The 57,187-nt window shown below is 65.0% G+C and carries 48 protein-coding genes and 3 tRNA genes (1 of these 51 cut by a window edge); 27 read left to right on the forward strand and 24 right to left on the reverse strand.

The features are described 5' to 3' along the window. Positions 1-175: 175 nt before the first annotated feature. Complete coding sequence (locus tag AC1RKI_RS15765) at positions 176-763, reverse strand: winged helix DNA-binding protein (RefSeq protein WP_061957776.1); 588 nt, start codon at positions 761-763, stop codon at positions 176-178. Positions 764-950: 187 nt separating this feature from the next. Between AC1RKI_RS15765 and AC1RKI_RS15770 the strand changes: the two genes are divergently transcribed. From AC1RKI_RS15770 to pgi, 8 genes are all read left to right on the forward strand, one after another. Continuing rightward, a complete protein-coding gene (locus AC1RKI_RS15770; protein WP_492796327.1) occupies positions 951-2,348 on the forward strand; it encodes an amidase in 1,398 nt (465 codons plus the stop codon). A 132-nt stretch (positions 2,349-2,480) separates the two neighbouring features. Continuing rightward, on the forward strand, positions 2,481-3,452 hold the full coding sequence (locus tag AC1RKI_RS15775; protein ID WP_061957778.1) for a TRAP transporter substrate-binding protein: 972 nt from the start codon (positions 2,481-2,483) through the stop codon (positions 3,450-3,452). 112 nt (positions 3,453-3,564) lie between these two features. Next, entirely contained in the window at positions 3,565-4,116 is a 552-nt protein-coding gene (locus tag AC1RKI_RS15780) for a TRAP transporter small permease subunit (RefSeq protein WP_061957779.1), read from the forward strand. After that, complete coding sequence (locus AC1RKI_RS15785; RefSeq protein ID WP_061957780.1) at positions 4,116-5,426, forward strand: TRAP transporter large permease; 1,311 nt, start codon at positions 4,116-4,118, stop codon at positions 5,424-5,426. Before AC1RKI_RS15780 ends, AC1RKI_RS15785 begins: the two co-directional genes overlap by 1 nt. 54 nt (positions 5,427-5,480) lie before the next feature. After that, positions 5,481-6,788: a D-amino acid dehydrogenase gene (locus tag AC1RKI_RS15790; protein WP_227459541.1), complete on the forward strand. Its 1,308-nt coding sequence runs from the start codon at positions 5,481-5,483 to the stop codon at positions 6,786-6,788. After that, positions 6,785-8,398 carry an NAD(P)H-hydrate dehydratase gene (locus AC1RKI_RS15795; protein WP_492796324.1) on the forward strand — a complete coding sequence of 538 codons (1,614 nt, stop codon included), beginning with the start codon at positions 6,785-6,787 and terminating at the stop codon, positions 8,396-8,398. The genes AC1RKI_RS15790 and AC1RKI_RS15795 overlap by 4 nt, the downstream gene beginning before the upstream one ends. Continuing rightward, positions 8,395-9,333, forward strand: coding sequence for a DMT family transporter (locus AC1RKI_RS15800; protein ID WP_227459543.1), 939 nt, complete (start codon positions 8,395-8,397; stop codon positions 9,331-9,333). The genes AC1RKI_RS15795 and AC1RKI_RS15800 overlap by 4 nt, the downstream gene beginning before the upstream one ends. A gap of 208 nt (positions 9,334-9,541) precedes the next feature. Further along, positions 9,542-11,170 (forward strand): glucose-6-phosphate isomerase, encoded by a 1,629-nt coding sequence (pgi, locus tag AC1RKI_RS15805; protein ID WP_061957784.1) that lies wholly within the window; start codon positions 9,542-9,544, stop codon positions 11,168-11,170. Positions 11,171-11,216: 46 nt separating this feature from the next. On the opposite strand, the gene AC1RKI_RS15810 is transcribed toward pgi, so the two are convergent. After that, the gene (locus AC1RKI_RS15810; RefSeq protein WP_061957785.1) at positions 11,217-11,915 is read right to left on the reverse strand and encodes an ABC transporter ATP-binding protein; all 699 of its coding nucleotides are present in this window, start codon (positions 11,913-11,915) and stop codon (positions 11,217-11,219) included. On the opposite strand from AC1RKI_RS15810, the gene AC1RKI_RS15815 reads away from it, so the two are divergent. After that, positions 11,914-12,594 carry an arylesterase gene (locus AC1RKI_RS15815; protein ID WP_227459544.1) on the forward strand — a complete coding sequence of 227 codons (681 nt, stop codon included), beginning with the start codon at positions 11,914-11,916 and terminating at the stop codon, positions 12,592-12,594. The genes AC1RKI_RS15810 and AC1RKI_RS15815 overlap by 2 nt on opposite strands. 117 nt (positions 12,595-12,711) lie before the next feature. On the opposite strand, the gene AC1RKI_RS15820 is transcribed toward AC1RKI_RS15815, so the two are convergent. The 8 genes from AC1RKI_RS15820 to mnmC form a co-directional block, all read right to left on the reverse strand. Further along, entirely contained in the window at positions 12,712-14,655 is a 1,944-nt protein-coding gene (locus tag AC1RKI_RS15820) for a SurA N-terminal domain-containing protein (RefSeq protein WP_492796321.1), read from the reverse strand. Positions 14,656-14,910: 255 nt separating this feature from the next. Then, positions 14,911-14,987 (reverse strand) — tRNA-Asp (locus AC1RKI_RS15825). A gap of 45 nt (positions 14,988-15,032) precedes the next feature. After that, positions 15,033-15,108 (reverse strand) — tRNA-Val (locus AC1RKI_RS15830). A gap of 254 nt (positions 15,109-15,362) precedes the next feature. Continuing rightward, complete coding sequence (lon, locus tag AC1RKI_RS15835; protein ID WP_061957793.1) at positions 15,363-17,774, reverse strand: endopeptidase La; 2,412 nt, start codon at positions 17,772-17,774, stop codon at positions 15,363-15,365. Between the two features lie 266 nt (positions 17,775-18,040). Next, entirely contained in the window at positions 18,041-19,318 is a 1,278-nt protein-coding gene (clpX, locus tag AC1RKI_RS15840) for an ATP-dependent Clp protease ATP-binding subunit ClpX (protein WP_061957788.1), read from the reverse strand. 274 nt (positions 19,319-19,592) lie between these two features. Continuing rightward, positions 19,593-20,243, reverse strand: coding sequence for an ATP-dependent Clp endopeptidase proteolytic subunit ClpP (clpP, locus tag AC1RKI_RS15845; RefSeq protein WP_019448432.1), 651 nt, complete (start codon positions 20,241-20,243; stop codon positions 19,593-19,595). Positions 20,244-20,346: 103 nt separating this feature from the next. Next, on the reverse strand, positions 20,347-21,696 hold the full coding sequence (gene tig / locus AC1RKI_RS15850; protein WP_150979011.1) for a trigger factor: 1,350 nt from the start codon (positions 21,694-21,696) through the stop codon (positions 20,347-20,349). A 162-nt stretch (positions 21,697-21,858) separates the two neighbouring features. Next, positions 21,859-23,862 carry a bifunctional tRNA (5-methylaminomethyl-2-thiouridine)(34)-methyltransferase MnmC2/FAD-dependent 5-carboxymethylaminomethyl-2-thiouridine(34) oxidoreductase MnmC1 gene (gene mnmC / locus AC1RKI_RS15855; RefSeq protein WP_492796318.1) on the reverse strand — a complete coding sequence of 668 codons (2,004 nt, stop codon included), beginning with the start codon at positions 23,860-23,862 and terminating at the stop codon, positions 21,859-21,861. Between the two features lie 126 nt (positions 23,863-23,988). Here mnmC and AC1RKI_RS15860 point away from each other — a divergent pair, with 126 nt between their 5' ends. Then, on the forward strand, positions 23,989-24,846 hold the full coding sequence (locus AC1RKI_RS15860) for a 23S rRNA (adenine(2030)-N(6))-methyltransferase RlmJ (protein ID WP_341249695.1): 858 nt from the start codon (positions 23,989-23,991) through the stop codon (positions 24,844-24,846). Here AC1RKI_RS15860 and AC1RKI_RS15865 read toward each other — a convergent pair. Continuing rightward, positions 24,821-25,129 carry a VanZ family protein gene (locus tag AC1RKI_RS15865; RefSeq protein WP_492796316.1) on the reverse strand — a complete coding sequence of 103 codons (309 nt, stop codon included), beginning with the start codon at positions 25,127-25,129 and terminating at the stop codon, positions 24,821-24,823. The genes AC1RKI_RS15860 and AC1RKI_RS15865 overlap by 26 nt on opposite strands. 313 nt (positions 25,130-25,442) lie before the next feature. Here AC1RKI_RS15865 and AC1RKI_RS15870 point away from each other — a divergent pair, with 313 nt between their 5' ends. Beyond that, entirely contained in the window at positions 25,443-26,336 is an 894-nt protein-coding gene (locus tag AC1RKI_RS15870; protein WP_492796314.1) for a DMT family transporter, read from the forward strand. Between the two features lie 81 nt (positions 26,337-26,417). On the opposite strand, the gene AC1RKI_RS15875 is transcribed toward AC1RKI_RS15870, so the two are convergent. The 6 genes from AC1RKI_RS15875 to AC1RKI_RS15900 all read right to left on the reverse strand — a co-directional run bounded on the left by AC1RKI_RS15875 (position 26,418) and on the right by AC1RKI_RS15900 (position 32,325). After that, complete coding sequence (locus tag AC1RKI_RS15875) at positions 26,418-27,683, reverse strand: TIGR03862 family flavoprotein (protein ID WP_492796313.1); 1,266 nt, start codon at positions 27,681-27,683, stop codon at positions 26,418-26,420. A gap of 145 nt (positions 27,684-27,828) precedes the next feature. After that, a tRNA-Leu gene (locus AC1RKI_RS15880) sits at positions 27,829-27,915 on the reverse strand. 199 nt (positions 27,916-28,114) lie between these two features. After that, on the reverse strand, positions 28,115-29,407 hold the full coding sequence (locus AC1RKI_RS15885; RefSeq protein ID WP_223505952.1) for an MFS transporter: 1,293 nt from the start codon (positions 29,405-29,407) through the stop codon (positions 28,115-28,117). A gap of 161 nt (positions 29,408-29,568) precedes the next feature. Beyond that, entirely contained in the window at positions 29,569-30,903 is a 1,335-nt protein-coding gene (locus AC1RKI_RS15890; RefSeq protein WP_492796311.1) for an amidase, read from the reverse strand. An 8-nt stretch (positions 30,904-30,911) separates the two neighbouring features. Further along, positions 30,912-31,589, reverse strand: coding sequence for a DUF2848 domain-containing protein (locus tag AC1RKI_RS15895; protein WP_061957532.1), 678 nt, complete (start codon positions 31,587-31,589; stop codon positions 30,912-30,914). Between the two features lie 34 nt (positions 31,590-31,623). Then, entirely contained in the window at positions 31,624-32,325 is a 702-nt protein-coding gene (locus AC1RKI_RS15900; protein WP_492796309.1) for a GntR family transcriptional regulator, read from the reverse strand. A gap of 229 nt (positions 32,326-32,554) precedes the next feature. Between AC1RKI_RS15900 and AC1RKI_RS15905 the strand changes: the two genes are divergently transcribed. Next, the gene (locus tag AC1RKI_RS15905; protein ID WP_061957530.1) at positions 32,555-33,340 is read left to right on the forward strand and encodes an IclR family transcriptional regulator; all 786 of its coding nucleotides are present in this window, start codon (positions 32,555-32,557) and stop codon (positions 33,338-33,340) included. Between the two features lie 21 nt (positions 33,341-33,361). Here AC1RKI_RS15905 and AC1RKI_RS15910 read toward each other — a convergent pair whose 3' ends face one another. After that, a complete protein-coding gene (locus AC1RKI_RS15910; protein ID WP_492796307.1) occupies positions 33,362-34,618 on the reverse strand; it encodes a Zn-dependent hydrolase in 1,257 nt (418 codons plus the stop codon). A gap of 268 nt (positions 34,619-34,886) precedes the next feature. Here AC1RKI_RS15910 and AC1RKI_RS15915 point away from each other — a divergent pair, with 268 nt between their 5' ends. From AC1RKI_RS15915 to AC1RKI_RS15945, 7 genes are all read left to right on the forward strand, one after another. Beyond that, positions 34,887-36,464 (forward strand): ABC transporter substrate-binding protein, encoded by a 1,578-nt coding sequence (locus AC1RKI_RS15915; protein ID WP_492796479.1) that lies wholly within the window; start codon positions 34,887-34,889, stop codon positions 36,462-36,464. Positions 36,465-36,593: 129 nt separating this feature from the next. Beyond that, on the forward strand, positions 36,594-37,544 hold the full coding sequence (locus AC1RKI_RS15920; protein WP_150979002.1) for an ABC transporter permease: 951 nt from the start codon (positions 36,594-36,596) through the stop codon (positions 37,542-37,544). A 10-nt stretch (positions 37,545-37,554) separates the two neighbouring features. Continuing rightward, on the forward strand, positions 37,555-38,442 hold the full coding sequence (locus AC1RKI_RS15925) for an ABC transporter permease (protein WP_150979001.1): 888 nt from the start codon (positions 37,555-37,557) through the stop codon (positions 38,440-38,442). Between the two features lie 2 nt (positions 38,443-38,444). Further along, positions 38,445-39,527, forward strand: coding sequence for an ABC transporter ATP-binding protein (locus AC1RKI_RS15930; RefSeq protein ID WP_227459552.1), 1,083 nt, complete (start codon positions 38,445-38,447; stop codon positions 39,525-39,527). A 16-nt stretch (positions 39,528-39,543) separates the two neighbouring features. Continuing rightward, entirely contained in the window at positions 39,544-40,548 is a 1,005-nt protein-coding gene (locus AC1RKI_RS15935) for an ABC transporter ATP-binding protein (RefSeq protein ID WP_492796305.1), read from the forward strand. 46 nt (positions 40,549-40,594) lie between these two features. Beyond that, a complete protein-coding gene (locus AC1RKI_RS15940; protein WP_492796303.1) occupies positions 40,595-41,785 on the forward strand; it encodes an amidase in 1,191 nt (396 codons plus the stop codon). Between the two features lie 130 nt (positions 41,786-41,915). Beyond that, entirely contained in the window at positions 41,916-42,329 is a 414-nt protein-coding gene (locus AC1RKI_RS15945; protein WP_061957522.1) for a DUF3830 family protein, read from the forward strand. 35 nt (positions 42,330-42,364) lie between these two features. On the opposite strand, the gene AC1RKI_RS15950 is transcribed toward AC1RKI_RS15945, so the two are convergent. Continuing rightward, positions 42,365-45,481, reverse strand: a complete 3,117-nt coding sequence (locus tag AC1RKI_RS15950) for an efflux RND transporter permease subunit (RefSeq protein ID WP_227459554.1) — start codon at positions 45,479-45,481, stop codon at positions 42,365-42,367. A 9-nt stretch (positions 45,482-45,490) separates the two neighbouring features. Continuing rightward, the gene (locus AC1RKI_RS15955; protein WP_223505706.1) at positions 45,491-46,666 is read right to left on the reverse strand and encodes an efflux RND transporter periplasmic adaptor subunit; all 1,176 of its coding nucleotides are present in this window, start codon (positions 46,664-46,666) and stop codon (positions 45,491-45,493) included. 423 nt (positions 46,667-47,089) lie between these two features. On the opposite strand from AC1RKI_RS15955, the gene hpnD reads away from it, so the two are divergent. Then, positions 47,090-47,920: a presqualene diphosphate synthase HpnD gene (gene hpnD / locus AC1RKI_RS15960; protein ID WP_061957519.1), complete on the forward strand. Its 831-nt coding sequence runs from the start codon at positions 47,090-47,092 to the stop codon at positions 47,918-47,920. A 65-nt stretch (positions 47,921-47,985) separates the two neighbouring features. Next, a complete protein-coding gene (locus AC1RKI_RS15965) occupies positions 47,986-49,248 on the forward strand; it encodes a Zn-dependent hydrolase (RefSeq protein ID WP_492796299.1) in 1,263 nt (420 codons plus the stop codon). Positions 49,249-49,266: 18 nt separating this feature from the next. Here the strand turns inward: AC1RKI_RS15965 and AC1RKI_RS15970 are convergent, their stop codons facing one another. Continuing rightward, positions 49,267-49,500 (reverse strand): hypothetical protein, encoded by a 234-nt coding sequence (locus AC1RKI_RS15970; protein ID WP_223505703.1) that lies wholly within the window; start codon positions 49,498-49,500, stop codon positions 49,267-49,269. A 409-nt stretch (positions 49,501-49,909) separates the two neighbouring features. Here AC1RKI_RS15970 and ompR point away from each other — a divergent pair, with 409 nt between their 5' ends. Continuing rightward, positions 49,910-50,632, forward strand: a complete 723-nt coding sequence (gene ompR / locus AC1RKI_RS15975) for an osmolarity response regulator transcription factor OmpR (protein ID WP_006576352.1) — start codon at positions 49,910-49,912, stop codon at positions 50,630-50,632. A 25-nt stretch (positions 50,633-50,657) separates the two neighbouring features. Further along, complete coding sequence (locus AC1RKI_RS15980) at positions 50,658-52,007, forward strand: ATP-binding protein (protein WP_061957516.1); 1,350 nt, start codon at positions 50,658-50,660, stop codon at positions 52,005-52,007. Positions 52,008-52,137: 130 nt separating this feature from the next. On the opposite strand, the gene AC1RKI_RS15985 is transcribed toward AC1RKI_RS15980, so the two are convergent. Further along, positions 52,138-52,296, reverse strand: a complete 159-nt coding sequence (locus AC1RKI_RS15985) for a hypothetical protein (RefSeq protein ID WP_492796296.1) — start codon at positions 52,294-52,296, stop codon at positions 52,138-52,140. A gap of 37 nt (positions 52,297-52,333) precedes the next feature. Here AC1RKI_RS15985 and AC1RKI_RS15990 point away from each other — a divergent pair, with 37 nt between their 5' ends. The 4 genes from AC1RKI_RS15990 (at position 52,334) to AC1RKI_RS16005 (ending at position 56,004) form a co-directional block, all read left to right on the forward strand. Further along, positions 52,334-53,623 carry an MFS transporter gene (locus tag AC1RKI_RS15990; RefSeq protein ID WP_061957515.1) on the forward strand — a complete coding sequence of 430 codons (1,290 nt, stop codon included), beginning with the start codon at positions 52,334-52,336 and terminating at the stop codon, positions 53,621-53,623. A gap of 358 nt (positions 53,624-53,981) precedes the next feature. Continuing rightward, positions 53,982-54,530 carry a peroxiredoxin gene (locus tag AC1RKI_RS15995; RefSeq protein WP_061957514.1) on the forward strand — a complete coding sequence of 183 codons (549 nt, stop codon included), beginning with the start codon at positions 53,982-53,984 and terminating at the stop codon, positions 54,528-54,530. A 124-nt stretch (positions 54,531-54,654) separates the two neighbouring features. Continuing rightward, positions 54,655-55,176: a carboxymuconolactone decarboxylase family protein gene (locus tag AC1RKI_RS16000; RefSeq protein ID WP_492796293.1), complete on the forward strand. Its 522-nt coding sequence runs from the start codon at positions 54,655-54,657 to the stop codon at positions 55,174-55,176. 252 nt (positions 55,177-55,428) lie between these two features. After that, the gene (locus tag AC1RKI_RS16005; RefSeq protein ID WP_061957512.1) at positions 55,429-56,004 is read left to right on the forward strand and encodes a GNAT family N-acetyltransferase; all 576 of its coding nucleotides are present in this window, start codon (positions 55,429-55,431) and stop codon (positions 56,002-56,004) included. A gap of 93 nt (positions 56,005-56,097) precedes the next feature. Here the strand turns inward: AC1RKI_RS16005 and ispF are convergent, their stop codons facing one another. Both ispF and ispD read right to left on the reverse strand, forming a co-directional pair. Then, positions 56,098-56,604 carry a 2-C-methyl-D-erythritol 2,4-cyclodiphosphate synthase gene (ispF, locus tag AC1RKI_RS16010; RefSeq protein WP_492796291.1) on the reverse strand — a complete coding sequence of 169 codons (507 nt, stop codon included), beginning with the start codon at positions 56,602-56,604 and terminating at the stop codon, positions 56,098-56,100. Positions 56,605-56,626: 22 nt separating this feature from the next. Continuing rightward, positions 56,627-57,187 carry the 3' portion of a 2-C-methyl-D-erythritol 4-phosphate cytidylyltransferase gene (ispD, locus tag AC1RKI_RS16015; protein ID WP_492796289.1) on the reverse strand. The gene runs 180 nt beyond the window's last position, so only the last 561 of its 741 coding nucleotides appear in the window; the start codon falls outside the window, past its right edge; its stop codon occupies positions 56,627-56,629.

Genomic DNA, 57,187 nt, shown 5'->3' on the forward strand with positions numbered 1-57,187 from the left:
GAATGCCGGCTGGCGGGAAGCCGCTATTGTACCTTGTTGCGGCCCGCTTTTTGCATTGCGCAATGAACCGGCGGAGATTGGCGAGGCGAAAACCGGCCGCCAACGCCCGCCGGTGGCGGATCCGGCGCCCGGCGCAGACCGCCGTGCGTGGCCGCAGACCGGCTTGCGGCGCCCTTCAGAGTGACGTTGCCGAGCGCGCGGCCTGCTCGTACAGGCCGGTCAGCACGCGCAGCAGGCGTGCCAGTTCGCCGATTTCGACGTTTTCTTCGCTGCCTTCGGTGAAATTGCTGGTCAGGCACTGCTCGCGGATCTCCCGGTATTTGGCGCACGCGGCGGCGCCGGCGACGGTGGTGGCGTAGGTGGCCTCCTTGCCGACGCGTTCGCCGGCCACCAGGTCCAGGCCGACGAGTTTCTTCAGCGAATACGTCACCAGATGGGTGTCCTCGACGTTGAGCACGAAGCAGATATCGGCCAGCCGCTTGGCGCGCCCGCGATGGTTCACATGGTGCAGCACCAGCACATCGAGGAAGGTCAGGTCGCGCACGCCGGCCGCGCCCATGCAGCGCACCACCCAGCGGCTGTAGGCGTTGTAGGCGGTATTCAGGCCGAATTCGAACTCGGACAATTCCGGACTGCGCACGGACACCAGATGCGAGGACGAGACGATGTTCACGCCTGGGGCGCGTGCCAGCGGCGCGGCCCGGCCGGCGCCGGCGTCGGATGCGGCGTCTGGCTGGCGGACCGGGGCGGGCTTGCGGGCCATGGAAAATCTCCGTAGCTGAGACGAGGGGGTGACGATAGGAATGGCGATAGGTGAAAGCCCGAAGCGGCTTCGGGCAATTTCAGCTTGACAGTTTATCGGCGAATTATGAGCATGAATACCTTATTTCACCGAGGCAATGCGTGAATGCGGTCCGGTTCCGCGACGCCCTTCAGATGGTTAATCGCGCATGCTGCCTCACGCTGAATCGCCGGAATCGCCCCAACCTCTCCAATCGCTGGAATCGCTGGAATCGCTTCACACCGCGCTGCGCGCCGGCGTGGTCGACCGTGCCGGGCTGATCGCGCACGCCGCGGCGCGCGCGCAAAGCGAAGCCGGACGCGCGGTCTACCTGCACCAGACGTTCGCGGCCGCCAGCCAGGTGGCGCGCGCAGCCGATGCCGCCGCGGCTGCCGGCAAGCCTTTGCATCCGCTGGCCGGGCTGCCGGTTTCGATCAAGGATCTGTACGACGTGGCCGGCGAAGTCACGCGTGCTGCGTCGGCCGCGCGCCATGACGCCGCACCGGCCGCCGCGGATGCCACCGTCGTGGCGCGGCTGCGCGCGGTCGGCGCCGCATTGGTCGGCCGCACCAACATGACCGAATTTGCCTTCTCGGGCGTCGGCATCAATCCCCATTTCGGTACACCGGTGAACCCGTGCGACGCAGCCGTTGCACGCATTCCGGGCGGATCGTCGTCCGGCGCGGCAGTGTCGGTCGCCATCGGTTCGGCCGTCGCCGCGCTGGGCAGCGATACGGGCGGGTCGATCCGCATTCCCGCTGCGCTGTGCGGCATCACGGGCTACAAGCCCACGGCGCGCCGCGTGCCGCTTACCGGCGCCTACCCGCTGTCGTACACGCTGGACACCGCTTGCGCGATGGCGCGCACGCTGGCCGATTGCATTGCCGTCGACAGCGTAATCGCCGACGATGCGGTGATCCCCGCCGTGACCGCGCCTGCCGCGATCCGGCTGGCGATTCCGCGCCAGCTTGTCCTCGACGACCTCGACGAGACGGTGTCGCGCGCGTTCGACCGGGCCATCGGTCGGCTGTCGGCGGCTGGCGTACGCATCGAGCACGTGGACATGCCGGAGCTGAACGAACTGGCCGCGCTCAATGCCGCGGGCGGTTTTTCCGCACCGGAAGCCTTCGCGCATCATCGCGCGCTGATTGCCACACATCGTGATCGCTATGACCCGCGCGTGCTGATGCGCATCGAGCGCGGCGCGCAGATGAGTGCGGCCGACTATATCGCCCTGCATCGCGCGCGGCTGGACTGGATTGCGCGCATGACCGCGCGACTGGCGCCGTTCGACGCGGTGGTGTGTCCCACGGTGCCGATGGTAGCGCCGCCGATCGCCCCGCTGGTGGCCGACGACGCGCTGTTCGTGCGCACCAACGGGCTGCTGCTGCGCAATACATCCGTGTTCAATTTTCTCGACGGCTGCTCGGTGTCGCTGCCGTGCCAGGCGAGCGACGAACTGCCGGTCGGGCTGATGCTCTCGCACGGGCCGATGCGCGACGCGCAACTGCTGGGCACGGCCCTTGCATTGGAATCGATCGTTCAACCGTCACCGCGCGGGGGCTGAGCCACCTCCTTGCCGTGACCGCAGTACCGCGCCATGTCGCATACATCCGCGACCTGCGCGGCGGCAGTTCCAGGTAGTGCCAACCCGCGCGTACGGCCAGGCGCCCCGCGCAAAACACCAGGAGAGATCGAGATGCGAGTCAAGGCAACGGCAGTCGCGGCGGCGGCATTGCTGCTGGCCGCCACGGCGGCACGGGCGGATACCAAGTGGGACCTGCCGACCGGATATCCGGCCACCAATCTGCACACGGAAAACCTGCAGCAGATGGCCAACGATGTGGAGAAGGCCACGGGCGGCAAGCTCAAGATCGTCATCCATCCGAACGGCTCGCTGCTCAAGGCCAACGAGATCAAGCGCGGCGTTCAGACCGGCCAGGTGCAGATGGGCGAGATCCTGATGTCGCTGCTGGCCAACGAAAACCCCGTGTTTGGCGTCGATGCGGTGCCGTTCCTGGCCACCAGCTATGCGGAGTCGTACAAGCTGTGGCAGGCGTCGAAGCCCGTCACCGACAAGGTTCTGGATCGCCAGGGCATGAAGCTGCTGTACGCCGTGGCTTGGCCGCCGCAGGGCATCTATGCCAACAAGCCGATCAACAGCGCCGCCGACATGAAGGGCCTCAAATGGCGCGCCTATAACCCGGCCACGTCGAAGATCGCCGAACTGGTCAGCGCCCAGCCCGTGACGATCCAGGCGGCCGATCTGGCCCAGGCGCTGGCCACCGGCACCGTCAACTCCTTCATGTCGTCGGGCGCGACCGGCGTGGACACCAAGGTGTGGGAGTCGGTCAAGTATTTCTACACCGTCGATGCCTGGCTGCCCAAGAACATGCTGGTGGTCAGCAAGAAGGCCTTCAACGCGCTCGACAAACCCACCCAGGATGCACTGCTCAAGGCAGTGGCCGATGCGGAAAAGCGCGGCTGGCAGGTTTCCGAGCAGAAGACCCGCGACTATCTCGCCACGCTTGCGAAGAACGGCATGACGGTGGCGCCGCCCTCCGCCCAGCTCAAGACCGACATGCAGAAGGTGGGCGACACCATGGTCGGCGACTGGGCAAAAAGCGCGGGCGAGGACGGCAAGGCCATCCTGGACGCCTATCGCAAGTAATCCCGCCCGGCAGGGTAGTCATCGGCCCGGTCCAGCCGCGCGCGCCTCGCGCCCGCGCCGACCGGGTTCCCTCGTGTTGGCTGTGCCGCATTACAGGTAGCCTGTTACCGATATGGAAGCCCCCCTCCTTCGCAAGCGATGGCTCGACCATCTGCTTGACCTGTTCGCCGTGCTCGGCGCCCTTTGCATCCTTGCGGTCTGCATCATGATGATCGCGATGTCGGTCTCGCGTGAGACGCTGATCGTCCTCAAGGGCGGCGACGACATCGTGGCGTGGCTGTGCGCCGCGTCCGCATTCCTCGTGCTCGGCCAGACTTTCCAGCACGGCGGCATCGTGCGCGTGGAAATGATGCTCGACGCCGTCGGACCCCGTCGCCGCTGGGTGCTGGAAGCGCTGTCGCTGTCGATCTGCCTGGTGTTCGCCGCGTACGCCACCTGGGCGCTTGGCACGTTCGCGTGGCAGAGCTGGGACATCGGCGATGTTTCCCAGGGCCAGATCGTGATTCCGCTCTGGATGCCGCAAAGCTTTGCGGTACTGGGCGCCGTCGGCTTCATGCTGGCGGTCGGCGACGAATGGCTGCGCGTGATGCGCCGCCGCAAGCCGCGCTACCAGTTGGCGCAGGAAGCCAAACTCGCCGCGGGTGACTTCGGGGAGACCGTCTGATGAGCACGATACTTGTTGCGCTGGTCCTGCTGCTGGTGATGATCGTCTTCCTGGCGATCGGCGCGTGGATCCCCGTGGCGATCGCCGTCACGTCATGGGTGGGCCTGGTGGTCTTTTCCGATCACGATGCGCTCGTCAACCTGGCCAATGCGTGGTGGTCGTCCAGCGCGTCGTACACGCTGGCATCGCTGCCGTTGTTCGTGTGGATGGGCGAAATCCTGTTTCGCACCAAGCTGTCGGAACAGATGTTCAACGGCCTGTCGCCGTGGTTGAACTGGCTGCCCGGACGCCTGATGCATGTGAACATCCTGGGCTGCGGCATCTTCGGATCGGTGTCGGGCTCATCGGCGGCCACCTGCGCCACCATCGCCAAATCCGCCCTGCCCGAACTGACGCGGCGCGGCTACGATGAGCGTGTCACGCTCGGATCGCTGTCGTGCGCGGGCACGCTCGGCATCCTGATCCCGCCGTCGATCACCATGGTGGTGTACGCGGTCTCGGCCGATGTGTCGATCATCCGCGTGTTCCTGGCCGGCTTCCTGCCCGGGCTGCTGCTGATGCTGCTGTTCTCCGGCTATATCGTGGTATGGGCGCTGATGAATCCGGACAGGACGCCCGCCGCCGAGACCTTCGGCTGGCGCGCGCGCATGGCGTCGATCAGGCAACTGATGCCGTGCATCATCCTGATCGCGTTCATCACGTGGATCATGGTGGCCGGCTATTCCACCGCCACCGAGGCCGCGGCCTACGGCGTGGTGGCGTCGCTTGCGCTGGCCTGGGCGGGCGGGTCGCTGACGCGCAAGGCCTTCTGGGAAAGCCTGATGTCGGCCACGCGGTTGACCGCGATGATCATGTTCGTGCTGGGCGCCACGTCATTCCTGTCGGTCACCATGAGCTTCACGGGGATTCCGCGGGCGCTGGCCGAATGGGTGGCCGCGCTGCACCTGTCGCCCTGGGCGCTGATCGCGGTGCTGACGGTGATCTATATCCTGCTCGGCACGGCACTGGACGGCATATCGATGATCGCGCTCACCACCGCCACGGTCCTGCCGATGGTGCAGGCGGCCGGCTTCGATCTGGTATGGTTCGGCATCTTCATCGTGCTGCTGGTGGAGATTGCCGAGGTGACGCCGCCAGTCGGCTTCAACCTGTTCGTGCTCCAGAGCATGACCGGCAAGGACAGCAACTACATTGCGCGCGTGTCGTTGCCGTTCTTCATGATGATGGTGCTTGCCATCGCCATCGTCACCGTCTGGCCGGCCGTGGTCACGTGGCTGCCCGACGTGGTGATGGCCAAGGAGATCAAGTAGCCAAATAGCAAGTAGCAGCCACGCGCGGCACATCGACAGGGATCACCCAACCCCATGCACGTCATCGTGATCGGTGCCGGCGCCATCGGCGTCAGCACCGCGTGGTATCTGCGCCAGGCGGGTTTCGACGTCACTGTGCTGGAGCGGCGCGGCGCGCCCGCGCAGGAAGCCAGCTTCGGCAATGCCGGTGTGATCGCCCCCGGCTACGTGACGCCATGGGCCGCGCCCGGCATGCCGGGCAAGATCCTGCGCGCGATCTTCGCGCGGGAATCGCCGGTGCTGTTCCGGCCCAGCGCCGATCCCGCGATGTGGCAATGGATCGCCCGCTGGCTGCGCGAATGCCAGCTTGAACGCTACCGCGCCAACAAACTGCGCATGCAGCGCCTGGCGTTCTACAGCCGCACTTGCCTGCACGCGTTGCGCGCCGAACTGGCAATCGAATACGAACAGTCGCGTGGCTATCTGCAGTTGTTCCGCGCGCAGAAGGATCTCGACCTCGCAGGCCCGGCGCTGGCGTTGCTGCGCGAAAACAAGGTGCCGCATCGTCTGGTGGACGCGGTCGGCTGCCGGCAGATCGAGCCAGGCCTGACCACCGACACGCCGCTGGCAGGCGGGCTGCATCTGCCCGACGACGAATCGGGAAACTGCCCGATGTTTGTGCGTCGGCTGCACCAGCATGCCGAAGCCGCCGGCGTGCGATTCCGCTTCCAGGCCGATGTGGCGCGGCTGCGTGTGGGCGGGGGTCCGGCGTTGCAGGTGGAACTGACGCCCACGCATCCCGGCATAACTGCCGAAACGCTCGTCGCCGACCGCGTGGTGATGGCCGCCGGTGTCGGCAGCGCGCGCCTGCTGCGCCCGCTGGGACTGCGGCTGCCGCTGTATCCGGTCAAGGGTTACTCGGCCACGGTCATGGTGCGCGACGAACTGCAAGCGCCGCTCGGTGCGCTGATGGACGAATCGTTCAAGGTAGCCATTACGCGCCTGGGAAACCGCCTGCGCGTGGCCGGCACGGCTGAGCTGGGCTCGCGCAAACTGGATCTGCGGCCGGCCGCACTGAATACGCTGATCCGGGTGGCGCGCGACTGGTTTCCAGTCGCCGGACACTACCAGGAAGCGACACTTTGGGCAGGCGCCCGCCCGATGCTGCCGGACGGTCCGCCAGTCATCGGCGCGACGCGCATCCGCGGTCTTTTCCTGAATCTTGGCCACGGATCGACGGGCTGGGCGATGAGCTGCGGATCGGGCAAAATTGCCGCAGACCAGATTGCCGCCAGCGCTGGCCAGGGCGACGGGCCCGCCATCGACATGGAGGGCCTGACGCCGGCGCGCTATCGGCTGGCACCCGAGTCATCCGACACATGAATACCACCGCGCCCCCCTCTTCCGCTTCCAACCCGGCGCCGGACGCCGCATCGGCTTGGACCACGCTCGACGCCGCCGGCCGCGAACCGACGCCGCTGTACGACGTCGCAACGATCCGGCGCGTCGAACACGCGGGGCTGGCCGCGACGCCTGCGTTCACGCTGATGTCGCGCGCCGGCGCCGCGGCCGCCGAGTGGGTCGGCCAGCATGTCCCGCACGGACGCATCCTGTTTCTTGCGGGACAGGGCAACAACGGCGGCGACGCCCTGGTAGCGGCGACGCGCCTGCATCAGGCCGGGCGGCTGGTGGAAGCCTGGCTCGTGGCCGATCCTGACCGTCTGCCCGACGACGCCGCGCGTGCGTGGCTGGAGGCGCGCACGGCCGGCGTGCCCCTGCTGGTCATGCATGACGATCCCGACGCGGCGCTGCCGCCCTGGCCGTCCGGCTGCGCCGCAGTGGTCGACGGACTGCTCGGCATCGGACTCAACCGCCCGGCCGACGGCAGCATGGCGCGCTGGATCGATCATCTGAACCACGCGCATCTGCCCGTCTATGCGCTGGACATCCCAAGCGGGCTTTTTGCCGATACCGGCGCGGGCCACCCTGCCATTCGCGCACACCGCACGCTGACGTTTCTGGCGGCCAAGCCGGGCCTGCTGACGCTTGACGGCCGCGATTGCGCGGGCAAAATCGACATCGCGCCACTTGGCCTCGACTATCCCCCGGCAGAGCTGCCGGCCGCGGTCGTCAACCAGCCTGGCGGGTTCGACGCAACGCTGCCGCGGCGCGAACATTCGGCCAACAAGGGCCGGTTCGGCAGCCTGGCGGTGATCGGCGGCAATCTGGGCATGACGGGCGCGCCGTTGCTCGGTGCGCGCGCAGCGCTGCAGCTCGGCGCCGGTCGCGTTCATATCGGATTTCTCGCCCAGCCCGCGCCGTTGATCGATCCGATTCACCCGGAACTGATGCTGCATCCGGTGTCCGACCTTGCGCTCGACACCATGTCGGCGTTCGTGGTCGGTCCCGGCATGGGCAGCGGCGGCGTGGCGCGCAAGCTGCTGGCGCAAGTGATCGACGTTTGCGCCAATGCACAGCCTGGCTTGCCGATGGTGCTCGATGCCGACGCGCTGAATCTGCTGGCCGGCAACGCGGCGCTGGCCAAACAGTTGCGCGACAGCGGCGTGGACATCGTCATGACCCCACATCCGCTCGAAGCCGCGCGGCTGCTGGGCAGCGACGTTGCAACGGTGCAGCGCGACCGGCTGGTCAGCGCCCGCGCCTTGGCCGTCCAATGGCGCGCGACGGTCGTACTGAAGGGCTCGGGCACGGTGATCGCCACCGCGGACAACGCCCCGCCCGCCATCAATCCCACCGGCAATGCGGGGCTTTCCACCGCTGGCACCGGCGACGTGCTGGCGGGCATGATCGGTGCGCTGCTGGCCCAGGGCATGCCGATCGTCGCGGCGTCACGCGCGGCGGTGTGGATACATGGCCGCGCCGCCGATCGGCTGGTCGCTGAAGGCATCGGGCCGGCCGGCCTGACGGCCAGCGAGCTGTACCAGCCGGCCCGCGCCATCTTCAACGCGCTGCTGCAAGGCGACGCAGCGTGAACCCATCGGCCACGGCAGCCAGTGGCATGGACACGCGCCGGCGTCTGCTGACGGGCATCGCGCTGCTGGTCGTGGGCCAATGGATCCTGAGCCTGCTCGACGCCACGGGCAAGACGCTGACCCAGCAGGGGCTGCCCGTGGTCGCCGTGGCGTGGGTGCGCTATCTGGGCCATGTGGTGGCGATTTTCCTGCTGCTTGGCCCGGCGCGCTGGCAGCAGCAGTCGCGTCCCGCACAGCCTCGGCTCCAGTGGCTGCGCGGCGCACTGATGCTGGCTTCGACGCTGGTATTTTTCAGCGTGTTGCGCCTGATGCCGCTGGCCACTGCAACGGCGCTCAATTTCTGCGCGCCGCTGATCGTGGTCGCGCTGTCGCCGTGGCTGCTTGGCGAACGCCCAGGGCTGCATGCGCGCTGGACGCGGTGGCTTGGCGTCGGCATCGGCTTTGCGGGAATGCTGGTGGTGGTGCGCCCCGGCGGCGAACTCGATGCGTTCGGCGTGGGCCTGGGTCTGTTGTCGGCGCTGCTGTTCGCCTTGCTGCAGATGCTGACCCGACGCATCGCCGCACATGATGCGCCGATGACCACGCTGATCCAGAGCGGCGTGACCGGCGCCGCACTGACCACGGTGCTGGTCCCATTCTTCTGGTTCGAGGCAGTTCCCACCGTTACCCAGGGCATGTTGCTGCTGTCGGCCGGGCTGACTGGATCGATCGGGCACTACTTCGTGATCCGCGCGTTCCAATACGCCGATGCATCGTTTCTCAGTCCCTTCCTGTATCTGCAGATCCTCTCGGCAACGGCCATCGGCTATCTGGCCTTCGGCCATCTGCCCGACTGGACCACCGCCATCGGCATCGGCATCATCTGCGCAGGTGGCGTCTGCGTGGCGGGAGGCGAGCCGCTGTTGCGACGCATTGCCGCGCGCCTGCAGCGCTGAGGCGCCCGCCCGCGCACAAATCCCGATTCCCACGCGCGCGTCGGACATCGCCCGATACGACGCCGCACCGCGGCCTGCTACCGTTTGGGAGGACGTCGCAAGCAGCGTTACGATTTGCTGCCTTATCCCGTTATTGGGATCACATTGAGGCGATATACTTGCAACCGGCCCATCCCCCTGGGCATATTCCCGATTCTCAGAAGAACGCATGCCGACTGAATTCCACGCCTGGACCGCCCTTCGTCACCACTACGATGCCATCCGCGATACGCCGATGCAGGAGTGGTTTGCCGAAGCCGAGGCCGCCCGTCGCGTTGAGGATTTTTCGCTCGAAGCTGCGGGTCTTTATCTGGACTACTCGAAAAATCGCATCACGTTCGAGACCTTCGCGCTGCTGATGAAGCTGGCCGAGGAAGCGGGCGTGCCGCAGCGCCGCGACGCCATGTTCGCGGGCGAACATATCAACACCACCGAAGATCGCGCCGCGTTGCATGTGGCGCTGCGCGCCCTGCCCGACGCACCGTTCAAGGTGGACGGCCACTCGGTGATGTCCAGCATCCATGACGTGCTGCATCGCATGCGCGACTTTGCCGATCGGGTGCGCTCGGGCGCGTGGACCGGATTCACGGGCCAATCGATCACGGACATCGTCAATATCGGCATCGGCGGCTCCGATCTCGGTCCGCGCATGGTGTGCCGCGCATTGGCGCATCTGGCGGACCCGAGCGGTCCGCGCATGCACTTCGTCTCCAATGTCGACGGCACCGAACTGGCCGAAACGCTGGTGCGGCTGGATCCGTCGCGCACGCTGGTAATCGTCTGCTCGAAGACGTTCACCACGCTCGAAACCATGGCCAACGCATGCAGTATGCGCGAATGGTTTCTGCAGAATGGCGTGGCCGAGGACCAGCTTGCGCGCCATTTCGTCGCCGTGTCGACCAACCGCGAGGCGGTGGTCAAGTTCGGCATCGATCCCGCCAACATGTTCGAATTCTGGGACTGGATCGGCGGCCGGTTTTCGCTGTGGTCGTCGGTCGGTCTGTCGATCGCGCTGGCGGTTGGCTTCGATGCCTTCGACGATCTGCTGCTCGGCGGCCGGGCGATGGACGATCACTTCCGCACCGCTCCGCTGGCGCGCAACATGCCCGTCGTGATGGCCATGATCGGCATCTGGTATCGGAATTTCTTCGGCATGCCGACCAGCTGCCTGGCGCCGTACTCAACGTCGCTGGAACTGTTCCCCGCGTTCCTGCAGCAGCTGGAAATGGAAAGCAACGGCAAGTCGGTGCAGTTGAGCGGCGATGCGGTCCATGTGGACACCTCGCCGGTGGTCTGGGGATCGGCTGGCACCAACGGCCAGCACGCGTATTTCCAGATGATCCACCAGGGCTCCCAGATCGTGCCCGTCGACTTCGTCGCGCCGCTGGTGCCGCCCCGCGCCCTGCCGGGACACCACGCCAAATTGCTGGCGAACTGTTTTGCCCAAGCCGAAGCGCTGATGCGCGGGCGCAGCGCAGAGGAACTGCGCGCGGCCGGCGTCACCGACGAAGCGCGTCTGCCGCATCTGGTATTCGAAGGCAACCGCCCCAGCAATACGCTGCTGATGGAAGACCTGACTCCGCATGTGCTGGGTGCGCTGATTGCGCTATACGAACACCGGACGTTCGTTCAGGGCGTGGTGTGGAATATCAATTCGTTCGACCAGTGGGGCGTGGAGCTGGGCAAGATCCTGGCGCGCCCGATCGAATCGGAGCTGACCGGCCGCGGCACCGCCGCGCACGATGCGTCGACCGCCGCCCTGATCGCGCGCGCGCGTCGTGTGCTCACGCGCGGCTGATCGCCTCTGTTTGCCAGGCGCCCTGTGCGCCTGTGCGTCTTCGGCTTCAGACTGCGGTACCCATCAGTTCGTCACTGGCCACCCGGCCAGTGTCGATCGTCAGGATGCGGCCGCAGCGGGCGGCCACGGAGCGGTCATGCGTGACCAGGACCAGCGTCGATCCGGCATCGCGATTCAGTTCGAACATCAGCGCGATCACGGCCTCGCCGGTTGCCGTGTCGAGGCTGCCGGTCGGCTCGTCCGCGAACAGGATGTCCGGGCGCGCCACAAACGCGCGGGCCAGCGCCACGCGCTGCTGTTCACCGCCAGACAGCGTGCGCGGATAGTGTGTCAGCCGCTTGCCAAGTCCGACCCGCTCGAGCATTTCGGTGGCGCGCTCGCGCACGCGATCGGTCTCGCCGCGCAATTCGAGCGGCAGCATGACATTTTCGAGTGCCGTCAGATGGCCGACCAGCTGAAACGACTGGAACACGAAGCCGACATGCCTGCCGCGCAGTGCTGCGCGCCCGTCCTCGTCAAGCTGGAACAGGTCCTGGCCGTGCAGCCGGACGGCGCCCGTGGTCGGCAGATCGAGTCCGGCCAGCAAACCGAGCAGCGTCGACTTGCCCGAACCCGACGCGCCAACAATGGCCAGCGTCTCGCCGGCCGTGACGGAAAACGAGACGTCATGCAAAATCGTCAACGAACCCGTGGCGTCGGAAACGGTCTTTCCGAGAGACTCGACAGCAAGAATGGATGAGGACATGCGCGAGAGAATAGGAAACGTTGTACGCCGGCGATTGCTGGCGGCTTGTTGTGCGACCGCCTTCGCGGCATTCGGTTCACAACTGGCGCTGGCCCAGCCCGCACCGCGCGCCGCTCCATCGCTGCTGATACTTGGCGACAGCCTGTCCGCCGAGTATGGCATCGCGCGCGGGACCGGCTGGGTCAGCCTGCTACAGGAACGGCTGCGCCGCGAGCGCTTCGATTATAGCGTTGTGAACGCAAGCATCAGCGGCGAGACCACGGTCGGCGGCAAAACCCGCCTGCCCGACCTGCTGCAGCGGCACAAGCCCGCCATCGTGCTGGTCGAACTGGGCGCCAACGACGCCCTGCGCGGGCTGCCCCTGCCGTCGACCGAAACCAATCTGCGCACCATTGTCGGCAGCGCGCAAAAGGCCGGGGCGAAAGTCGTGCTGATCGGCATGCGCATTCCGCCCAACTACGGCCCCGACTATACGGAGCGCTTTTTTCAGCTGTTTCCGAAAGTCGCGAAGGAATCGGGCGCGCAGCTCGTGCCGTTCCTGCTGGACCGCGTCATCACGCGGCCCGACTGGTTTCAGGACGACCGCATCCACCCGACTTCGGCAGCCCAGGCCACGTTGCTCGACAATGTCTGGCCCGTGTTGAAACCGCTGTTGAAGCCGGCTCCATCTTCGCGTTGATCGCCTAGGCCGGATTTGCACCGGCCTTTACTCCACGCTTGGATACCGCGTCGACAAAACAAAAAGCCCCTGCGGCCAATGCCTGCAGGGGCTTTTGTCACTCGGGATCCGAGCGACCTAGCGCGCGTCAGCCTCGCTGGCGGGTGCTGCATCCTCGGTCTTCGTCGGATGCAGGATCTTCACCTTCGCCTGGGCCTTCAACGCATCATAGAAGGCAGCGAGTTCTGTCTGGCCGGCCAGCTGGCTCAACTGCTGCGCGTCGGCATCCCGCTGCCCCGGATTCGAGGGCGCGGGCGTGCCGACCTTAGTGATCCGGTAGATGGCATAGCCATCGGCACCGAGATCGACGCCGACCAGCGAAGGCACCTTCGACGCATCGGCGCGCATGATCGCTTCCAAGGCCTTCGGAGACACACCATCGGCCTTGGTGCGCGACACGGTCATCACCGGACCGAAGCCTTCGGCAGCACCGCTCTTCTTGAGCGTTTCCAGTCGCGCTTCGCCATCCTTGCGGGCAAGTTCGGCCGCTTGCTGGACAATATAGGCTTGGCGGACCTGCGCTTCGACGTCCTCGAACTTGCGCGCCGCCGCGGGGCGGTAGTCGACGATGCGCGCCGATACCAGCGTCGTGGGGCCGACCTGAACCGCTTCGATGTTGCGCTTGCTCTTGATCGCATCGTCGCTAAACAGGGCCTTCAGCACCTTCTCGTTGTTCAGCGGGCTATCCTTGAGCGCCGGGTTCGGCTGGCGCGTCACGTCGTCGGCGGTCTGGATCGTCAGCTTGAACTTGTCGGCCGCCGGCTTGAGGCTGTCCGACTGCTCGTAGACCATGTTGCCGAACGCATCGGCCTGCTCGGCGTATTTCTTGCCGGCCAGTTGCTTCTTCAGTTCACCTTCCAGCTCCGCACGCACCGCTTCCAACGGCTGCGTCTGCGCCGGCTTGATGCCGGTGAGCTTGATGATGTGGTAGCCGTAGTCGGTCTCGACGAGGTCGCTGATCTGGTTTTCCTTCAGCGCATACATTGCATCCTCGAACGGCTTGACCAGTGCGCCGCGGCCCATGAAACCGAGATCGCCGCCCTTTTCGGCCGAGCCGGGATCCTGCGAATTCTTCTTCGCCACATCGGCAAACGTCTCGGGATGCTTGCGCACTTCGTCGAGCAGCTTCTGCGCCTTTTCCTTGGCGGCCTGGCGGTCCGCCGGCTTGGCGTCCTTGGGCGAGGTGATCAGGATATGGCTGGCGCGCCGTTGTTCGTCAACGCGGAAGCGCTGGATATTGCTGTCGTAATAGGACTTCAGCTCTTCCGGGGAAACCTGCTGGCTGGCGGCCAGCGCATCGCCAGACAACACGACGTACTCGACCTTCGCCTGCTCCGGCGTGGTGTATGCGGCCAGATGCGATTCGTAATAGGCCTTCAGCGCGGCGGCGTCGGGCGAGACCTTCGACGTGAAATCCGCAGGCTTGATCGTCAGCGCCTGCACATCGCGCTGTTGGTCACGGATGGCAATCAGCCGGTCCAGCAAGGACTTCGGAACGAAGGCCGTGGTGCCGACGGCAGCGCCAAGCTGTTGCGATGCAAGCTCGAAGCGAATGCGCGAATCGAGTTGATCCGGCGTCATGCCCTGCGCGGCCAGCAACTGCACATAGGCCTTTTCGTCAAACTTGCCATCCGCCGTACGCAACTGCGCGACTGCGGGAATGCTCTGGATTGCCTGGCGCACCTGCTCGTTCGAAGCGGTCAGATATTTCTTCGCCGTCACGTCGGAAATCACGCGCTGCAGGATCAGCTGATCGAGCACCGACTGGCGCGCGGCGGCACCTTCGAACATGCGCGGGTCATAGTTATTGCCGAGCATCTGGCGCATGCGTTCGCTCTGATCCCGCACCACGTTATCAACTTCCTGGACGGTGATGGCCCGGCCGTCGACCTTGGCGGCGTCGTGCGAGCTGTCCATGAAGCGCGAGTAGCTCTCGACGCCGAAGAACACGAACGACGGGAAGACGAGCACCAGCAGCAGCAAAAGCATCAAGCGCCGGTTATTGCGTACGAAATCAAGCATGCTGATCGGGTAAAAGGTTGGGCCTTGGGCCGATGGTCAAACCTTGCGATTCTAGCAGGTATGGAACTCCAGACAGCGGCAATCCCACGCTTGCGCGCAATATCTGACGCGAAAGGGATTTACAGTGCGTGCGCTGCGCGATGCGTCGCGCGCTCGCGGCGCAAGGCTTTCCGCATCGAGCCGACACGCATCGGATCGAATATGGAATGCATGCCTGAAAAACAAAAAAGCCCGCTGATGCGGGCAATTTTCGTTTGGCGGAGTGGACGGGACTCGAACCCGCGACCCCCGGCGTGACAGGCCGGTATTCTAACCGACTGAACTACCACTCCGTGTCGGTCCCTGGCTTGGCAACATGCTGGCGTGCAATGGTGAAGTGGTGGGTGCTGAGGGGCTCGAACCCCCGACCTACGCCTTGTAAGGGCGCCGCTCTACCAACTGAGCTAAGCACCCACTAGACCATTGCAAGCGATTGCCTGCAGGGTAATCTCGCTTCGCACGATTCGGCGGTTACTGCTTTGTTGCCGCTGTTTGCGTTGCGAGGCCGCGATTGTAATACGAGAGTTTTCGATTTGCCAAGTCTTGATTGCAAGATTCTTGCGGGCCTCGCCTGCCATATCGAGTGACCGGATGCGGGCGCCTGTGCACGCAAACAAAAACGCCGCAGGAATTACCCTGCGGCGTTCGAACGGCGGATGACGCGACGCTCAGTGATGAATACGCTCGACCTGCGCGGCGGCCTTGTCTGCCACTTCGGCAGGCTTGGCTTCTTCGTCAGGCAGCGGCTCGGGCTTGCGCTCGAGTGCCAGCTCCAGCACCTTGTCGATCCAGCGCACCGGCACGATCTCGATGGCGTTTTTGACGTTGTCGGGGATGTCCGACAGGTCCTTCACGTTTTCCTCAGGGATCAGCGCCAGCTTGATGCCGCCACGGTGGGCTGCCAGCAACTTCTCCTTGAGGCCACCGATCGGCAGCACTTCGCCGCGCAGCGTGATTTCACCGGTCATTGCGACGTCGGCGCGCACCGGAATGCCCGTTAACACCGAGACCAGCACCGTGGTCATCGCAATGCCTGCCGACGGGCCATCCTTCGGCGTGGCGCCTTCGGGCACGTGGATGTGAATGTCGCGCTTCTCGAACATCTCATCCGCGATACCCAGACGGCGCGCACGCGAGCGCACGACCGACCGCGCCGCTTCGACCGATTCCTTCATCACGTCGCCGAGCGAACCCGTACGCGAGATGTTGCCCTTGCCCGGCATGATCGCGGCTTCGATCGTCAGCAGATCGCCGCCGACTTCGGTCCACGCCAGACCGGTCACCTGGCCCACCTGGTTTTCCTTGCCGGCCAGGCCGAAGTCGTACTTGCGTACACCAAGGAATTTATCCAGGTTGTCGGAATCCACCTTCACCGCACCGGATTCCTTCTTGAGCAGCAGCAGCTTGACCACCTTGCGGGCAATCTTCGACACCTCGCGTTCCAGCGAACGTACGCCCGCTTCACGGGTGTAGTAGCGGATGATGTCGCGGATCGCTGCCTCGGTGACCTCGATCTCGCCCTGCTTCAGGCCATTGTTGCGAATCTGCTTCGGCAACAGGTAGCGCGTCGCAATGTTGACCTTCTCGTCCTCGGTATAGCCAGACAAGCGGATCACTTCCATACGATCGAGCAGCGGCGGCGGGATGTTCAGCGAGTTCGACGTCGCCACGAACATCACGTCGGACAGATCGAAATCGACCTCGATGTAGTGATCCTGGAACGTGTGGTTTTGCTCGGGATCGAGCACCTCCAGCAACGCCGACGAAGGATCGCCACGGAAATCCATGCCCATCTTGTCGATTTCGTCGAGCAGGAAAAGCGGATTGCGCACGCCGACCTTCGACAGGCTTTGCAGGATCTTGCCCGGCATCGAGCCGATATAGGTGCGACGGTGGCCGCGGATCTCGGCCTCGTCACGCACGCCGCCCAGCGCCATGCGCACGAACTTGCGGTTCGTGGCGCGCGCCACCGACTGGCCGAGCGAGGTCTTGCCCACGCCGGGAGGCCCAACCAGGCACAGAATCGGCGCCTTGAGCTTGTCGACGCGCTGTTGCACGGCAAGATACTCGAGGATACGTTCCTTGACCTTTTCGAGGCCGTAGTGATCCTCGTCGAGCACGCGCTCGGCGTTTGCCAGGTCGTTGTTGACCTTGCTCTTCTTGCGCCACGGCAGGTTTACCAGCGTGTCGATGTAGTTGCGCACGACAGTCGCTTCGGCCGACATCGGCGACATCAGCTTGAGCTTCTTGAACTCCGCTTCGGCCTTCTTCTTGGCTTCCTTGGGCATGCGGGCCGCCTTGATTCGCTTGTCCAGCTCTTCAAGATCAGCGCCTTCCTCGCCCTCGCCCAGTTCCTTCTGGATCGCCTTGACCTGTTCGTTCAGGTAGTACTCGCGCTGACTCTTTTCCATCTGGCGCTTGACGCGGCCACGGATGCGCTTTTCCACCTGCAGGATATCGATCTCGCCCTCGAGCTGCGACAGCAGGCTCTCCAGACGCTCGGTCACCTTCACCATTTCCAAGATCTTCTGCTTTTGCTCGAGCTTGATCGGCAAATGCGCGGCAATGGTGTCGGCCAGGCGGCCGGCCTCGTCGATGCCCGACAGCGACGTGAGGATCTCCGGGGGGATCTTCTTGTTGAGTTTTACGTACTGGTCGAATTGCGACACGATCGCACGGCGCAATGCCTCGGTCTCGGCCGATTCGACGGGTGCTGGCGGCACAGGCACGGCTTCGCACATGAAGTGCGAATCGTCCTCGCTCACCTCGGTGATGTTTGCACGTTGCGTACCCTCGACAAGCACCTTTACGGTCCCGTCGGGCAGCTTCAGCATTTGCAGGATATTGGCGATGCAACCGACCTCGTAGAGGTCTTCGGCAGTCGGTTCGTCTTTGGCGGCCGCTTTTTGCGCCACGAGCATGATGCTCTTACCCGACTCCATCGCAGTCTCAAGCGCCTTGATGGACTTCGGGCGACCCACGAACAGTGGGATCACCATGTGCGGAAACACCACCACGTCGCGCAACGGCAACAGTGGAAGGCGAATCGGCTCAGCCGGGAGGAGTTGTGTTCCGGACATCATTTTCCCCAGTCAGTCATTTAAGGCGTAAATAGGGTCACGGGAATCGATTGCAAGATACCCGTCATCAATTCCGTGCACAAAACGTGCTGCAAACTGCACCTGTGACCCCCAGTGAAACAGCATACCCGCGTTTGCTCCCGTTCGTTTGTGGAATTGAAGAAAAAAAGCCGTTCGCTTCCCTGCGAACGGCCGCTTGAAAATTTCGCCAGTCTGGTAAGGACCCCGCGGGTCCGGCGCATACGGCGTCAGTGCGATCTCCGCGTTCAGTTGGACCCCGCCACCTTGGGCTGCTGCTCCTCATACATCAGGAGCGGCGGCGCATCGCCGGTGATGGTGTTTTCGTCGATCACCACTTTCTGGACGCCCTTGTAGTTCGGCAGGTCGTACATCACGTCCATCAGCGATTGCTCGAGGATCGAGCGCAGTCCGCGGGCGCCGGTCTTGCGGCGGATCGCCTTGCGGGCAATGGCCGTCAGCGCGGCCGGACGAATTTCCAGTTCGACGCCTTCCATCGCCAGCAGCTTCTGATATTGCTTGACCAGCGCATTCTTGGGCTCGACCAGAATCTGCATCAGCGCGGCTTCGTCCAGCTTGGCCAGCGTGGCAACCACCGGCAGGCGCCCGATCAGTTCAGGAATCAGGCCGAACTTGATCAGATCTTCCGGCTCGGTCTGCGGCAGCACTTCGCTCGCGTCGCGCTCTTCCTTGCTTTGCACTTGCGCGTCGAAGCCGATACCGGTCTTGTCCGAACGCTGCATGATGACCTTTTCGAGGCCGTCGAACGCACCGCCGCAAATGAACAGGATGTTGGTGGTGTCCACCTGCAGGAAATCCTGGTTCGGATGCTTGCGGCCGCCCTGCGGAGGCACCGAGGCCATGGTGCCTTCGATCAGCTTCAGCAGCGCCTGCTGGACGCCTTCGCCAGACACGTCGCGCGTAATCGACGGGTTATCCGACTTGCGTGAGATCTTGTCGATTTCGTCGATGTAGACGATGCCGCGCTGCGCCTTTTCGACTTCGTAATTGCAGTTCTGCAGCAGCTTCTGGATGATGTTCTCGACATCCTCGCCGACATAGCCGGCTTCCGTCAGCGTGGTGGCATCGGCGATCACGAACGGTACGTTGAGCAGGCGCGCCAGCGTCTGGGCCAGCAGCGTCTTGCCCGAACCGGTTGGGCCGATCAGCAGAATATTGCTCTTGGAAAGCTCGACGTCGTCCTTCTTGCCGAGATGCTTGAGGCGCTTGTAGTGGTTGTACACCGCTACGGCCAGAATTTTCTTGGCCTGCTCCTGACCGATCACATACTGGTCAAGGCTTTGGCGGATTTCGTGCGGCGTGGGCAGGTCGGAGCGCGCAGCTGCGGTGGCGTCCTTGTCGGTCGCCGTGGCCTCGTCGCGGATGATCTCGTTGCACAGGTCGATGCATTCATCGCAAATGAACACCGACGGGCCAGCGATGAGCTTCTTCACCTCGTGCTGACTCTTGCCGCAAAACGAGCAATACAGAAGCTTCTCGCTGGATGAACCTTTTTTGTCCGCCATAGGAATCAGTCACATTAGCAGTGTGGCCCCCGCCGGAAATACCCTGACGGGAAACGCATTAAACGCATCATACGCCAAAACAATTGGCGCAGTCGGCGGCATCCCCTGCATGTGGGGCAAAACGCAAAAACGAGGCACGCGGCCTCGTTCCGGTGTAGCCTGCGTCATTTGGACGATGCAGACTTCGTCGGCAGAAGCCCGGCATCACCGGACCCGGCTCGGATAATTCCGAGCGAATCCGCCGAGCCGACATGCCGTCACACCCGCTCCATTGTTAGCCGCGGCGCGAAATCACCTTGTCGATCAGGCCGTAGTCGACTGCCTGGTCGCCACTCATGAAGTTGTCGCGATCGGTGTCGCGGGCAATCTTCTCCACCGGCTGGCCCGTCACTTCCGACAGGATGCTGTTCAGACGTTCACGCAGGTAAAGAATCTCGCGCGCCTGGATCTCGATGTCCGACGCCTGACCACGCGCACCGCCCAGCGGCTGGTGAATCATGATCCGCGAATTCGGCAGCGCGCTGCGCTTGCCCTTGGCGCCTGCTGCCAGCAGGAATGCGCCCATGCTTGCCGCCATGCCCATGCACAGCGTTTGCACATCGGGCTTGATGAACTGCATCGTGTCGTAGATCGCCAGCCCAGCGGAAACCGAACCGCCCGGCGAGTTGATGTACAGCGACACGTCCTTGTCCGGGTTCTCGCTTTCCAGGAAGAGCAACTGAGCCACTACCAGATTGGCGGTCTGGTCGTTGACTTCGCCAACCATGAAAACGACACGTTCCTTGAGCAGGCGCGAGTAGATATCGTACGCGCGCTCGCCCCGGCCGGACTGCTCGACGACCATCGGCACCAGTCCGAGACCCTGGGTCTCCAGGGCGGAAGCCTGCGTGGTAGCGAGACGATCAAGCAAATCATTGCGAGTCATGCAGGTTCTCCAGATATACAGGAATAGCGTCGATCGGCCAGCGCGCCAGGCCGACCGACGTTGTCGGGCGCCGCGTCCTTCACGGCTGCCGGCCAGCCCGACGTCAGGCTTGCGCCGGGGCGGCGGTGAGTTCTTCGAACGACACCGTCTTGTCCGACACCTTGGCCTTGTCGCACACGAAATTTACCACGTTGTTTTCGAGCACGTAGGCTTCCATCTCGGCCAGGCGTTGCTGGTCGCCGTAGTACCAGCGCATGACTTCCTTCGGATCTTCGTAGCTCTTGGCGAAGTCCTCGATCTCGGCCTTGACCTGCTCCGGCTTGGCTTCCAGGCCGTTGGCCTTGACGATCTCGGCCAGGATCAGGCCCAGCTTCACGCGGCGCTCGGCCTGTTGCGTGAACATCTCGGCCGGAATCGGCATGTCCTTGGCATTCGGCATGCCGCGCTGTTCCAGATCGCGACGCGCCATTTCCACCAGACGCTGCTGATCCTGCTCGACCAGGGCCTTGGGCACGTCCAGCTCGCTGACCTTCAGCAGAGCTTCCATGACCTGGTCCTTGAGCATCGAATGCGTACGGCGCTTGACTTCGCGCTCGAGATTTTCGCGGATGTCGGCGCGCATCTTCTCGACGCTGCCGTCGGCGATGCCGAGCGACTTGGCGAAAGCGTCATCGACTTCCGGCAGATGCGCCCACTCCACCTTCTTCAGCGTGATCGTGAACTCGGCGGTCTTGCCGGCCACTTCCTTGCCGTGGTAGTCCTCGGGGAAAGCCAGCGGGAACGTCTTGCTTTCGCCTTCCTTGAGACCCAGCGCGGCCTGCTCGAATTCGGGCAGCATGCGGCCTTCGCCCAGCACGAAAACGAAATCTTCCGCCTTGCCGCCGGGGAATTCGACGCCGTCGATCTTGCCAACGAAATCGACCGTCACGCGGTCGCCATTCTGAGCCGCCACATCGCCGCCGCCGTCGCCATGCGCGCCGGCTTCGCCGCGGGCGTGGTAGTGCACGCGCTGCTTGCGCAGGATGTCGACGGTCTTGTCGATTTCCGCGTCGCCGATTTCGGTCTTCGTGCGCGTCACTTCGGCCGAAGCCAGATCGCCGATCTTGACTTCCGGATAGACCTCGAACGTTGCCTCGAAGGCCAGTTCGTCATCGGCCACGCCTTCGGTCTTCACGTCGAACTTCGGCTGGCCGGCAACCTTTACGTCCTGGGCCTGCGTGATGTCGAAGAACTTGCGGGCGGCCTTGTCGAAGCGGACTTCGAACTCGACTTGCTGGCCGTATTGCTTTTCGACCATCTTCATCGGCACCTTGCCCGGACGAAAACCGGACATCTTCACGGTCTTCGACAGGCGAACCAGACGCTCCTGGGTTTCCTTCTGCACTTCGGCCTTGGGGATAGCCAGGGTTACCTTGCGGTCCAGCTTGCCGAGGTTTTCAATGACGTTCGACATGGTCGTTAATCCAATCCAGAAATGTTGTTGTCAGCGCATCCGCTTGCGCGCCGCCGCTTGCGCGACCGGGAATGCTCGCGAGCGTGGTTCTCCGCGCAAACGGAAAACGCGGATTATCGCACGGATTTCATTCGCTTCCGGCAGTTTTTACCCTTGCCGGCATTAAGCGTGCTCAGAATGGGGATCCGGCCCGTCGCCTGCGCGCCCGTGGCGCAAGGCACGCAACAACAGACGCGCCGGGTCCAGCGCATCCGCCAGGTCGGCCTCCAGCGGCAACGGCTCGCCCTCGATCTGCGAGACGATCAGCTCCGCGCCCAACGCTGCCCAGGTGAGGCCGCGCGAGCCATACGCAAGGGCGGCGTAGAGGCCCGGCAGCCGCGGCACATCGCGCAGATGCGCGCCGCGCAGCGCTTCGGCGCGCGCCAGCGCGGCGGTGTCGTCGGCGATGCGGCCGATCAGCGGCAGGCGGTTGTGCGTCACCGTTCGCACGCCGACATAACCGCGCAAATTGGCCGGATCCAGCCGCCCGATCGCTGTGCCGCAGTCGGGCAATAGCGACGCCAGCCGCGCAAGATTGGCCGCGTGGGTATCGGCACATTCGACCAGCGGCCCCTGGTCCTCGTCGTAGCTCGATCCCACGCGCGCATCGCCCCACTCGCCGCGCGGCAACAGGTAGCCGTTGCCGGTGACCACGCAATCGGGCCACGCGCCCAGCGCGTCCACCTGCCGGGGGTCGAGATCGGTCAACTGGCCGCGAATGCGCCGCAGCGCGAGGAACCGGCCCGATACCAGCCGTTCGGCTTCATGCGCATTTGCCAGCACTGCCAGCGGCGCGCGCGCCAGCAGTTCGCCGCCCTCGCCCAGCGCATGCCATTCGCCTTCGACATGCGCCAGCGACACCACGCGGCAGTTGAACCGCGCGTCCACGGCGGCCCCGGCCTTGGCCAGTTGTGCGCGACAGATGTCCGGCGGCGCGACCCAGCCGCCTTGCGGAAACCACAAACCGCCGCGCGGCACGGGCGCATCGTGCTCGCGCGCCGCCTCGTCGGCCGACATCCAGCGCACGAACGATTCGGGGAATCCGAGCGTCTGCAGGGCCGCGCGTTGCGCCGCATTGTCGGCAGCGTCCTCGCCGATCTGCAGCACGCCGCAGCCCTGCCAGCCGACCTGATGGCCGGCTGCCTCCAGCGCATGCCACGCCCGCAACGCGTGGAGATTTCCCGCGCGCGACAGGCGCGACAGCACACTGTCGTCGGCCGACACATGCGCATGCATCGCGGCTGCGCGGTGAGCCGACGTCTGCCGGGCCGGCGCGTCGTGCTGATCGAATAGCGTCACGCGCCAGCCGCGCGCGGCCAGTCGCTCCGACACCGCACAGCCGGCCAGTCCGGCGCCGATCACGATGGCATGCCGGTCCGGCCAGTGCGCGGCGTCGGGCGGCGCATAGCGGCGATTTTTCCAGGCCGGGGCGAAATGCGCGGCGATCATGTCGCGCTTGCCGGCAAAGCCCGGCGCTTTTGTCACCACAAAACCCGCGGCCTGCAACCCGCGGCGCACAAAGCCGGCCGCGGTATAGGTGGCCAGCGTGGCGCCCATCCGGGCGAGCCTGCCCAGGCCACGAAAGACCGAATCCGACCACATGTCGGCATTGCGCGAAGGCGAAAAACCGTCGAGATAGAAACCGTCGGCGCCGAGCGCAAGCCGCGGCAGCATCGTCTCGATATCGCCGAAGGCGAGCGTCAGCGTTATCGCGCCGTCCTCGAAACTCAACCGGTGCAGTCCCGGCAGCGCATCGGGCCATTGCGCCTGCAGTTGCGTGGCCAGTGGCAGCAGATCGCCCAGCGCGGCGTGCAGCCGCGCCAGGCCGTCGCGCGTGAACGGGTGCTTTTCGATCGAGACGAAATGCAGGCGCCGACAGCGCTGCGGATCGTCACGCCAGGCCTGCCAGGTCGCCAGGAAATTGAGCCCCTGCCCAAAACCGGTTTCGACGATGACGAATTGCTCGCGCCGCGCCCAGTTGCCCGGCAGGCCGTTGCCGCCCAGGAATACGTGCCGCGCCTGTTCCAGGCCGCCGGCGGTGCTGTGATAGACATCGTCGTAACGCGGCGAATAGGGAATGCCGTCTTCGGAGAAAACGGGCTCGGCAGGCTCGAGAGCACGCGACATGGCGGATGGATATACGGCCGGAAATGGCGGCGGATGGTAGCATAGCGCCCTTCCCGCAAACCGCCCGGAATACCAAGCCCAACCGGATTCCCACGCGACATTTGCGCGCCGTCATTCCCCGCCGCCATGCTCAGTTATCGTCACGCCTTTCACGCCGGCAATCATGCCGATGTTCTCAAGCACGCCGTCGTAGTCCAGTTGCTCGACTACCTGACGCAGAAGGACAAGCCGTTCTGGTATGTCGACACTCACGCCGGCGCCGGGCTCTACGCGCTGGACCATGCCTATGCGCAAAAGAAGTCCGAATTCGAAACCGGCATCGGGCCGCTCTGGCGCGCGTCGGCCGCCGGCACGGCGCTGCCCGGATTGCTGGAGGCATACCTGGAACAGGTGCGCGAACTGAACCCGGACGGCGCACTCAAGCATTACCCTGGCTCGCCATGGCTGGCGTGGCAAATGCTGCGCGACCCCGACCGCCTGCGACTGTTCGAGCTGCACAGCACCGAGATCCAGGTGTTGCGCGACAACTTCCGCGGCGCAGGCCGCAAGGTCATGCTGTACGACGGCGATGGCTTCACCGGCATCAAGGCGATCCTTCCGCCCCCGCCGCGCCGCGCGCTGGTATTGATCGATCCGTCCTACGAGGACAAGCAGGATTACGCGCGCACGCTCGATACGCTCAAGGCCGGCCTGGAACGCTTTGCCACGGGCATGTACGCGATCTGGTATCCCGAGGTACAGCGCCGCGAATCGACGCAATTGCCGGCGCAGCTCAAGCGGCTGCCGCTCAAGAGCTGGCTGCATGTCACGCTGACAGTCAAGCATCCCGTCGAAGGCGGATTGGGTCTGCACGGCAGCGGCATGTTCATCGTGAACCCGCCATGGACGCTCAAAGCCGCGCTGCAGGACGCCATGCCGACACTGGTGGACCTGCTGGGCCAGGACGACGGCGCGCGCTTCACACTCGAATCGCTCGATAGCTGAACAGCATGCCGATCGCGATCCCGCAGGCATCGGCCACCAGGTCGAGCCACGAGGCGTCGCGATAGCCGGTCATCGACTGCAGCAACTCGATCAAGCCGCCGTAGGCGATCATGCCGACCAGCAGACGCCACGGCCGCCCCGGCCAGCCGCGCGCGCTCAGCATCGTCAGCACCCCAAACGCCAGCAGATGATTGGACTTGTCCCAGCCGGTGGTCGGCTCGGGCACCGATGGCGGCAGCAATGCCAAAATCAGCACGACCAGCGCGCAGACGGCGAATAACAACCGGAAATGTGAAGTTGCGAGACGAAACACTGCGCTGATTGCACGGAAGGCGGAACCGGGACGCTGTCAATCATTGCACAGTCAGAAACAGCGCTGTGTGGCGCACTGCACCGACCTTGCCAAGCCAGCCGCGCCTTGTCGAGCCGTCTCGCGGCGCTGGCCGGCCTCCAAGCACTCACGTCCGCAAGTCCCCAAGCTCCCAAGGGGGATCGGGCGGCGTTTGAGCGGCATTTCCCGTGGGGACGTATATTGCCGGATCCTGTAATGTCCGCCGGCATGTTGCGAGGGCACTGCGGCGGCGATCTTCCCTACGATGACCAAGACCCGCATCGACCCGACCACGCTGTTCCTGCTGACATTCCCGCCGCTGGCCTGGGCCGGCAACGCGATTGTCGGCCGCATGGCTGCCGGGACCATTCCGCCGATCACGCTGAATCTTGTCCGCTGGATCATTGCCGGCCTGTTGCTGGCGCCCTATGCGTGGCGCGGCGTCGTGGCCCATCGCGACACACTGCGGCGTCATGCGGGCATTCTGACCGCCATGGGCCTGCTGTCGATCGCCAGCTATAACGCATTCCAATATCTGGCGCTCACCACATCGACGCCGATCAACGTCACGCTGATCGGCGCGTCGACTCCGCTTTTCCTGCTGATCATCGGCGCCGGATTCTTCCGGGAGCGCTTCCGCTCGTGGCATGTGGCCGGCGCGCTGCTATGCCTGGTCGGCGTGACGTTTGTCTTGATGCGCGGCGAACCGCAGCGCCTGACTCAACTCGCGTTCGTCCCCGGCGACCTCTATATGCTTGCCGCAACCGTCGCATGGAGCTTCTATACGTGGCTGCTGCGCAAGAACCGCCCCGACCTGCCGTTGCCCGCGCTGCTGCTCGCGCAGATCGTTACCGGCGTGATCGCCAGTATTCCGCTTTCCGTCTGGGAAATCAGCGCGCTCGCGCAACCGCTGGAGTGGAACGGCAAAGTCGCGTGGATTCTGCTCTACGTTGGCACCGTGCCGTCGCTGCTGGCGTACTTCGTCTGGGATCGTGCGATCGCAAGCGCCGGCGCCCAATTGCCGGTTTTCTTTATCACGCTCACTCCGCTGTTTGCGGCCGTGCTTTCAACCGTGCTGCTGGGCGAGTCGCCGCATTGGTATCACGGGATAGGGTTGGCCTTTATCGCGGTGGGCATCTGGCTCGCCCAGCGTCGTTAGACACGGCGGCCTCGCGAAAACGCCCCCATCACCCGCCGCACGACAAGCGGACGCGATCCGGCCGGCGATCCCCGCGCGCAATCACGTCCGCAAAAATTGCGCAGCGCCTGCGCCCGCCACCTGCCCACTGGCGAAGCACGCCGTCAGCAGGTATCCGCCGGTGGGCGCTTCCCAGTCCAGCATTTCCCCTGCGCAGAACACGCCGGGCATGGCGCTCAGCATCAGCCGATCGTCCATCGCCTCGAAGCGGACGCCGCCGGCCGAGCTGATGACTTCGTCGATCGGCCGCGCCCGTATCAGGCGCAGCGGCAGCGCCTTGATGGCCGCGGCGAGCGCCGCCGGATCATGCATCGCGTCCTTGTCGAGCACCTCGCGCAGCAATGTCGCCTTGACGCCCGTGATGCCCAGCCGGCTCTGCAGATGGCTCGATACCGAGCGCGAGCCACGCGGTCGCGCCACCTCCGCAGCGACATTCTCGACCGAGCGGCCCGGTGCCAGATCCAGTGTGACGAAGGCGTGGCCATGCGCGTCGATCAGATCGCGGATCGGTGCGGATAGTGCGTAGACCAGACTGCCTTCGATGCCGGATTCGCTGATCACGAACTCGCCCTGGCGCTGCCATACCGTGCCGTCCAGCGCGGTGACGCCGAGCGCCACCGATTTCACCGGATCGCCCGCATGGCGGACGCGGAACAGCTCGCTCCACTCGACATCGAACCCGCAATTGGCCGGCCGCAATGGCGCCATGTCCACGCCGCGCGCCGCCAGTATCGGCAGCCACGCGCCGTCGGATCCAAGGCGCGCCCAACTGCCGCCGCCCAGCGCCAGCACCACGGCCCGTGCCGCCACCTCGACTTCCCCTTCCCGGGCGGCAAGGCGCAGCACATGCCAACCATCGCTCGACTGGCCAAAGCCGATCCAGCGATGCCGGGTATGGATCCGCACGCCCGATTCGCGCACCCGATGCAGCCACGCACGCAGCAAGGGCGCGGCCTTCATGTCGGTGGGAAACACACGGCCCGAACTGCCGACAAACGTGTCGATGCCAAGCGCATGCACCCAGGCGCGCAGACGCTCCGGACTCAACGCGTCAAGCATCGGCCCGATCCGGTCCGCACGCGCGCCATAGCGGCGCACGAATGCGTCCGCCGACTCGGAATGCGTGATATTCATGCCGCCCTTGCCCGCCATGAGGAATTTGCGCCCAAGCGACGGCATGGCGTCGTAGAGATGCACCGCGACGCCCTGCGCGGCCAGTGTTTCGGCCGCCATCAAGCCGGCAGGCCCGCCGCCGATGACAACGGCGCCTTCATGGCGAATAGGATCAGAGCGAGGGGAATCGGGCATGGCATCCGCAGAATCGAAAGACCCCGTCAATGGCGCGGTATCGCTACCCAAAGCGGCGTTGCGCGGCCCTGTCGCCATCGAAGAACGGCTCGGGAGCGGTGCTGCGTGCGAGTACCGCGAACGGGGCACGCTCATCCGGAATTCGTGGTGCGAGGGAGGGGACTCGAACCCCTACACCATTGCTGGCGTCAGGACCTAAACCTGGTGCGTCTACCAATTTCGCCACCCTCGCGGTCCTTGGACGGCGTTTGACAAAACAAAAAAGGCGGCTGGAACTGCCCGCCTTTGTTGCTCGCGGCGCCGGGAGCGCCTGGAACGTCGTCCGTGCCGCCGGCGCAACTTCGGCCTGCGGCGCAATAAGGATGCGGATTGTAGCGCAAGGCGCGGGGGGAATCCAGCCCCCTGCGCCCTGCCCGCCGGCGCCGCCGGAATTACGCGCGGGCGCGGATGAAAACGACGACCAGCACCGAGGCGCAGAACTCCAGCGCCGCCACAAAATACAGGCCAGCGGCCAACTGGCCGGTGTTGGTCTTGAACCAGCCGATCATGTAGGGCGCGACAAAGCCCGCCAGGTTGCCGATCGAGTTGATCAGCGCGATCCCGCCCGCGGCGGCCGTGCCGGCCAGGAATGCCGAGGGCAGCGACCAGAACACCGGGAACGCCGCCAGGATGCCGATCGACGCCACGGTCAACGCCACCAGCGCCAGCACTGCGCTATGCAGCAGGTAGCCCGTCAGCGTCAGGCCCACCGCCGCCAGCAGCGTCGCCAGCGCGCAATGCATGCGGCGCTCGCCGGTGCGGTCCGAATGGATGCCGTTGAGCACCATGGCGATGGTGCCCGCCACGAACGGAATCGCCGACACCAGCCCGATCTGCAGGTTGCCGTGCACACCCAGTTCCTTGATGATCGAAGGCGACCAGAACGCAATCGTCGCATTGCCGCTGACCACGCAGAAATAGATGGCTGCGCAGACCCACACGCGCGAATTGGCGAACGCATCCTTCAACGACGAGTGCTTGGCCGGATCGCGTGCCTCGGCCTCCACGTCGCCGGTGACGATGGCCTGCTGGGGCTGCGTCAGCCATTTCGCGCTGGCCGGCTTCTCGGGCAGGTACAGCAATACGGCGATCCCGGCCAGCACCGACGGAATCCCCTCGATCACGAACAGCCACTGCCAGTTGGCCAGGCCGTCGACGCCGTCCATCGCGCTCATGATGAAGCCGGCGATCGGACCGCCGACCACGCCTGCAATTGCAAACGAGGTCATGAACAGCCCGTTGATGCGCGCGCGGCGCGCGGCGGGGAACCAGTACGTGAGATACAGCACCACCCCCGGAAAGAAACCCGCTTCGAAGACGCCGAGCAGAAAGCGCAGTGCGTAGAACTGCGTGGGCGTCTTCACGAAAATCATCGCCATCGACGCCAGGCCCCAGAGAATAGTGATACGCGCCAGCGTTTTGCGCGCGCCGATCTTCTCGAGCAGCAGGTTGCTCGGCACCTCGAACAGGAAGTAGCCGATGAAGAAAATGCCGGCGCCCAGGCCGTACACGGCCTCGCTGAACTGCAGGTCCTGCAGCATCTGCAGCTTGGCAAAGCCGACGTTGACGCGATCGATCCAGGCCAGCACGAACAGGAAGACGAGAAACGGGATCAGGCGCACGGTGATCTTGCGATACGCCTCGTTGCGTTGCTGCGCCAACTGCGCTGGCGGCAAATTGTCCATGGCGCGTGGCGCGCCAGTCATCACGGAAGACATCGGTGGCTACTCCTTGGGTGTGGTTGACGGGGCTTTGCTACATTGGCAAAGCCCTCTCGCAGGGCGTTGTGCTGGCGTGGGAATCCGCCCGTCACTTCAATTTCGATGCGACGACATCGCGCGCGGCGTCACGCCAGCGCCTGCTCGATAGCGGCGGACACTTGAAGCACGCGCGCATCGCGGCCGTGCAGTCCGCAAACGCCGAGCCCCATGCCGTCGCCCATCGGCAACGAAGCCGCGCAGCCATCGAGGAAATTGATCACGCTGGCGTTGCGCAACACCAGGCCATTGGTTGCAAAGAAATCCTCGTCGCGTTCCAGCGCATCCAGACGCGGCGGCCGCACCGCGACGCTCGGCATCAGCCAGGCGTCGGCATCGCGCAGCCGCTGCGCAGCGCTTTGCTGCATCGCGCGCCGCTCGGCCAACAGGACGATGTAGTCGGCGGCCGTCAGTTTTTCGCCGCGACGAATCCGCTGGGCCACGCGCTGGTCATACTGGTCGCCCTTTTCCTGGAGCAACGTGCGATGCCAGGCCCACGCCTCCGCGGCGGTCAGGCCGCCAGCGGCGTTGATTTCGGGCAGGCGCCGCAATTCCGGGAAATCGAACTCAACGATCTGCGCACCCTGCGCCGACAGCAGGCCGAGCGTCGCCTCGAATGCCTGCGCCACGGCCGCGTCAAGCCCTTCGCCGACGAAATCGCGCGTCACATACAGACGCGCGCCGCGCAAGTCCGCCGCGCGCGTGTCGAGCGTTTCGCCGCTCAGTACCGCATCCATCGCCACGCAACATGCCACCGAGCGCGCCAGCGGCCCCGCGGAATCGAGCGACGTGGAAAGCGGCACCGCGCCGTCGAGCGGCACGCGCCGCGCGGTCGGCTTGAATCCGGTGAGCCCGCAGAATGCCGACGGAATGCGGATCGAGCCGCCCGTATCGGTGCCGAGCGCAGCCACGGCCATCTCCTCGGCCACGCTCACCGCGCCGCCAGAGGTGGAGCCGCCGCTGATGCACGCGGCGTCAAACGGCGTGCGCGGCGTGCCGTAGTGCGGATTGAGGCCCAGCCCCGAGAACGCGAACTCGCTCATATTGGTGCGTCCGATCAGCACCGCGCCAGCGGCGCGCAGACGCGCCACCGCCGGGGCATCCGCCTGCGCCGGGGCGCTGCCTTCGAGCGCCTTCGATCCCGCGCGCGTCACCTGCCCGCGCACGTCGAACAGATCCTTGATCGATATCGGCAAGCCGGCCAGCGGCGATGCAACGTAGCCGGCCGCGCGCGCCTGATCGGCTGCGCGTGCCTGCGCCAGCGCGCCCTGTGCGTCCACGCTCATGAACGCCGCGCCGCCGGCATCGCGATGGCGCTCGATCTTTGCCAGCGCGGCCTCGGTCAGCGCCACACTGGTGGTGCGGCCCGCCGCCAGCGCTGCCGCCAGTTCCGCGATCGTCGGGGTCTTCGGCCCGGATGTCATCGGCGCGCTCATTCCGCCACCGCCAGTGCTTCGACGCGATACGCGTGGCGCAGCGTGCGGTTGCGCACGGGATCGTGCAGCTCCACCTCGAAGGCGTCGCCGTGGCCCAGTTCGCCGATGACTGCCTGCGTGCCGCAGAACATCGCGGTACCGGGCGGCAGTTGCGCTTCACCGGTCAGCCGCTCGATCAGGTCGCGCGGGTCCAGCAGGCGCGTGACCTTGCCTTCCTGGTACAGCGCGCGCTGACCGTCGCGCACGCGCCAGCAGCGCATTTCCAGCGCGTCCCAGTGATCGGCGACCTCATCGAAACGCCACACTTCGCGGCCGATCGGCTTGGCGCACATCTGCTTGGAGACGGTCACGTCGTAGGCCTCGACCTTGCGGTCCGTGTGATCCGATCCGATGCCGATATAGAGCGCATCGGCGCCTTGCAGCAGCACGAATTCGGTTTCGCCCGACGAATCGCCGCGCGGCACTTCCAGCACGTCGTCGGTGGTCAGCAGTTGGGCGGCCAGCGGATAGAAGGTCGGCACGGTGGCCGGCGGCTTGACGCCGATGGCCTTCAGTTCGTCGATGTGATGCTGGACGGCGTCCAGGTCGCGGCCGGTCCAGCCGGCGATGATCAATCGTTCGATGTCGAGGGCGAGCGCGCCCCCGCCGGCTACCTGGAGATGCAGTGTCGGCATGGCTTACTACCTTGTTACGAGGGGAAAAATTCGGTCAGAGCGTCCGGATGATGTTCTTCCGGAATTCGTCGATGTGTTCGCGCACGGCCTCGCGCAGCGCGGGCACGTCGCGCCGTTCCAGCGCGTCGATGATCTCGAGGTGCTCCTGATAGACGTTCTCGAGGTGCTGGGGATCGGACAGCGACAGGAACCAGAAACGCGCCTGCTTTTCATGCAGGCCGCGCAGCAGCTCGGCCAGTACGCGGTTGCGCGATGCGGCCGACATCGCGGTATGGAACTTCAGGTCCAGCGATGCCAGCGCGGGAATATCGCGGCGCGCGATCAGGTCCGGGGAGCGGTCGACGATCTCGCGCATCGCCTTGAAATCGCTGTCGTGCCCGCGTTCGCAGGCCAGCGTGGCGCACAGCACCTCGTTGGTGGCGCGCACTTCGATCATATCGAGCACTTCGTTGAGCGACAGCGGCGTCACCAGTACGCCCTTGCGCGGCAGGATCGAGACCAGCCCTTCCACTTCCAGCCGATGCAGCGCCTGATGCACGGGCGTGCGGCCCAGGCCGAGCAGCGTGGCCACCTGCGCTTCGTTGAGCGGCTCGCCCGGGCGGAATTCGCACGCGATGATGCGGCGCTTGATTTCGGTATAGGCCTGCTCGCGCAGCGCAGCGCCGCTCTGGGCGGGCGTCAGCGCAGCGGGCGCCGCGGCAACGGCGGCGTCAACCAGCCGGATCGGATTCACCATGGCGACATCTCGGTCTGCATTTGAAGTTGCAGTGATACTAGTGTGATATTTCACTGCGCACAACCGGGAAATATCTAGGGGTAAACACTAGAACGCGACAGGTTTGGCCCGCGCCCGGTATCATGCCGCATCCGCTAGGAATCGATAATCGATTCATATATATCTTGGTGCAATATTCAGCCATCGTGGTGCAGCCGATCACAGCGATGGTGCCGCCGATCCAATCCTCATGAGCGCCGCCGACGACGACCGCCCCGACCCGCTGTTCAACCAGTCCCTGGAAAAAGGGCTGCAGGCGCTGCGCGCCTTCGGCGCGGTTCACCGTACGCTGACGCTGGCCGAACTGGCCGAACTGGCGGGCATGTCCAAGAGTTCGGCGCAGCGCACCGTGCACACGCTGGAACGGCTCGGGTACATCGACAAGCACCCGCAGACGCGACGCTTCCGCCTGACGCCGAAGGTGATGGAGATCGGCTACAACTATCTGGCCGCCGATGCGCTGATACCGATCGCCAGCCCCTATCTCTCGCAACTGGCCAACGCGAGTGGCGAAACCGCGAATCTGACCGAGCCGGTCGGGCTCGACATGGTCTACGTGGCGCAGTTGATGACCGCCAAGCACATGCCGGTACTGACGCCCGTCGGCATGCGCATTCCGATGTACTGCACGAGTTCAGGCCGCGCGTGGCTTAGCACGCTGCCCGACGATCAGGCCCGGGCGATGCTGGAAGCGTCAGCGCGGCCGGCACGCACGCCGGCCACGCTGACCGATGTCGACCAGATCATGCAGCGCGTGGTGGCCTGCCGCAGCGTCGGCTATGCCTGCAACGAGGAAGAGCTGTTCCTGGGCGACATGGGCATCGGCGCGCCCATCGTGAACAGCCGCGGCGAAGCGGTCGGCGCGGTGCACGTGTCGCCGCCCGCCAGCCGCTGGACGATGGAAGAGGCGCAGAAAAAACTGGCGCCACTGGTGATCGAGTGCGCGTGGGCAATTTCCCGATCGATCTCGCATTGACCGCCGGGTAGCGGCGCAGCCTTACTGGCTGCCGCCAGCGTGCTCGAGCATGGCCTGCAGCAGCACATTGGCGCCCGCCTCGATATGTTCGGGCAGCGCGTCTTCGAGCTCGTTGTGGCTGATACCGTCCTTGCACGGTACGAAGATCATGCCCGTTGGCGCGCGTTGGGCGATGTACACCGCATCGTGGCCGGCCCCGCTGACCACGTCCATATGCGGCAGTCCCAGGCGCGCGGCGGCGCGGCGCACGCTGTCCACGCACGCCGGCGCAAACAGGCACGGTTCGAACTTGACCACCTGGCGGATCTCGACGCTGACGCCCGCCGCCTCGGCGATGCCCGCAAACGCGCCGCGCATCGCCGCATCCATGCGGTCGAGGCCATCCTGCGACAGATTGCGGAAATCCACCGAAAAATCCACGCGCCCGGGGATCACGTTGCGCGAGTTCGGCTTGACCTCGACAAAGCCAACCGTGCCGCGCCCATGCGGCGCCTCGTCGCGCGCGATGCGATTGACGGTCTCGATCATCCGTGCCGATGCCAGCAGCGCGTCGTGGCGCAGCGCCAGCGGCGTGGGGCCCGCGTGCGCGTCCTGGCCGATCACGGTCACGTCGTACCATTGCTGTCCGAGCGCGCCGGACACCACGCCGATCGGCAGGCCCGCTGCTTCCAGCACCGGCCCCTGCTCGATATGCGCCTCGAAATACGCCGCATACATGCCGCCCGGCACATCGCCCGCGCGCTGCGCGCCACGATAGCCGATCGCACCCAGCGCATCGCCCACGCTGATGCCGTCGCGATCCTGCTGCGCGCAGGCGAACGCGGCGTCGAACACACCCGCGAACACGCCCGATCCCGTCATCACCGGCGTAAAGCGGGTGCCTTCCTCGTTGGTCCAGAACGCCACCTCCAGCGGCGCGCGCGTGCGGATGCCGAGGTCGTTGAGCGTGCGCATGACTTCCAATCCCGCCAGTACGCCGAAGTTGCCGTCGAACTTGCCGCCAGACGGTTGCGTGTCGATATGGCTGCCAGTCGCCACGGCCGGCGCGGTGGGATCGGTGCCCGCGCGGCGCGCAAACACATTGCCGATCTCGTCCACGCGCACGTCCAGCCCGGCCTCGCGGCACCAGCTCACCACGAGGTCGCGCCCCTTGCGGTCTTCCTCGGTCAGCGCGATACGGCACACGCCGCCCTTCGGCGTGGCGCCGATCGCGCCGAGATCCATCAGCGATTGCCACAGGCGGGCGCCATTGATGCGGGGAGTGAATTGCGAATCCATGTCTTGGTTGTCTGCAGTGAGTGAACGTCGCATCGATCCAGCAAGAAGCAGACCACGCGAAACGCATCGATGCATGCCCACGGTGATGGTGCACGGCACTGGCACATCAATTGCTAGATCGAACCCGGCCTTCCCATCGTCCATTCCTCAATCAGGAGTTCAGCCTGTGATCCCCACCCAGTTCTCCCATGCGAAAGGTTTTTCCGCGGCGGCCCGTTCGATCTCTGCCGCCGTTGCGCTGTCGCTGCTCGCACTGCCCGGCGTTGCGATGGCGGAAAAGGTACTGCGTATCGGCATGACGGCCGCCGACATTCCGCGCACGCTTGGCCAGCCCGACCAGGGCTTCGAAGGCAATCGCTTCACCGGCATCCCGATGTACGACGCGCTCACGCAATGGGACCTGTCCAAGAGCAACGGCCCCAGCCTGCTGATCCCCGACCTGGCCACCGAATGGAAGGTCGACGAAAAGGACAAGACCAAGTGGACGTTCAAGCTGCGGCCCGGCGTGAAGTTCCACGACGGTTCGGCGTTCAATGCCGACGCGGTGGTCTGGAACGTCAACAAGGTGCTCGACAAGACCGCGAAGCAGTTCGATCCAAGCCAGGTTGGCGTGACCGCGTCGCGCATGCCGACGCTGCGCAGCGCGAAGAAGATCGACGACCACACCGTGGAGCTGGTGACGTCCGAGCCTGATTCGTTCCTGCCGTACAACATCTCGAACCTGTTCATGGCGTCGCCCACGCAATGGGAAAAGAAATTCGCAGCCGTGCCGGCCTCGGTGACGGACCCCGCGGAGCGCAGCAAACAGGCATGGGTGGCGTTTGCCGCCGATGCGTCGGGCACCGGCCCGTTCAAGATGACGCGCTTCGTGCCACGCGAGCGGCTGGAGCTGGCCAAGAACGCCAGCTATTGGGACAGCAAGCGCGTGCCGAAGATCGACAAGGTGGTGATGCTGCCGATGCCGGAGGCCAACGCGCGCACCGCCGCGCTGCTGTCGGGTCAGGTCGACTGGATCGAAGCGCCCGCGCCTGACGCCGTGGCGCAGATCAAGAGCCGCGGCTTCGAGGTCTATGCCAACGCCCAGCCGCACATGTGGCCGTGGCAGTTGTCGTTTGCGCCGAATTCGCCGTGGCTGGACAAGCGTGTGCGCCAGGCGGCCAATCTGTGCGTGAACCGCTCGGGGCTCAAGACGCTGCTGGGCGGCTACATGGCCGAAGCGAAAGGCATCGTCGAATCGGGCAATCCATGGTGGGGTAATCCGAAGTTCGACATCAAGTACGACCCGGCCGCGGCGCGCAAGCTGATGACCGAAGCCGGCTATTCGGCCGCCAAGCCCGTCAAGGTCAAGGTGCAGGTGTCGGCGTCGGGATCGGGCCAGATGCAGCCGCTGCCGATGAACGAATACGTGCAGCAGAACCTCAAGGAATGCTTCTTCGACGTGGATTTCGACGTCGTCGAATGGAACACGCTGTTCACCAACTGGCGCATCGGCGCGAAGGACGCCAGCGCGCACGGCGCCAACGCCATTAACGTGAGCTTCGCGGCGATGGACCCATTCTTCGCGATGGTCCGCTTCGTCAGCACCAAGACGCAGCCGCCCGTATCGAACAACTGGGGCTTCTTCGGCAATCCGGAGTTCGACAAGCTGATCGAGACCGCACGCACATCGTTCGGCGAAAAGGACCGCGACGCCGCGCTGGCGCGCCTGCATGCGCGCATCGTCGAGGAATCGCCGTTCGTGCTGATCGCGCACGACGTGGGTCCGCGCGCGATCTCGAAGAAGGTCAAGGGCGTGGTCCAGCCGCAAAGCTGGTTTATCGATATCGCGACGATGTCGATGGACTGACCGCGCGAGCGCGCCGCCGCTGGCGGCTGGCGCGCTTGCGTGGCGCTGCGGCGCCAACCGTCTTCACCCCTTTGCCGCCGCACGCGGCGCATAGGCAAAACCACAACCACCCACAAGCCGGCCCAGACCATGACTTACCTGCTCCGCCGCATCGTGTATGCGTTGCCGATCCTGCTTGGGGTCGCCCTGCTGTGTTTCTCGCTGGTTCATATCGCGCCGGGCGATCCGCTGGTCTCGGTATTGCCGCCCGATGCGTCCGAAGAGCTGCGGCGGCAACTGAGCGCGCTGTACGGCTTCGACAAGCCGTTCCTGGAGCAATTCATCCACTGGCTGCTGCGCGCGCTGCATGGCGACCTCGGGACCTCGATCGCGACCAACCGGCCGGTCATGACCGAGGTTTCCACAGCGGTCGTCAATTCGATCCGGCTCGCCGCGGTGGCCACACTGATCGGTTTCACGTTCGGTTGCCTTTTCGGCTTTGTCGCGGGATACCTGCGCGACTCCGTGTCCGATCGCATTGCATCGTTCCTGTCAGTGCTGGGCGTCAGCATTCCGCACTACTGGCTGGGGATGGTGCTGGTGATCGCGTTCTCGGTGCTGCTGGGCTGGCTGCCAGCCACGGGCGCCGGTCCGGGCGGATCGGGCGACTGGGCATGGGACTGGGAGCACGTGCAGTACATGCTGCTGCCGGCGGTGACGATGTCGGTGATTCCAATGGGCATCGTGGCGCGCACCATCCGCGCGCTGGTCGCGGAAATCCTTTCCAACGAATTCATCGTCGGGCTGCGCGCACGGGGCTTGTCGGACATGGCGGTGTTCCGGCATGTGGTCAAGAACGTAGCGCCCACCGCGCTCTCGGTCATGGGCCTGCAGCTGGGCTATCTGCTCGGCGGCTCGATCCTGATCGAGACTGTTTTCTCGTGGCCCGGCACGGGTTTCCTGCTCAACTCCGCCATTTTCCAGCGCGATTTTCCGCTGCTGCAGGGCACGATCCTCGTGCTGGCGGTGTTCTTCGTGATGCTCAACCTGCTGGTGGACGCGCTGCAAACGCTGTTCGATCCCCGCATTCAACGTAACTGAGGACGCCATCATGGACGCGACACTGAACAAACCCATGGCGGCGCTACCGGTGGAGCGTTCGCCCGGCTACTGGTCCACGGTCGGCCGCCGCCTGCTGCGCAACCGCCTGGCGATGCTCGCCGCGCTGATCCTGCTCGCGCTGATCGTGATGGCGATCTTCGCGCCTGCGCTGATGCCGGCAGACCCCTATGCCTCCTCGATTCTCAAGCGCCTCAAGCCGATCGGCTTCGCGGGCTATCCGCTCGGCACCGACGAACTGGGACGCGACATGCTGTCGCGGCTGATGCTCGGCGCGCGCCTGTCGCTGTTCATGGGTATCACGCCGGTGCTGATGGCGTTCGTGCTGGGCAGCGCGATCGGCATCGTGGCTGGTTACGCCGGCGGCTGGACCAACACGATCATCATGCGGCTGACCGACATCCTCTACGCGTTTCCTTCCGTGCTGCTGGCCATCGCACTGTCCGGCACGCTCGGCGCGGGCGTAGGCAATGCGCTGCTGTCGCTGACGATCGTGTTCGTACCGCAGATCGTGCGCGTGGCCGAAAGCGTGACCACGCAGGTGCGCAACCGCGAGTTCGTCGATGCGGCGCGCGCCTCGGGCGCTTCGTCGCTGACCATCGTGCGCGCCCACATCCTCAACAACGTGCTCGGACCGATCTTCGTCTACGCCACGAGCCTGATCTCGGTGTCGATGATCCTCGCCTCGGGCCTTTCGTTCCTGGGCCTTGGCGTCAAGCCGCCCGAACCCGAATGGGGCCTGATGCTCAACACGCTGCGCACGGCGATCTACACGCAGCCGTGGGTCGCCGCGTTGCCCGGCGCGATGATTTTCCTGACCTCGATCTCGTTCAACCTGCTGGCCGACGGCATTCGCTCGGCGATGGAAATCAAGGAGTGAGCATGACCGGCAGAATTCCGATGCCTGTGTCCGCCGCCGCCACCGATGTCGGCGGCCCCGCACAGCCGCTCGTCATCGCGCGCGATCTGATCAAGCACTTTCCGCTGAAATCGCCGATCCCGCTGCGCAAGGGCGGCGTGGTGCGCGCGGTCGACGGCGTAAGTTTCGACGTGCTCAAGGGCGAAACGCTCGGCGTCGTCGGCGAATCGGGCTGCGGCAAGTCCACCACCGCGCGGTTGCTGATGCAGCTGACACCGCACGACAGCGGCGAACTGATTTTCGACGCGCAGGCAGTGGGATCCTCGCAACTGCCGATGAAGGCATTCCGCAGCCAGGTGCAGATGGTGTTCCAGGACAGCTATTCGTCGCTGAACCCGCGCCTGACGATCGAGGAATCGATCGCCTTCACGCCGCGCGTGCACGGCCTGCCCGCACGCGAAGCCACCGAGCGCGCGCGCTATCTGCTGGAGCGCGTGGGGCTGGACGCCAAGCGGTTTGCGGGACGCTATCCGCACGAACTGTCGGGCGGGCAGCGCCAGCGCGTGAATATCGCGCGGGCGCTCGCGCTGCGTCCGCGGCTGGTGATCCTCGACGAAGCGGTGTCCGCGCTGGACAAGTCGGTCGAGGCGCAAGTGCTGAACCTGCTGCTCGACCTGAAGGCCGAGTTCGACCTCACCTACGTCTTCATCAGTCACGATCTCAACGTGATCCGCTACCTGTGCGATCGCGTGATGGTCATGTACCTCGGCAAGGTGGTGGAAATCGGCGACACCGAGACGGTCTACGCCAATCCCGCGCATCCCTATACGCGCGCGCTGCTGGCGTCGATGCCGTCGATGGATCCCGACCATCGCACGCTGGCCGCGCCGCTGGCAGGCGATCCGCCCAATCCGATCGATCCGCCGCCCGGCTGCAGTTTCCACCCGCGCTGCGCGCGCGCCGAACCGGTCTGCGAACGCCGCGCGCCCTCGTTGACCGACGCGATCGCCGGCCATCCCGTGTCCTGCCTGATGGCCATGCCGGACGGCGGCCATTCGTTGCCGCTGCAGCGCCTGACGCCGGGCCTGCACGCCGCCACGCCCTGATTTCGCGGAGATATCGATGTCCCATCCCTCCCCAGCACCCGCCATATCGGTACGCGACCTGCACGTGACGTTCTCGGGCGGCGGCAAGACGATCCAGGCCGTCAACGGCGTATCGCTCGATGTCGCCCCGGGCGAAGCCGTCGCGTTGATCGGTGAATCGGGCTCGGGCAAGAGCGTGACGCTGCGCGCGCTGATGCGCCTGCATCCGCCACGCCGCACCACGATTGCCGGCAGCATCCGCGTGGAAGACCAGGACGTGCTCAAGCTGGACAAGCGCGCGCTGGCGCGCCTGCGCGGCGGCACCGTGGCGATGGTGTTCCAGGAGCCGCTGCTGGCGCTCGATCCGGTCTACACCGTTGGTCAGCAGATCGTCGAATGCATCCGCACCCATCGCAAGGTGTCGAAGCAGGAAGCGCACGCGCTGGCGCTCAAGGCGCTGCAGGCGGTGCGCATTCCCAGCCCGGAGCGGCGCCTGGCCGCCTATCCGCACGAGATGTCGGGCGGCATGCGGCAACGCGCGATGATAGCGCTGGCGCTCTGTGCGCAACCGCGGATCCTCCTGGCCGACGAGCCGACCACTGCGCTCGACGCCACGGTGCAGATCCAGGTACTGATTCTGTTGCGTGAGCTGCAACGCGAGCTTGGTTTGTCGATCGTGTTCGTGACGCACGACATCGGCGCGGCGGTGGAAATTGCCGATCGCGTCGCGGTGATGTATGGCGGGCGCATCGTCGAGGAGGGCCCGATCCGCACGCTGATGCGCGAGGCGCGCCATCCCTACACGATCGCGCTGCTGCAAAGCCGCCAACACGGCATGGCGCGCGGCGAACGTCTGCAAACGATCGGCGGCGCCCCGCCCGATCTCGCCGCGCTGCCCGCCGGCTGTACCTTCGCGCCGCGCTGCGCGCATGCCCGTGCCCAATGCCTGGCCCAGGTGCCGGTGGCGGTGTCGCTTGGCAATGGCCACCGCGTCAGCTGCGTGCTGGTGGGCGCGCCAGCCGCGACCGAATGCGCCGCGTAATGCGTCTTTCCCAGCGACGTTTCAAGAATCGAGGAATCCGAACATCATGAGCCTGTCCACCCATCCCGCCCGCGCATTCCTGCCCTATCCCGAGGCGGCTGTGCCCAACGCCGCCAGCGGCCCGCTGCACGGCCTGCGCTTTGCCGTCAAGGATCTGTTCGATGTGGCCGGCTATCCCACCGGAGGCGGCAACCCGCACGTGCTGGCGCGCTCGGGCATCAAGACATCCACCGCGCCCACGGTTCAGAAGTTGCTCGATGCCGGCGCGAGCTTCGTCGGCAAGGTTCATACCGACGAGCTGGCGTTTTCGATGAACGGCCAGAACCATCACTACGGCGGTCCGTACAACGGCGCGGCGCCCGACCGCATCACAGGCGGATCGTCATCGGGATCGGCGTCGGCGGTCTCGCACGGGCTCGCCGATTTCGCGCTGGGCACCGACACCGGCGGCTCGGTGCGCGCCCCGGCCAGCCATTGCGGGCTATTCGGCATCCGTCCTTCGCATGGGCGGATTTCGCTGGCGCAATGCATGCCGCTGTGCGAATCGCTCGATACCTGCGGCTTCTTTGCGCAGGATATCGCCACGTTCGCCCGCGTTGCGGACGTGCTGCTCGGCACCGACGGCGATCCGCTGCCCGCCAGTCCGAAGCTGCTGCTGGCCGCCGATCTGTTTGAACTGCCCACGCCCGAAGCCCGCGCGGCGCTGGCGCCCGCCGTCGCGCGTATCGAAGCCGTGTTTGGCAAGGCGGTGCCCGTCGATGTGGCGGATCGCCCGCTATCGGACCTGTACTGGGCATTTCGTTACGTGCAGGGCTGGGAAGCGTGGCAGGCCGACGGTGCGTTGATCGAGCAATACGGACTGCAACTGGGCCCCGACGTGGCGGGCCGCTTTGCCTTCAGCAAGGCCGTGACCCACGCGCAATTCGAAGCGTCGAACGCGGTCCGGCGCGAGTTCACCGCACACCTCGACCGCCTGCTGGGGCACGACAGCGTGCTGGTGCTGCCGACGATGCCGGACATCGCGCCGCTGCGCACCACTCCGATGGAATCGCTCGAGGATTACCGTACGGCTGCCGCGCATACGCTGTGCCTGACGCCGCTGTCCGGCTTTCCGCAGATCAGCCTGCCGTTGGCGGGCCGCGCTGGCGCCCCGCTGGGCATTTCGCTGATCGGCCCCAAGGGCAGCGACCGAAGCCTGATCGCGGCAGCGCAGACGTTGATGGCGACATCGGTCTGAACTACGCTGGTAGCTGGCCGCTGCGGGCGGCGGCCAAGGCAAGGCCCAATCCTGCTGCCCCACTTTTACTCGCCCTTTTGCGGTCGCCTCGCGGGGCCGCGCCAACCAGAACGACGACAACCACAACCACATGACCCGACTGCGCATGACGGCCGCCGGCCACACCTTTATCGCCGAAACTCACCCGGACGCGCCGCAGACCGTGGCCGCGTTCCTGAAGCTGCTGCCATACCGGCAGAAACTGATCCACGTGCGCTGGAGCGGTGAAGGCTGCTGGATCCCGCTTGGCGAATTCAAGCTCGGCGTCGGCTTCGAAAACCACACCAGTCACCCATCGGTCGGCGACATCCTGTTCTATCCCGGCGGCTATAGCGAAACCGAGATCATCCTGGCCTATGGCAGCTGCTGCTTCGCCAGCAAAATGGGCCAACTGGCGGGCAACCACTTCCTGACCGTGGTCGAAGGAAAGGAAAACCTGCGCGCGCTGGGCACCAAGGTGCTATGGGAAGGCGCGCAGGACGTGTTGTTCGAACTGGCCGAGTAGCACGATCGGCGGCGCGGACCGCGCGCCGCCGGGCGTCAGCCGGCCGTCACGACGCCGCGCGCGTCGTCGGGGGGCGGCTTGACGCGGAACCATGTGGCATATAGCGCCGGCAGGAACAGCAGCGTCAGCACCGTCGCCACCACCAGTCCACCCATAATGGCCACCGCCATCGGCCCCCAGAACGTCGAGCGGGACAGCGGGATCATGGCCAGCACCGCTGCGGCCGCGGTAAGGATGATCGGTCGGAAGCGACGCACCGCGGATTCGACGATCGCCTCCCAGGGCGGCAGGCCAGACTTGATATCCTGCTCGATCTGATCGACCAGAATCACCGAATTTCGGATGATCATGCCCAGCAGCGCGGTAATGCCAAGTTGCGCGACGAAACCCATCGGCGCGTGCAGCAACAGCAGCGTCGCGGCTGCGCCGATCAGCCCCAGCGGACCGGTCAGGAACACCATCACCGCGCGCGAGAAACTGTGCAGCTGCAGCATCAGCAGCGTGAAAATCAGGAAGATGCACAGCGGCAATTGCGCGGCAATCGACGCGCCCGCCTTGCCGCTTTCCTCCTGCGCGCCGGCAATGGTGATGCGGTAGCCGGGCGGCAGCGCGGATCGGATCGGATCGAGCTTGGGATCGATCTGCGCGGTCACGGTCGGGCCCTGGATGCCATCGACGATATCGGACTGCACGGTGATACCGAAATCGCGGTTCTCGCGCCAGATCACACCTGGCTCCGACTTCAGCGCTATCCGTGCGACCTGCGTCAGCGGCACTGCGCGCCCGCTGCTGGTGGGCACCAGCACGTTGTTCAGGTCGGCCATCGTGTCGCGTTCGCTGCGCGGCGTGCGCATGATGATGTCGATCAGCTTGTCGGCGTCGCGGTACTGGCCCACCGGTACACCGGTCAGCACCGCTTGCGTGGCGCGCGCGATGGCGTTGGTGGTCACGCCGAGCGCGCGCGCCTTGTCCTGGTCCAGTTCGAGACGCAGCATCTTGACGTTCTCGTTCCAGTTGTCGTTGACGCCGACGGTGTTCGGATTGGCCGCCATCACCGCGCGAACCTGGTCGGCCGCCTTGCGCACGCCAGCCGCGTCGGGCCCGATCACGCGAAACTGCACGGGATACGGCACCGGCGGGCCGTTTGGCAACAGCTTCACGCGGCCGCGCAACTGCGGGAAATCGCTGGCCAGCACGCGCTCTATGCGCTTGCGCAGCGCATCGCGCGCCTCCAGGCTCACCGGCATCACGATCGCCTGCGCCACGTTCGATTGCGGAAAGATCTGGTCGAGCGGCAGGTAGAAGCGCGGCGCGCCGGTGCCGACGAACGACGTCACGCTCTGCACGGCCGTATCGCGCCGCATGGCCGCTTCGAAGCGCTTGGTCACGGCTTCAGTCTGCGCGAAACTCGTGCCTTCCGGCATCCACAATTCCACCATCAGCTCCGGCCGGCTCGAATCGGGGAAGAACTGCTTTTCTACGTACTTGAACGCGAACAGGCCTAGTGCAAACGCCGCCAGCGTGATCGCGATCACGGTCTTGCGCCACGTCACGCACCAGTTCACGAGCCGGCGAAAGCGCGCATAGAACGGGGTATCAAACACCTCGTGCTGGCCACCGTCGTTGCTGCGCGTCTTCAGGATCAGATAGCCAAGGTACGGCGTGAAGTACACCGCGGCCAGCCATGACAGCACCAGCGCCAGCGCCGTCACCGCGAAGATCGCGAAGGTGTATTCGCCCACCGTGGAACGCGCCAGGCCCACCGGCAAAAAGCCGGCCGCCGTGATCAGCGTGCCGGTCAGCATCGGCATCGCGGTGGACGTATAGGCGAACGTCGCCGCCTCCATTTTCGAGAAACCCTCTTCGAGCTTGCGCACCATCATTTCCACCGCGATGATGGCGTCGTCGACCAGCAGCCCGAGCGCGATGATCAACGCGCCGAGCGAGATCTTGTGCAGCCCGATGCCGAAGATGTTCATGAACAGGAACGTCACCGCCAGCACCAGAGGAATGGTGAGGGCCACCACCAGACCGGGCCGCACGTCCAGGCGTAGCGGGCGGGTATGCAGGCCCAGCGACACAAAGCTCACGCCCAGCACGATCACCACGGCCTCGATCAGCACGCGCACGAATTCGCCGACGCTGCGCTTGACGGCCTGGGGCTGGTCCTGCACCTGATCCATCTCGATGCCGATCGGCAACTGGCCGCGCAGGCGATCGGTCACGGCGCGCAATTCCTTGCCCAGCGCGATGATGTCGCCGCCCTTTTCCATCGAGATGCCAAGCCCGATCACATCCTTGCCGTTGAAGCGCATGCGGCTGACCGTCGGATCGACATAGGCGCGATAGACGTGAGCGATGTCGCCGAGCCGGATGTTGGCGATGCCGTTCGGGCCGCGCAGCACCAGGTTCTGCAGATCCTCGACATCGCCAAGCTGGCCCGTGACGCGCACTTGCAGGTTGTCGGTCGGCGTCACCAGCACGCCGCTGCCGGTGGGATTGTTCTGTTCCGCGATCTGGTTGGAGATGGCGTTGATATCGAGTCCCAGTTGCGCAAAGCGCGCCTGGTTGAATTCGATATAGAGCTTTTCGTCCTGCAGGCCTAGCAGCGAGACCTTGGCCACGGCAGGGATGCGCAGCAGTTCCTGGCGCACCAGGTCGGCATATTCGCGCAATTCCTTGTAGTTGAAGCCGTCGGCCGACAGCGCGTAGATCGATCCGTAGACATCGCCGAATTCATCGTTGAAGTACGGGCCGCGCACGCCTTGCGGCAGTGTTTGCTGGATATCGCCGATCTTCTTGCGCACCGTGTACCAGATCTGCGCGGTGTCCTTGGCTGGCGCATTGTCGGCCAGTTGAAAGATCACCGTGGTTTCGCCGGGCTTGGAAAAGCTGCGGATCTTGTCGGCGTAAGGCACTTCCTGCAGCTGGCGCTCGATCTTGTCCGTCACCTGCACGGCAATCTGCTCGGCGGTGGCGCCCGGCCAGAACGCCTGCACCACCATCACGCGGAACGTAAATGGCGGATCTTCGTCCTGGCCCAGTTGGAAGAACGCCAGCAGCCCGCCCAGCAGCAGCACGACCAGCAGATAGCGCGTGAGCGGCTGGTGCTCCAGCGCCCAGCGCGACAGATTGAAGCGGGAATGTTCCATGCGCGGATCTCAGCCCAGATGCCGGTCGAGGGCGCTCAGTTGCGCGCCGGGATCCGAGGCCGGCTGGGCCGGCGCCACGCTCTGCATCGGCTTGACCTTCTGTCCCGGCTTGAGCAGATGCACGCCCGCGGTGACGATGGTCTGCCCCGGCGCAAGGCCCTGGCGCACTTCGATCAGATTGCCCTGCGCTTCGCCGAGCGTCACCGACACCGGCTTGACTGTGCCGGCGCCGTTAGCGCCTGGCTGGTAGATCCACACCTGATTGCTGCCCCTGTCCTGCAGCAGCGCGGTCAGCGGCACGCGGATCGCCGCGGCCTGGCCGGTGCGCGTGAACGACACCACGGCGGTCATGCCGATGCGCAGATCGGCCGGCGGATTTGGAATGCTGACGCGCGTGGGATAGGTGCGCGTGACGGGATCGGCCGCCGCGGAGATTTCGCGCACCCGGCCCGGCAATGCGCGATCGGGATCGGACCACGTATGGATCGACACCTCGGAAATACCGCGCAGCATGTCGACCTGATCTTCAGGCAAGCCGATGGCCACTTCCTTTTCCGCGGTTTGCGCCACGCGGATCACCGGCTGGCCGGGCGTGACGACCTGTCCCACTTCGGTATCGATCGCCGTGACCACGCCGTCGGCATCGGCGGTCAGCACCGCGTAGCCGGTCTGGTTCGACTGGTTGCGCAGGTTGGCCTGCGCCTGGCCCAGCCGCGCGTCGGCGGAATCGAAAGTGGCCTGGCGACGCTGCAGTTCGGCGGCACTGATGAAGTTGCGCGCGGCCAGCTCCTTGTAGCGCTTCAGGTCTGCGGCGGCCAGATCGCGATCGGTCTTGGCCGCGTCGAATTGCGCGCGCGCGCCGGTTTCGGCCAGCGCCAGATCCGTGGGGTCCAGACGCGCCAGCGGCTGCCCCTTGCGCACCGACGCGCCGACGTCGACCAGGCGCGCCGCGATCTTGCCGCCGACGCGGAATCCCAGTCGCGACTCGATGCGCGGGCGCACCTCGCCCGAAAACTCGAAATCGGTCCTGCCTTGCGCCGGGCTCAACTGCATCAGCCGGACTGGCCGCACCTCCTCGACCGGTTCCACCTTCTTGCCACAACCCGTCAGCACCAACGCTGCCGCCGCAAGCAGAAGCCCAAGTCGCGCGCGACCGACACGGCGCTGCACGACGCGGCGCGCCATTGGAGGTTCGTCAAATCTGGCGGCCGCAACTTCCGGCCTGGCGTAAGGCTCTGGCATGACAAGCGTCTTGATCGGTGGGAACGGTGAGGCGAAATTTGGCTGCTACGTCGCGGCTCGATGTTTCGCAATCGGGCCGGCGGGGAAACGGCCACGCGCGGCATCGGCCGAAGTGCCTCCCCAGGCGCCTCCGCTGCTGCGCGGAAATAAATAACTGGCCGGTCAGTAATATAGCGACGGACCCCGGGTGCGTCAAACGCCGGATGACGAACGCCTGTATGGCGCGACAAACCGCCACAGCGGCGGTGCCGGCCGATCATGCGTGCCCGTCGCGAAGACTGCTGCGGGCGTGCATGCGTTGGCGGGCGCCGATGTTACAATTCGCCGCTTTGGCGCCGCACCGCCGCCCACCACTAAGAGATTGGCGTGACGCCCGATCAGTACTGCCAGGAAAAAGCCGCGAAAAGCGGCTCCAGCTTTTATTACAGCAGCCTGCTTCTCCCTCCCGAACGCCGCCGTGCCGTTACGGCCCTGCAGGCCTGGCGCCTCGAACTCGACGCCATCGTTCATGAAAATCACGATGCGGGCGTAGCGCTGCAGCGCCTGGACTGGTGGCGCGCAGAAATCCGCCGGCTATACGACGGCCAGCCCAGCCATCCCGTCAGCCACGCGCTGCAACCCTACCTGGCCGACCTGCCGCAGGCGGAAATGACCCAGGTGATGGACGGCACGGAGATGGATCTGGCGCAATCGCGCTATTTCGATGACGCTGCGCTGGGCAAGTATTGCCGCGCCGTCGGTGCGACGCTTGGCAAGCTCAATGCGCGCCTGCTCGGTTTTACCGATCCGCGCACGCTCGACGCGGCCGAACAGCTTGGCATGGCGCAGTTGCAGGTGCGTATCGTGCGCGAAGTCGGCCATGACGCGCGCCAGGGGCGCATCTATATTCCCGTCAGCACGCTGCAGCGCTTTGAAGTGCCTGCCGCGGACATCATGCAGTCGCGTAGCTCCGATCAGTTTGTCGCGCTGATGCGGGATCAGGCCGCCGCGGCGCGCACGCACTACCGCGACGCCCTGGCACTGTTGCCGCGCGCAGACCGCCGCGCGCAGCGCGCCGCGCTGGCGTTGGCCGCCATCCACCAGGCATTGCTCGACGAAATCGAAGCGAGCCACTTCCAGGTGCTGTCGCAGCGCATCGCGCTCACGCCGATGCGCAAGCTGTGGATCGCCTGGAAAACCTGGCTGCGCAACGGTTGAGGCCGCGCCATGCGGGCGACCGTTTTTTGCACGCTGAAGTGTCGATGTATTGAAGCCACAAAGTCATGACCACTGCCATACCCGCCCTCGGCCAGTCGATACTGGACCACGCAGACGCCCTCGCCCGTCATTCCGATATGGAAGGCGGCCTCACCTGCGCGTTTCTCACGCCGGCCCATCGTCAGGCGCAGGCGCAACTGGCGCGCTGGATGGAAGATGCCGGCATGACCGTACGCATCGACGCAATCGGCAACGTGATCGGACGCTATGCCGCCGATCCCGCCGTCACCGCGCCCAAGGTGCTGATGACCGGCTCACACTTCGACACGGTGCGCAACGGCGGCCGCTACGATGGCCGGCTGGGCATCCTGTTGCCGATCGCGGTGGTCGGCGCGCTGCGCGATGCAGGCATTCGCCTGCCGTATCACCTCGATGTCGTCGGTTTTGCCGAAGAAGAAGGGCTGCGTTTCAAGACCAGCTTCCTGGCCAGCAGCGTGCTGGCCGGCCGGTTCGATGCGGCACTGCTCGACCGCGTCGATACGGACGGCGTCACGATGCGCGACGCGCTGACCGCTGCGGGCTTCCCGGGCGCCGGCAGCATCGACGCACTGCGCGCCGCCGCCATCGACCCCACTTCGCTGGCCGGTTTTGTCGAAGTCCATATCGAGCAAGGACCGGTGCTGCTCAATCGCCAGCTGCCGCTTGGGATCGTCACGCAGATTGCCGGCAGCAGCCGCTTCCAGGTGCGCGTGGAAGGACTGGCCAGCCATGCCGGGACCACGCCGATGGATATGCGGCGCGACGCGGCCACGGGCGCCGCCGAAATGATCCTGCTGGTGGAATCGCGCTGCGCCGCGGCGCCTACGCTGGTCGGCACGGTGGGCCAATTGCAGGTGCCGGACGGATCGAGCAACGTGATCCCGGCCGCGTGTGTGTTTTCGATGGATATCCGCGCCGGCGAAGACGGCATCCGCGAAGACGCGATTGCCGACATCGTGGCGGGCATCGAGCGAATCGCGCAACGTCGCGGGCTGCGCGCCAGCGTCGAGCGTGTGACGCCGGTCAATAATGCGCCGTGCGCGCGCTGGCTGATGGATCAGTTCTCCGCCGTGTTGCGCAAGCGCGGGCTCGATGCCTTCGAGCTGCCTTCCGGCGCGGGACACGACGCGATGATGATGCAGCGCGTCACCGATGTGGCGATGCTGTTCGTGCGCTGCGGCAACGGCGGGATCAGCCACAATCCGCTGGAAACGATCACCGTGGAAGACGCTCAGCTGGCCGCCGAAGTATTCGTGGATTTCCTGCGCCACTTCCAGCCCAGAAGCTAACGAACAAGGCGCGGCAGTTTAGCTGCCGCGGTACATCTCGCGGCTGAGATCGTAGAGATTCTTGCGCAAGGATTTGCGCTCGTCTGGCGAAAGCCGCGGATTGCCGCCGCGCTGCCCCTGACGGCCCGCGCGTTCGGCCATGTCGCGCTCGGTCTCGGATTGATTGGCGCGCCGTGCCGGCTGGCGGTTGCGCTCGGACTGGGCCTGGCTGCTGCCCTGTTGCTGGCCATTGGGATGAAGCAGGTGTGCCATGCCCGCGGATTGGGCGTGCGAGGCGGCTGGTATCGCCGCCCACAGTAGGGACACGCCGGCAAGCCATGCCACCCGTGCGCAGACTGCGCGACGCAGGGTTTGCCCGTGCCGGTTTTGCTTCACTTTCATTGGATAATGGCGGTTTCGACTGTGCTCCGGAAGGGCTTTGTCCCTTTCGATGCCGGCGCATCCGCACTCCGCCTGGCGATAACTGGCTGCGTGCCAGCGTTGCCGGATAGGGTTGCGCGATACCCGTGGTGTCTTGTTTCCGATGCAATCGAATCAGTCTCGGAAAACGGTTTGCGGAGTGTAAATGCACAAAAGGTGCACGCCGCCATACCACAGGGTAAAGTATGTAACGTTTTGTTAAGCCATTTTGAGCGAAAGCGATAATCGCTAAGATACCGCCATGGAAAATACCAGCCACAAGATTCTCGTCGTGGATGACGACCCGCGTTTGCGCGACCTGCTGCGCCGCTACCTTGGCGAGCAGGGCTTTACGGTCCTCGTGGCGGAAAATGCCACGGCCATGAACAAACTCTGGCTACGCGAGCGATTCGACCTGCTGGTGCTCGATCTGATGATGCCCGGCGAAGACGGCCTGTCGATCTGCCGCCGGCTGCGTGGCGCCAATGACCAGACGCCGATCATCATGCTCACCGCCAAGGGCGAGGACGTGGACCGCATCGTCGGCCTGGAAATGGGCGCTGACGACTACCTGCCCAAGCCTTTCAATCCGCGCGAGCTGATCGCCCGCATTCACGCGGTATTGCGCCGCAAAGGCCCGGCCGAAGTGCCAGGCGCGCCGTCCGAAACCCCCGAAACCTTCGCCTTCGGCGATTTCGTGCTGAACCTGGCCACGCGCACGCTGACCAAGAACGACGAGGAAATCACGCTGACCACCGGTGAATTCTCGGTGCTCAAGGTCTTTGCCCGTCATCCCCGCCAGCCGCTGTCGCGCGAAAAACTGATGGAAATGGCGCGCGGACGCGAATATGAAGTGTTCGATCGCAGCCTTGACGTGCAAATCTCGCGCCTGCGCAAGCTGATCGAACCCGATCCCGGCAACCCGCGCTTTATCCAGACGGTCTGGGGCCTGGGTTACGTTTTCATCCCCGATGGCGTGAAGTAGAGCCGGTTCGTCCCCAAGCAGCATCGTGGCGACCGCTCTCGGCCGTACCGCAACGCGGTTCTTTGGTTCGCTGTTCTGGCGAACCTTCATGCTTATCGCCCTGTTGCTGGCGATCTCGCTGGGCATCTGGTTCCAGAGCTACCGGCTGTTCGAACGCGCGCCGCGCGCCCAGCAGATCGCCATGCAGGTGGTCAGCGTGGTCAAGCTCACGCGCGCCGCCCTGCTCTATTCGGACCCGGCGCGGCGCCGCTTCCTGCTGCTGGACCTGGTGCAGAACGAAGGCATCAAGGTTTATCCGCGTGAAAAGGACGACGATTTTGCCGCGCCCACGGCCAATCCGTTTCTTACCCAGCTGGTGCAGCAGGAAATTCGCAGCCGCCTGGGCGAGGACACGGTTATCGCCACCACCGTCAACGATATTCCCGGCGTGTGGGTCAGTTTCGAAATCGAAGGCGACGACTACTGGGTAGCCATCAGCCCCGAACGTTTCGAACGCGTGCCCGGCATCCAATGGCTGTGGTGGAGTATTGCCGCGCTGCTGCTGTCGATCATTGGCGCGGCGTTCATCACCGCACGCGTGAATTACCCGCTCAAACGGCTGGCCAACGCCGCGCGCCAGATCGGCACGGGCGGCGACCCGCCGCCGCTGCGCGAGCAAGGCGCCAGCGAGGTGGCGCAGGCCAACCGCAGCTTCAATCAGATGGTGCGCGATTTGCGCCAGCTCGACGACGATCGCGTGGTCATGCTGGCCGGCATTTCGCACGACCTGCGCACGCCGTTGACGCGCCTGCGGCTGGAAACCGAGATGTCTCCGGTCGATACCACCACCCGCGACGCGATGATCGCCGATATCGAACAGATGGACGCCATCATCGGCCAGTTCCTCAACTACGCGCGTCCCGGTCAGGAAGTGGTGGAACCGGTCGATCTTTCCGCGCTGGTGCAGGAGTCGGTTGGCGTCTATGCGGCCCACGACGATGTGCGCGTGCATGTGCGTTCGAACGGCCCAGTGATGGCCGTCGCAAATCGCATGGAAATCCAGCGCATTCTCGACAACCTCGTGGAAAACGCGCGCCGCTATGCCAAGGACGAAGAAACCGGCATGGCCGACGTGGAAATCTCCACGCGCGTCGAGGACAAGGACGCCGTGCTGATCGTCGCCGATAACGGACCGGGCGTGCCAAACGAGCAACTGTCGCTGCTGACGCGCCCGTTCTATCGGCTCGACAGCGCGCGCAGCGAAGCCAAGGGCGCAGGCCTTGGCATGTCCATCGTCAACCGCATTCTCCAGCGCAACGGCGGCCGACTGGTGCTGGCCAATCGCGCCGCGCCGAAAACCGGCCTCGTGGTCAGCGCGTTCTTCCGCCGCGCCTGAGGCGGCACACCACGTCTCGCATCGCGCCGCACCTTGGGACCGCGGACGGCAGTCCGCGCCCTCTCTCCTCTTGATCCAACCGCATCAGCCCACGCCGCAATGGCGCATGCGCCGCATTGACAGGTTTTCTTCAGGAATTGATACGGAATTGAAAGGTTGTTGACAGGCGATTGACAGCGACACCGCGCACACTCCACGCCATCGACAGGCCGATGCATACCGATGCATCCGCAGCCACGGCGCCGCCTGCCGCATGATCACCGCCGTGGCTGATAACGATCGACAACATGCCGCCGGACCCAACTGGTGGCGACCGAGAGACAGCCATGTCCAACACTTCCAATCCTCAGCACAGTTTTCGCACCGTGTTCCGCGTTGTCAGCGGAAACTTTCTGGAGATGTACGACTTCATGGTGTACGGCTTTTACGCCGCCGCCATCGCACATACCTTCTTTCCGTCCGGCGACGAGTTTGCCTCGCTGATGTTGTCGCTAGCGACGTTCGGCGCGGGATTTCTGATGCGCCCGCTCGGCGCGATCGTGCTGGGCGCCTATATCGACCATCACGGCCGTCGCAAGGGGCTGATCGTCACGCTGGTTCTGATGGCGCTCGGCACGCTGCTGATCGCCGTGGTGCCCGGCTATGCGACGATCGGCATCGCCGCGCCGCTGCTGGTGCTGCTGGGCCGGCTGCTGCAGGGCTTCTCGGCAGGCGTGGAACTGGGTGGCGTGTCGGTCTACCTTTCCGAAATCGCCAAGCCGGGCAAGAAAGGCTTCTACGTGGCGTGGCAATCGGCCAGCCAGCAGGTGGCGGTGATCTTCGCGGGCCTGCTCGGCGTCGTGCTGCACGCCACGCTTGCTCCGGCGCAAATGGATAGCTGGGGCTGGCGCCTGCCGTTCCTGATCGGCTGCCTGATCGTACCGTTCCTGTTCATCATTCGCCGGTCGCTCGAAGAGACCGAGGAATTCCGCGCGCGCAAACATCGTCCCAGCATCAGCGAGATCTATCGCTCGATGCTCGACAACTGGGGCATCATCATTGCCGGCTGCATGATGGTGGTGATGACGACGGTGTCGTTCTACATGATCACCGCTTATACGCCGACGTTTGGCAAGACCGTGCTCAAGCTCGACGACGTGGACAACCTGATCGTCACGATGTGCGTGGGTCTGTCGAACTTCATCTGGCTGCCGCTGATGGGCGCCCTGTCCGACCGCGTCGGGCGCAAGCCGCTGCTGGTGATCTTCACGATCGCCACGCTGATTACCGCGTACCCTGCCGTGTCGTGGCTGGTGGCGGCGCCCTCGTTCGAACGTCTGCTGATGGTCGAGCTGTGGCTGTCGTTCCTGTACGGCAGCTATAACGGTGCGATGGTCGTCACGCTGACCGAAGTCATGCCGCCCGCCGTGCGCACCGCTGGTTTCTCGCTGGCCTACAGCCTGGCCACGGCGCTGTTCGGTGGCTTTACCCCGGCGATCTCGACCTACCTGATCCACACCACGGGCAACAAGGCCGCACCGGGACTCTGGCTGATGTTTGCTGCAGCATGCGGCCTGGTGGCGACGCTGATCATCTTCCGTACGCGCCGCACGCAAGCCACGCTCCGCGCGGCCTGAGCGCGTCTCGCGCGTTTGATCGCATTCATGCGTAGCCGGCGCCGTTTGCCAGCTACGCATGAAACGCGTGTGACCGCTTGAGACAAATCTGAATATTTCCGACGCTTCCCGTCATGCGCCGTCGCGCGTGGCATACTCGCTGCAGCCGCTCACGGCTGCACGCCCCCTCGCACGATGCGCGCCACACGATTCATCAGACGGCGCCTATCGGGCTGGTTGAGAATATCAATTGGCCGCAGCGCCTCCGGCGACGCATAATCACGTTTTAATGCGATCGCGCATCGACGCGTTCCTGCCCTGTGGGAACCGATTCGCGTATCGCGCGCCTCACTCTGTTCAACCGTATCAGGAGAAGTCTATGAAGACCGTTGGTGACAAGCTCGAAGCCTTCCACGTTGTTGGTGTCAAGCCTGGTTTCAACAACCACGAAGAGAACGGCCAGTCGGCTTTCGAAGACATTACCGAAAAGTCGTTCGAAGGCAAGTGGAAAATCATCTACTTCTACCCGAAGGACTTCACGTTCGTCTGCCCGACGGAAATCGTGGCCTTCGCCAAGCTGAACAACGATTTCGCCGATCGCGACGCAATCGTGCTGGGCGGCTCGACCGACAACGAATTCGTGAAGCTGGCATGGCGCCGTGAACACAAGGACCTGAACAAGCTGAACCAGTGGCAGTTTGCCGACGTGACCGGTTCGCTGGTGGACCAGCTGGGCGTGCGTGACCACGCTGCCGGCGTTGCCCTGCGCGCCACGTTCATCGTCGATCCGGACAACACGATCCAGCACGTTTCGGTGAACAACCTGAACGTCGGCCGCAGCCCGGAAGAAGTGCTGCGTATTCTGGACGGCCTGCAAACGGACGAACTGTGCCCGTGCAACCGCGCCGTTGGTGGCGCCACGCTGTAATTTGGCAGCACCTGCCAGGCCGCTTTCAAGCGGATCGGCACAGCGCGAGGAAGAGCACCATGCCCTTCCTCGCCGAAACCCGCTATGTGCGGGTTTTTTGAGCCCTCGTCGATAGGAGAAATGTATGGAATTCCTCAGTACGATCAAGAATTTGATTCCCGACTACGCCAAGGACATTCGCCTGAACGTGGATGGCACGATCGCGCGTTCGTCGCTGGAAGGCAACGATGCGGTAGGCGTGGCCCTTGCGGCCGCCTTTGCGGCAAAGAGCAAGGTCATCGTCGACGTGATCCGCAATGACAACGTGCTGTCGCCCGAGGAAGTGACGGCGGCGCAGACGGCAGCTGCGTTGATGGGCATGAACAATATCTGGTATCCGTACGTCGAAATGGCCGAGGATCCGGATCTGGCGAGCCAGCCGGCCGGACTGCGCATGAATGCGTATGCTTCGCACGGCGGCGTCGACAAACGTCGCTTCGAAATGTACGCGCTGGCCGCATCGATCATCGGCAAGTGCCACTTCTGCGTGAAGTCGCACTATCAACTGCTCAAGACCGAGCAGGGCATGAGCGCCCAGCAATTGCGCGATGTGGGGCGTATCGCCGCGGTGATCGGCGCGGCCGCCAACGTCATTACCGCCGAATAAGCGGCGATCGGCGCCCAACGCGCCGATTACATCCCGTGCGGGACCGCCGTACCAACGGCGGCCCGCGCCACAAGCCGGCCCACGCTTTGGCGTGCTGTCGGCTTTTTTCCCGTCTGCGGGGTCAGAAAGTCCTATGCCTCAGATCCGGTCGACACGCGTTCGTCAATCGGTGCAGACAGGCACAAATGAGCCGGTGCATTTGTGGATTGGACGGCCTACAATCGACCCAAGGTCACGCTTTTCATCGTAGTCATGAGCACCTTGCCTTCGCACACTTCGCCGCGCTTTCGCTTTCGCCTGGCCGCGGTGCATGACTGGGGCGACATCGCCGCCGTTACGCAGCAAGCCTATGGGCAATACGAGCTGGGCATCATGGAAGATTGCCGCGCGTCGTTCCAGCGTGGCATGCAATCCGTGCTGGCCGCCAAGGACAATCCCGATATGGAGTGGTGGGTTGCGGAAACGGATCACGGCATCAGCGGCGCCGTGCTGTTCTGCCATCCGGGCGCGACAGTGCCTGCGCTCGACGACAGCCTCGTCACCCTGCCCCTTCCGGAAGCACGTCTGCTGTCCGTGAGTCCGCAAGCGCGCGGGCTGGGACTGGGCAAGCGGCTGATGCAGATCTGTATCCAGCGCGCTCGCGATATCGGCGCCCCAATGCTGGTATGCCGGACGATGCCGGAGATGGACTCGGCCATCAAGCTGTGCGAGCACATGGGCTTCGAGAAACGCACGGAAGCCGGATCGCGTCACGGTGCGATGGCCAGGCTGATCGACTACGTCTACACGATCCAGCCCGAAGACGCGCCGGCGCCGCCGCCGGCCTGACCGGCACGCCAGCGCAAGCCGCCCGGCCAACCGCGGCCAAGCCGCGAGCGAAGCGCGCCGCAGGCGCATCGCTCATCGGATTTCGTCTGTGATTCAGTCCTGCACGTCAGCGGTACGGCGGTAGATCAGCACCGCCGCCTGCGCGACGATCCCCTCCTCCTTGCCTTCGAAGCCAAGCTTCTCGTTGGTTTTCGCTTTCACGTTGCAATGCGTGACCGGCAGGCCCAGGTCGTAGGCCAGGTTCTGCACCATGCCCGCAATATGCGGCGCAAGTTTCGGTTTTTGCGCAATGACCGTGGCGTCGACATTGCCGATTTCGAAGCCCGCTTCACGCACGCGCCGCGCCGCTTCACGCAGCAGGACGCGGCTGTCCGCACCGGCGAAATCGGAATCGGTATCGGGAAAATGGCGCCCGATATCGCCCAGGGCCGCCGCACCGAACAGTGCGTCGGTGACCGCATGCAGCAGCGCGTCAGCGTCGGAATGCCCCAGCAGTCCGCGATCGTGCGGAATCTCGACGCCACCGAGAATGAGCTTGCGACCGGCTACCAGCGCATGCACGTCATAGCCCTGTCCAACGCGAAAATCGAACGGATTCAAAACAACTCCTTGAAGAAAGGGATCAGGCCGCGGACGGGGTCGATCCCGTGCGCAGCAGGACATCGGCCAGGGCGAAGTCCTCCGGATAGGTCACCTTGAAATTGCGCAGCGATCCGTTGACCAGACGCGGATGCAGTCCCAGCCGCTCGATCGCGCTGGCTTCGTCGGTCACCACGGCGCCAGCTGCCATCGCGTCCTCGAGCGCGTGACGCAGCACGCCAATGCGGAACATCTGCGGTGTCTGCGCCTGCCACAGGCCGTCGCGCGGCACCGTCGCGCCGATGCGCGCGCCGGCGTCGGCGCGCTTCAGCGTATCGGGCACGGGCACGGCAAGAATGCCGCCGATGGGCTCGCTGGCGGCGTCATCGGACTCCACCGCGCGCACCAGCGTGTCGATCATCGCCGGCGTCAGGCCTGGACGCGCGGCGTCGTGCACCAGGACCCAGTCGGTATCGCGCGCGCCGAGCGTGGCCAGATGATGCAGCCCCGCCAGCACCGACGCATGGCGCGAATCTCCGCCGACAAACGCGGTATCGAAGCGCAGTCCCGCAAACACGTGCTGGCCGAAACGCGCCTCCAGCGG

Source organism: Cupriavidus sp. GW822-FHT06G04, from assembly GCF_058799075.1.

Excerpts from the sequence above, each read along its gene's own strand:
- mnmC (WP_492796318.1), bottom strand. The coding sequence starts at position 23,862 with ATGTCGCGTGCTCTCGAGCCTGCCGAGCCCGTTTTCTCCGAAGACGGC.
- AC1RKI_RS15875 (WP_492796313.1), bottom strand. The coding sequence starts at position 27,683 with ATGCCCGATTCCCCTCGCTCTGATCCTATTCGCCATGAAGGCGCCGTT.
- AC1RKI_RS15995 (WP_061957514.1), top strand. The coding sequence starts at position 53,982 with ATGAAGACCGTTGGTGACAAGCTCGAAGCCTTCCACGTTGTTGGTGTC.
- AC1RKI_RS15905 (WP_061957530.1), top strand. The coding sequence starts at position 32,555 with ATGAGCGCCGCCGACGACGACCGCCCCGACCCGCTGTTCAACCAGTCC.
- AC1RKI_RS15785 (WP_061957780.1), top strand. The coding sequence starts at position 4,116 with ATGAGCACGATACTTGTTGCGCTGGTCCTGCTGCTGGTGATGATCGTC.
- AC1RKI_RS15860 (WP_341249695.1), top strand. The coding sequence starts at position 23,989 with ATGCTCAGTTATCGTCACGCCTTTCACGCCGGCAATCATGCCGATGTT.
- AC1RKI_RS15810 (WP_061957785.1), bottom strand. The coding sequence starts at position 11,915 with ATGTCCTCATCCATTCTTGCTGTCGAGTCTCTCGGAAAGACCGTTTCC.
- tig (WP_150979011.1), bottom strand. The coding sequence starts at position 21,696 with ATGTCGAACGTCATTGAAAACCTCGGCAAGCTGGACCGCAAGGTAACC.
- AC1RKI_RS15990 (WP_061957515.1), top strand. The coding sequence starts at position 52,334 with ATGTCCAACACTTCCAATCCTCAGCACAGTTTTCGCACCGTGTTCCGC.
- lon (WP_061957793.1), bottom strand. The coding sequence starts at position 17,774 with ATGTCCGGAACACAACTCCTCCCGGCTGAGCCGATTCGCCTTCCACTG.
- AC1RKI_RS15940 (WP_492796303.1), top strand. The coding sequence starts at position 40,595 with ATGAGCCTGTCCACCCATCCCGCCCGCGCATTCCTGCCCTATCCCGAG.
- AC1RKI_RS15815 (WP_227459544.1), top strand. The coding sequence starts at position 11,914 with ATGCGCGAGAGAATAGGAAACGTTGTACGCCGGCGATTGCTGGCGGCT.
- AC1RKI_RS15795 (WP_492796324.1), top strand. The coding sequence starts at position 6,785 with ATGAATACCACCGCGCCCCCCTCTTCCGCTTCCAACCCGGCGCCGGAC.
- clpX (WP_061957788.1), bottom strand. The coding sequence starts at position 19,318 with ATGGCGGACAAAAAAGGTTCATCCAGCGAGAAGCTTCTGTATTGCTCG.
- AC1RKI_RS15930 (WP_227459552.1), top strand. The coding sequence starts at position 38,445 with ATGACCGGCAGAATTCCGATGCCTGTGTCCGCCGCCGCCACCGATGTC.
- AC1RKI_RS15820 (WP_492796321.1), bottom strand. The coding sequence starts at position 14,655 with ATGCTTGATTTCGTACGCAATAACCGGCGCTTGATGCTTTTGCTGCTG.
- AC1RKI_RS15780 (WP_061957779.1), top strand. The coding sequence starts at position 3,565 with ATGGAAGCCCCCCTCCTTCGCAAGCGATGGCTCGACCATCTGCTTGAC.
- AC1RKI_RS15955 (WP_223505706.1), bottom strand. The coding sequence starts at position 46,666 with ATGGCGCGCCGCGTCGTGCAGCGCCGTGTCGGTCGCGCGCGACTTGGG.
- AC1RKI_RS15870 (WP_492796314.1), top strand. The coding sequence starts at position 25,443 with ATGACCAAGACCCGCATCGACCCGACCACGCTGTTCCTGCTGACATTC.
- AC1RKI_RS15790 (WP_227459541.1), top strand. The coding sequence starts at position 5,481 with ATGCACGTCATCGTGATCGGTGCCGGCGCCATCGGCGTCAGCACCGCG.
- AC1RKI_RS15765 (WP_061957776.1), bottom strand. The coding sequence starts at position 763 with ATGGCCCGCAAGCCCGCCCCGGTCCGCCAGCCAGACGCCGCATCCGAC.
- AC1RKI_RS16005 (WP_061957512.1), top strand. The coding sequence starts at position 55,429 with ATGAGCACCTTGCCTTCGCACACTTCGCCGCGCTTTCGCTTTCGCCTG.
- AC1RKI_RS15770 (WP_492796327.1), top strand. The coding sequence starts at position 951 with ATGCTGCCTCACGCTGAATCGCCGGAATCGCCCCAACCTCTCCAATCG.
- AC1RKI_RS15910 (WP_492796307.1), bottom strand. The coding sequence starts at position 34,618 with ATGGATTCGCAATTCACTCCCCGCATCAATGGCGCCCGCCTGTGGCAA.
- AC1RKI_RS15890 (WP_492796311.1), bottom strand. The coding sequence starts at position 30,903 with ATGACATCCGGGCCGAAGACCCCGACGATCGCGGAACTGGCGGCAGCG.
- AC1RKI_RS15985 (WP_492796296.1), bottom strand. The coding sequence starts at position 52,296 with ATGTTGTCGATCGTTATCAGCCACGGCGGTGATCATGCGGCAGGCGGC.
- AC1RKI_RS15945 (WP_061957522.1), top strand. The coding sequence starts at position 41,916 with ATGACCCGACTGCGCATGACGGCCGCCGGCCACACCTTTATCGCCGAA.
- AC1RKI_RS15970 (WP_223505703.1), bottom strand. The coding sequence starts at position 49,500 with ATGGCACACCTGCTTCATCCCAATGGCCAGCAACAGGGCAGCAGCCAG.
- AC1RKI_RS16000 (WP_492796293.1), top strand. The coding sequence starts at position 54,655 with ATGGAATTCCTCAGTACGATCAAGAATTTGATTCCCGACTACGCCAAG.
- AC1RKI_RS15895 (WP_061957532.1), bottom strand. The coding sequence starts at position 31,589 with ATGCCGACACTGCATCTCCAGGTAGCCGGCGGGGGCGCGCTCGCCCTC.
- AC1RKI_RS15920 (WP_150979002.1), top strand. The coding sequence starts at position 36,594 with ATGACTTACCTGCTCCGCCGCATCGTGTATGCGTTGCCGATCCTGCTT.
- pgi (WP_061957784.1), top strand. The coding sequence starts at position 9,542 with ATGCCGACTGAATTCCACGCCTGGACCGCCCTTCGTCACCACTACGAT.
- ompR (WP_006576352.1), top strand. The coding sequence starts at position 49,910 with ATGGAAAATACCAGCCACAAGATTCTCGTCGTGGATGACGACCCGCGT.
- AC1RKI_RS15900 (WP_492796309.1), bottom strand. The coding sequence starts at position 32,325 with ATGGTGAATCCGATCCGGCTGGTTGACGCCGCCGTTGCCGCGGCGCCC.
- AC1RKI_RS15915 (WP_492796479.1), top strand. The coding sequence starts at position 34,887 with ATGGCGGAAAAGGTACTGCGTATCGGCATGACGGCCGCCGACATTCCG.
- AC1RKI_RS15965 (WP_492796299.1), top strand. The coding sequence starts at position 47,986 with ATGACCACTGCCATACCCGCCCTCGGCCAGTCGATACTGGACCACGCA.
- AC1RKI_RS15925 (WP_150979001.1), top strand. The coding sequence starts at position 37,555 with ATGGACGCGACACTGAACAAACCCATGGCGGCGCTACCGGTGGAGCGT.
- AC1RKI_RS15775 (WP_061957778.1), top strand. The coding sequence starts at position 2,481 with ATGCGAGTCAAGGCAACGGCAGTCGCGGCGGCGGCATTGCTGCTGGCC.
- clpP (WP_019448432.1), bottom strand. The coding sequence starts at position 20,243 with ATGACTCGCAATGATTTGCTTGATCGTCTCGCTACCACGCAGGCTTCC.
- AC1RKI_RS15950 (WP_227459554.1), bottom strand. The coding sequence starts at position 45,481 with ATGGAACATTCCCGCTTCAATCTGTCGCGCTGGGCGCTGGAGCACCAG.
- AC1RKI_RS15935 (WP_492796305.1), top strand. The coding sequence starts at position 39,544 with ATGTCCCATCCCTCCCCAGCACCCGCCATATCGGTACGCGACCTGCAC.
- AC1RKI_RS15885 (WP_223505952.1), bottom strand. The coding sequence starts at position 29,407 with ATGGACAATTTGCCGCCAGCGCAGTTGGCGCAGCAACGCAACGAGGCG.